Source organism: Mycolicibacterium austroafricanum (genome assembly GCF_000612725.1).
Taxonomy (GTDB): Bacteria; Actinomycetota; Actinomycetes; order Mycobacteriales; family Mycobacteriaceae; genus Mycobacterium; species Mycobacterium austroafricanum.
This window is the reverse complement of the sequence record NZ_HG964451.1, coordinates 334,376-389,136: the sequence shown is the minus strand read 5'-3', so window position 1 is coordinate 389,136 and position 54,761 is coordinate 334,376. Positions and strand designations below refer to the sequence as shown.

At 68.3% G+C, this 54,761-nt stretch carries 60 protein-coding genes and 1 pseudogene (1 of these 61 cut by a window edge); 40 read left to right on the top strand and 21 right to left on the bottom strand.

Annotated elements, in window-relative coordinates; translation table 11 throughout:
* The 6 genes in view from BN976_RS08515 to BN976_RS08490 are tightly spaced (each overlapping or abutting the next) and all read left to right on the top strand, a layout consistent with a single transcriptional unit that may run on beyond the window.
* A protein-coding gene (locus BN976_RS08515) for an alpha/beta fold hydrolase (RefSeq protein ID WP_199558925.1) crosses the window boundary here: on the top strand, positions 1 to 336 show its end. 687 nt of this gene lie to the left of the window's left edge; the window shows 336 of its 1,023 coding nt (coding positions 688–1,023); the start codon falls outside the window, past its left edge; it ends in the stop codon at positions 334 to 336.
* Entirely contained in the window at positions 329 to 793 is a 465-nt protein-coding gene (gene tsaE, locus BN976_RS08510) for a tRNA (adenosine(37)-N6)-threonylcarbamoyltransferase complex ATPase subunit type 1 TsaE (RefSeq protein WP_011778744.1), read from the top strand. Before BN976_RS08515 ends, tsaE begins: the two co-directional genes overlap by 8 nt.
* Entirely contained in the window at positions 790 to 1,422 is a 633-nt protein-coding gene (gene tsaB / locus BN976_RS08505; protein ID WP_036370453.1) for a tRNA (adenosine(37)-N6)-threonylcarbamoyltransferase complex dimerization subunit type 1 TsaB, read from the top strand. Before tsaE ends, tsaB begins: the two co-directional genes overlap by 4 nt.
* Positions 1,419 to 1,871 carry a ribosomal protein S18-alanine N-acetyltransferase gene (gene rimI / locus BN976_RS08500; protein WP_036369913.1) on the top strand — a complete coding sequence of 151 codons (453 nt, stop codon included), beginning with the start codon at positions 1,419 to 1,421 and terminating at the stop codon, positions 1,869 to 1,871. The genes tsaB and rimI overlap by 4 nt, the downstream gene beginning before the upstream one ends.
* The gene (gene tsaD, locus BN976_RS08495; RefSeq protein WP_036369911.1) at positions 1,868 to 2,890 is read left to right on the top strand and encodes a tRNA (adenosine(37)-N6)-threonylcarbamoyltransferase complex transferase subunit TsaD; all 1,023 of its coding nucleotides are present in this window, start codon (positions 1,868 to 1,870) and stop codon (positions 2,888 to 2,890) included. The genes rimI and tsaD overlap by 4 nt, the downstream gene beginning before the upstream one ends.
* Positions 2,887 to 3,333, top strand: coding sequence for a nuclear transport factor 2 family protein (locus tag BN976_RS08490; protein ID WP_011778748.1), 447 nt, complete (start codon positions 2,887 to 2,889; stop codon positions 3,331 to 3,333). Before tsaD ends, BN976_RS08490 begins: the two co-directional genes overlap by 4 nt.
* Here the strand turns inward: BN976_RS08490 and BN976_RS08485 are convergent.
* The gene (locus BN976_RS08485) at positions 3,323 to 3,613 is read right to left on the bottom strand and encodes a CDGP domain-containing protein (protein WP_011778749.1); all 291 of its coding nucleotides are present in this window, start codon (positions 3,611 to 3,613) and stop codon (positions 3,323 to 3,325) included. The two genes, BN976_RS08490 and BN976_RS08485, sit on opposite strands and share 11 nt — an antisense overlap.
* 163 nt (positions 3,614 to 3,776) lie before the next feature.
* On the bottom strand, positions 3,777 to 4,379 hold the full coding sequence (locus BN976_RS08480; protein WP_011778750.1) for a TetR/AcrR family transcriptional regulator: 603 nt from the start codon (positions 4,377 to 4,379) through the stop codon (positions 3,777 to 3,779).
* A gap of 108 nt (positions 4,380 to 4,487) precedes the next feature.
* On the opposite strand from BN976_RS08480, the gene BN976_RS08475 reads away from it, so the two are divergent.
* The 8 genes from BN976_RS08475 (at position 4,488) to BN976_RS08440 (ending at position 10,151) form a co-directional block, all read left to right on the top strand.
* Positions 4,488 to 5,219, top strand: a complete 732-nt coding sequence (locus BN976_RS08475; RefSeq protein ID WP_011778751.1) for an SDR family NAD(P)-dependent oxidoreductase — start codon at positions 4,488 to 4,490, stop codon at positions 5,217 to 5,219.
* 417 nt (positions 5,220 to 5,636) lie between these two features.
* On the top strand, positions 5,637 to 5,939 hold the full coding sequence (gene groES / locus BN976_RS08470) for a co-chaperone GroES (RefSeq protein ID WP_003929249.1): 303 nt from the start codon (positions 5,637 to 5,639) through the stop codon (positions 5,937 to 5,939).
* Between the two features lie 88 nt (positions 5,940 to 6,027).
* Complete coding sequence (groL, locus tag BN976_RS08465) at positions 6,028 to 7,662, top strand: chaperonin GroEL (protein ID WP_036369907.1); 1,635 nt, start codon at positions 6,028 to 6,030, stop codon at positions 7,660 to 7,662.
* 220 nt (positions 7,663 to 7,882) lie between these two features.
* Entirely contained in the window at positions 7,883 to 8,236 is a 354-nt protein-coding gene (locus tag BN976_RS08460) for a hypothetical protein (protein WP_011778753.1), read from the top strand.
* Between the two features lie 193 nt (positions 8,237 to 8,429).
* Entirely contained in the window at positions 8,430 to 8,762 is a 333-nt protein-coding gene (locus tag BN976_RS08455) for a hypothetical protein (protein WP_011778754.1), read from the top strand.
* Complete coding sequence (locus BN976_RS08450) at positions 8,763 to 9,263, top strand: lipocalin family protein (protein WP_011778755.1); 501 nt, start codon at positions 8,763 to 8,765, stop codon at positions 9,261 to 9,263.
* 242 nt (positions 9,264 to 9,505) lie between these two features.
* On the top strand, positions 9,506 to 9,694 hold the full coding sequence (locus BN976_RS08445) for a hypothetical protein (RefSeq protein WP_133167773.1): 189 nt from the start codon (positions 9,506 to 9,508) through the stop codon (positions 9,692 to 9,694).
* An 88-nt stretch (positions 9,695 to 9,782) separates the two neighbouring features.
* Positions 9,783 to 10,151, top strand: a complete 369-nt coding sequence (locus BN976_RS08440; protein ID WP_011778756.1) for an Rv1352/Rv1906c domain-containing protein — start codon at positions 9,783 to 9,785, stop codon at positions 10,149 to 10,151.
* 27 nt (positions 10,152 to 10,178) lie between these two features.
* On the opposite strand, the gene BN976_RS08435 is transcribed toward BN976_RS08440, so the two are convergent.
* The gene (locus BN976_RS08435; RefSeq protein ID WP_220096294.1) at positions 10,179 to 10,691 is read right to left on the bottom strand and encodes a DUF6448 family protein; all 513 of its coding nucleotides are present in this window, start codon (positions 10,689 to 10,691) and stop codon (positions 10,179 to 10,181) included.
* A 282-nt stretch (positions 10,692 to 10,973) separates the two neighbouring features.
* Here BN976_RS08435 and BN976_RS08430 point away from each other — a divergent pair, with 282 nt between their 5' ends.
* Both BN976_RS08430 and BN976_RS08425 read left to right on the top strand, forming a co-directional pair.
* On the top strand, positions 10,974 to 12,029 hold the full coding sequence (locus BN976_RS08430) for a 3-deoxy-7-phosphoheptulonate synthase (protein WP_036369902.1): 1,056 nt from the start codon (positions 10,974 to 10,976) through the stop codon (positions 12,027 to 12,029).
* Positions 12,030 to 12,111: 82 nt separating this feature from the next.
* Positions 12,112 to 13,071, top strand: coding sequence for a DUF4349 domain-containing protein (locus tag BN976_RS08425; protein WP_051558366.1), 960 nt, complete (start codon positions 12,112 to 12,114; stop codon positions 13,069 to 13,071).
* Here the strand turns inward: BN976_RS08425 and BN976_RS08420 are convergent.
* From BN976_RS08420 to BN976_RS08405, 4 genes are all read right to left on the bottom strand, one after another.
* Positions 13,049 to 13,390, bottom strand: a complete 342-nt coding sequence (locus BN976_RS08420; RefSeq protein ID WP_011778760.1) for a hypothetical protein — start codon at positions 13,388 to 13,390, stop codon at positions 13,049 to 13,051. The two genes, BN976_RS08425 and BN976_RS08420, sit on opposite strands and share 23 nt — an antisense overlap.
* The gene (gene scnC / locus BN976_RS08415) at positions 13,387 to 14,085 is read right to left on the bottom strand and encodes a thiocyanate hydrolase subunit gamma (protein ID WP_036369898.1); all 699 of its coding nucleotides are present in this window, start codon (positions 14,083 to 14,085) and stop codon (positions 13,387 to 13,389) included. The genes BN976_RS08420 and scnC overlap by 4 nt, the downstream gene beginning before the upstream one ends.
* A 29-nt stretch (positions 14,086 to 14,114) precedes the next feature.
* Positions 14,115 to 14,954, bottom strand: coding sequence for a nitrile hydratase subunit beta (locus BN976_RS08410; RefSeq protein WP_036369895.1), 840 nt, complete (start codon positions 14,952 to 14,954; stop codon positions 14,115 to 14,117).
* Between the two features lie 216 nt (positions 14,955 to 15,170).
* Positions 15,171 to 15,461, bottom strand: coding sequence for a WhiB family transcriptional regulator (locus BN976_RS08405; protein ID WP_011778763.1), 291 nt, complete (start codon positions 15,459 to 15,461; stop codon positions 15,171 to 15,173).
* Positions 15,462 to 15,854: 393 nt separating this feature from the next.
* On the opposite strand from BN976_RS08405, the gene BN976_RS08400 reads away from it, so the two are divergent.
* The 3 genes from BN976_RS08400 to BN976_RS08390 all read left to right on the top strand — a co-directional run bounded on the left by BN976_RS08400 (position 15,855) and on the right by BN976_RS08390 (position 18,518).
* The gene (locus tag BN976_RS08400; RefSeq protein ID WP_011778764.1) at positions 15,855 to 16,655 is read left to right on the top strand and encodes a hypothetical protein; all 801 of its coding nucleotides are present in this window, start codon (positions 15,855 to 15,857) and stop codon (positions 16,653 to 16,655) included.
* 122 nt (positions 16,656 to 16,777) lie between these two features.
* Positions 16,778 to 17,356 (top strand): sigma-70 family RNA polymerase sigma factor, encoded by a 579-nt coding sequence (locus tag BN976_RS08395; RefSeq protein ID WP_011778765.1) that lies wholly within the window; start codon positions 16,778 to 16,780, stop codon positions 17,354 to 17,356.
* On the top strand, positions 17,349 to 18,518 hold the full coding sequence (locus BN976_RS08390) for an anti-sigma-D factor RsdA (RefSeq protein ID WP_036370446.1): 1,170 nt from the start codon (positions 17,349 to 17,351) through the stop codon (positions 18,516 to 18,518). Before BN976_RS08395 ends, BN976_RS08390 begins: the two co-directional genes overlap by 8 nt.
* Before the next feature lie 76 nt (positions 18,519 to 18,594).
* On the opposite strand, the gene BN976_RS08385 is transcribed toward BN976_RS08390, so the two are convergent.
* The gene (locus BN976_RS08385) at positions 18,595 to 18,999 is read right to left on the bottom strand and encodes a DUF5319 domain-containing protein (protein WP_011778767.1); all 405 of its coding nucleotides are present in this window, start codon (positions 18,997 to 18,999) and stop codon (positions 18,595 to 18,597) included.
* A 146-nt stretch (positions 19,000 to 19,145) separates the two neighbouring features.
* Here BN976_RS08385 and guaB point away from each other — a divergent pair, with 146 nt between their 5' ends.
* The gene (gene guaB / locus BN976_RS08380) at positions 19,146 to 20,699 is read left to right on the top strand and encodes an IMP dehydrogenase (RefSeq protein WP_036369893.1); all 1,554 of its coding nucleotides are present in this window, start codon (positions 19,146 to 19,148) and stop codon (positions 20,697 to 20,699) included.
* Positions 20,700 to 20,730: 31 nt separating this feature from the next.
* A complete protein-coding gene (locus BN976_RS08375) occupies positions 20,731 to 21,867 on the top strand; it encodes a GuaB3 family IMP dehydrogenase-related protein (RefSeq protein WP_011778769.1) in 1,137 nt (378 codons plus the stop codon).
* Between the two features lie 12 nt (positions 21,868 to 21,879).
* On the opposite strand, the gene BN976_RS08370 is transcribed toward BN976_RS08375, so the two are convergent.
* The gene (locus BN976_RS08370; protein ID WP_011778770.1) at positions 21,880 to 22,470 is read right to left on the bottom strand and encodes a TetR family transcriptional regulator; all 591 of its coding nucleotides are present in this window, start codon (positions 22,468 to 22,470) and stop codon (positions 21,880 to 21,882) included.
* Between the two features lie 154 nt (positions 22,471 to 22,624).
* Between BN976_RS08370 and BN976_RS08365 the strand changes: the two genes are divergently transcribed.
* From BN976_RS08365 to guaA, 3 genes are all read left to right on the top strand, one after another.
* Complete coding sequence (locus tag BN976_RS08365) at positions 22,625 to 24,361, top strand: GMC oxidoreductase (protein ID WP_036369891.1); 1,737 nt, start codon at positions 22,625 to 22,627, stop codon at positions 24,359 to 24,361.
* 265 nt (positions 24,362 to 24,626) lie between these two features.
* On the top strand, positions 24,627 to 25,307 hold the full coding sequence (locus tag BN976_RS08360; RefSeq protein ID WP_036369890.1) for a response regulator transcription factor: 681 nt from the start codon (positions 24,627 to 24,629) through the stop codon (positions 25,305 to 25,307).
* Between the two features lie 174 nt (positions 25,308 to 25,481).
* Entirely contained in the window at positions 25,482 to 27,050 is a 1,569-nt protein-coding gene (gene guaA, locus BN976_RS08355; RefSeq protein ID WP_011778773.1) for a glutamine-hydrolyzing GMP synthase, read from the top strand.
* 1 nt (position 27,051) lies between these two features.
* On the opposite strand, the gene BN976_RS08350 is transcribed toward guaA, so the two are convergent.
* Genes BN976_RS08350 through BN976_RS08330 form a run of 5 tightly spaced genes read right to left on the bottom strand, consistent with a single transcriptional unit; the run spans position 27,052 to position 31,716 of the window.
* On the bottom strand, positions 27,052 to 27,615 hold the full coding sequence (locus BN976_RS08350) for a TenA family protein (protein WP_036369888.1): 564 nt from the start codon (positions 27,613 to 27,615) through the stop codon (positions 27,052 to 27,054).
* An 18-nt stretch (positions 27,616 to 27,633) separates the two neighbouring features.
* The gene (locus BN976_RS08345; protein WP_011778775.1) at positions 27,634 to 28,500 is read right to left on the bottom strand and encodes a MerR family transcriptional regulator; all 867 of its coding nucleotides are present in this window, start codon (positions 28,498 to 28,500) and stop codon (positions 27,634 to 27,636) included.
* Between the two features lies 1 nt (position 28,501).
* On the bottom strand, positions 28,502 to 29,953 hold the full coding sequence (locus BN976_RS08340) for a flavin-containing monooxygenase (protein WP_011778776.1): 1,452 nt from the start codon (positions 29,951 to 29,953) through the stop codon (positions 28,502 to 28,504).
* A 3-nt stretch (positions 29,954 to 29,956) separates the two neighbouring features.
* A complete protein-coding gene (locus tag BN976_RS08335) occupies positions 29,957 to 30,877 on the bottom strand; it encodes a hypothetical protein (RefSeq protein ID WP_036369885.1) in 921 nt (306 codons plus the stop codon).
* Between the two features lie 11 nt (positions 30,878 to 30,888).
* Positions 30,889 to 31,716: an SDR family NAD(P)-dependent oxidoreductase gene (locus BN976_RS08330; RefSeq protein ID WP_036370444.1), complete on the bottom strand. Its 828-nt coding sequence runs from the start codon at positions 31,714 to 31,716 to the stop codon at positions 30,889 to 30,891.
* A gap of 166 nt (positions 31,717 to 31,882) precedes the next feature.
* On the opposite strand from BN976_RS08330, the gene BN976_RS08325 reads away from it, so the two are divergent.
* The 4 genes from BN976_RS08325 to BN976_RS08310 are packed head-to-tail and all read left to right on the top strand — an operon-like array spanning position 31,883 to position 35,076.
* On the top strand, positions 31,883 to 32,590 hold the full coding sequence (locus BN976_RS08325) for a DnaE2-dependent mutagenesis accessory factor ImuA' (protein ID WP_011778779.1): 708 nt from the start codon (positions 31,883 to 31,885) through the stop codon (positions 32,588 to 32,590).
* A gap of 1 nt (position 32,591) precedes the next feature.
* The gene (locus tag BN976_RS08320; RefSeq protein WP_036369884.1) at positions 32,592 to 34,160 is read left to right on the top strand and encodes a DNA polymerase Y family protein; all 1,569 of its coding nucleotides are present in this window, start codon (positions 32,592 to 32,594) and stop codon (positions 34,158 to 34,160) included.
* A 48-nt stretch (positions 34,161 to 34,208) separates the two neighbouring features.
* A complete protein-coding gene (locus tag BN976_RS08315) occupies positions 34,209 to 34,658 on the top strand; it encodes a MarR family winged helix-turn-helix transcriptional regulator (protein WP_036369881.1) in 450 nt (149 codons plus the stop codon).
* Complete coding sequence (locus BN976_RS08310; RefSeq protein WP_036369880.1) at positions 34,651 to 35,076, top strand: organic hydroperoxide resistance protein; 426 nt, start codon at positions 34,651 to 34,653, stop codon at positions 35,074 to 35,076. Before BN976_RS08315 ends, BN976_RS08310 begins: the two co-directional genes overlap by 8 nt.
* Here the strand turns inward: BN976_RS08310 and BN976_RS08305 are convergent.
* Positions 35,063 to 36,112, bottom strand: coding sequence for a nucleoside hydrolase (locus tag BN976_RS08305; protein ID WP_036369877.1), 1,050 nt, complete (start codon positions 36,110 to 36,112; stop codon positions 35,063 to 35,065). The two genes, BN976_RS08310 and BN976_RS08305, sit on opposite strands and share 14 nt — an antisense overlap.
* Positions 36,109 to 38,118, bottom strand: a complete 2,010-nt coding sequence (locus BN976_RS08300) for an SDR family oxidoreductase (protein ID WP_109489575.1) — start codon at positions 38,116 to 38,118, stop codon at positions 36,109 to 36,111. The genes BN976_RS08305 and BN976_RS08300 overlap by 4 nt, the downstream gene beginning before the upstream one ends.
* 55 nt (positions 38,119 to 38,173) lie before the next feature.
* On the opposite strand from BN976_RS08300, the gene BN976_RS08295 reads away from it, so the two are divergent.
* The 4 genes from BN976_RS08295 (at position 38,174) to BN976_RS08280 (ending at position 44,395) form a co-directional block, all read left to right on the top strand.
* Positions 38,174 to 39,040, top strand: coding sequence for a MaoC/PaaZ C-terminal domain-containing protein (locus BN976_RS08295; RefSeq protein WP_011778785.1), 867 nt, complete (start codon positions 38,174 to 38,176; stop codon positions 39,038 to 39,040).
* 116 nt (positions 39,041 to 39,156) lie between these two features.
* Positions 39,157 to 40,308 (top strand): diguanylate cyclase domain-containing protein, encoded by a 1,152-nt coding sequence (locus BN976_RS08290; RefSeq protein ID WP_036369869.1) that lies wholly within the window; start codon positions 39,157 to 39,159, stop codon positions 40,306 to 40,308.
* A gap of 31 nt (positions 40,309 to 40,339) precedes the next feature.
* Positions 40,340 to 43,636: an error-prone DNA polymerase gene (locus BN976_RS08285; RefSeq protein WP_011778786.1), complete on the top strand. Its 3,297-nt coding sequence runs from the start codon at positions 40,340 to 40,342 to the stop codon at positions 43,634 to 43,636.
* A gap of 117 nt (positions 43,637 to 43,753) precedes the next feature.
* The gene (locus tag BN976_RS08280) at positions 43,754 to 44,395 is read left to right on the top strand and encodes a nitroreductase family protein (protein ID WP_011778788.1); all 642 of its coding nucleotides are present in this window, start codon (positions 43,754 to 43,756) and stop codon (positions 44,393 to 44,395) included.
* Positions 44,396 to 44,401: 6 nt separating this feature from the next.
* Here the strand turns inward: BN976_RS08280 and BN976_RS08275 are convergent, their stop codons facing one another.
* Positions 44,402 to 44,866: a tRNA (cytidine(34)-2'-O)-methyltransferase gene (locus BN976_RS08275; RefSeq protein WP_011778789.1), complete on the bottom strand. Its 465-nt coding sequence runs from the start codon at positions 44,864 to 44,866 to the stop codon at positions 44,402 to 44,404.
* 17 nt (positions 44,867 to 44,883) lie between these two features.
* Here BN976_RS08275 and BN976_RS08270 point away from each other — a divergent pair, with 17 nt between their 5' ends.
* Positions 44,884 to 45,489, top strand: coding sequence for a class I SAM-dependent methyltransferase (locus tag BN976_RS08270; protein WP_011778790.1), 606 nt, complete (start codon positions 44,884 to 44,886; stop codon positions 45,487 to 45,489).
* 4 nt (positions 45,490 to 45,493) lie between these two features.
* On the opposite strand, the gene BN976_RS34035 is transcribed toward BN976_RS08270, so the two are convergent.
* Entirely contained in the window at positions 45,494 to 45,646 is a 153-nt protein-coding gene (locus BN976_RS34035) for a hypothetical protein (RefSeq protein WP_011778791.1), read from the bottom strand.
* 292 nt (positions 45,647 to 45,938) lie between these two features.
* Between BN976_RS34035 and BN976_RS08265 the strand changes: the two genes are divergently transcribed.
* From BN976_RS08265 to BN976_RS08240, 6 genes are all read left to right on the top strand, one after another.
* Complete coding sequence (locus BN976_RS08265) at positions 45,939 to 48,521, top strand: HAMP domain-containing sensor histidine kinase (RefSeq protein ID WP_036369867.1); 2,583 nt, start codon at positions 45,939 to 45,941, stop codon at positions 48,519 to 48,521.
* Positions 48,518 to 48,907 (top strand): serine protease inhibitor, encoded by a 390-nt coding sequence (locus tag BN976_RS08260; protein ID WP_011778793.1) that lies wholly within the window; start codon positions 48,518 to 48,520, stop codon positions 48,905 to 48,907. The genes BN976_RS08265 and BN976_RS08260 overlap by 4 nt, the downstream gene beginning before the upstream one ends.
* A 7-nt stretch (positions 48,908 to 48,914) precedes the next feature.
* Entirely contained in the window at positions 48,915 to 49,292 is a 378-nt protein-coding gene (locus BN976_RS08255; protein WP_011778794.1) for a DUF742 domain-containing protein, read from the top strand.
* The gene (locus tag BN976_RS08250) at positions 49,273 to 49,839 is read left to right on the top strand and encodes a GTP-binding protein (RefSeq protein WP_011778795.1); all 567 of its coding nucleotides are present in this window, start codon (positions 49,273 to 49,275) and stop codon (positions 49,837 to 49,839) included. Before BN976_RS08255 ends, BN976_RS08250 begins: the two co-directional genes overlap by 20 nt.
* Positions 49,840 to 50,391 carry a pentapeptide repeat-containing protein gene (locus BN976_RS08245; RefSeq protein WP_036369864.1) on the top strand — a complete coding sequence of 184 codons (552 nt, stop codon included), beginning with the start codon at positions 49,840 to 49,842 and terminating at the stop codon, positions 50,389 to 50,391.
* Positions 50,392 to 50,514: 123 nt separating this feature from the next.
* A complete protein-coding gene (locus BN976_RS08240; protein WP_036369863.1) occupies positions 50,515 to 51,738 on the top strand; it encodes a globin domain-containing protein in 1,224 nt (407 codons plus the stop codon).
* A gap of 118 nt (positions 51,739 to 51,856) precedes the next feature.
* Here the strand turns inward: BN976_RS08240 and BN976_RS34335 are convergent.
* Positions 51,857 to 52,340, bottom strand: a pseudogene (locus tag BN976_RS34335) (hypothetical protein); the annotation flags it as partial.
* A gap of 227 nt (positions 52,341 to 52,567) precedes the next feature.
* Here BN976_RS34335 and BN976_RS08235 point away from each other — a divergent pair.
* Entirely contained in the window at positions 52,568 to 53,053 is a 486-nt protein-coding gene (locus BN976_RS08235) for a hypothetical protein (RefSeq protein ID WP_036369861.1), read from the top strand.
* Between the two features lie 313 nt (positions 53,054 to 53,366).
* On the opposite strand, the gene BN976_RS08230 is transcribed toward BN976_RS08235, so the two are convergent.
* Together BN976_RS08230 and BN976_RS08225 are read right to left on the bottom strand one after the other, a co-directional pair.
* The gene (locus BN976_RS08230; protein WP_011779374.1) at positions 53,367 to 53,774 is read right to left on the bottom strand and encodes a DUF6262 family protein; all 408 of its coding nucleotides are present in this window, start codon (positions 53,772 to 53,774) and stop codon (positions 53,367 to 53,369) included.
* The coding region (locus BN976_RS08225; protein ID WP_235622008.1) for a tyrosine-type recombinase/integrase at positions 53,764 to 54,761 on the bottom strand (998 nt) is incomplete at its 5' end. The genes BN976_RS08230 and BN976_RS08225, both read right to left, overlap by 11 nt.

Here is a 54,761-nt window from a genome sequence, read left to right as displayed (position 1 = left end):
ATGATGCACGACACTTCGGTCGCCACCCTGGTGGAGTTCCTGCACGCTCTGGAGGTGCACGACGAGACCGCCGGGCTCAAGACGCTGAACAAGGTGGAGACCCTGGTGGCCTGCGGCGATCGCGACCTGCTGACGCCGGTGGAGTATTCGCGGGAGATGGCCGATGCGTTGGCGAAGTCCGAGCTTGTGATCGCCGGCGGCGCAGGGCATCTCGTGCAGCTGGAGCGTCCGGAGGTGATCAACGACGCCCTGGTGCGGTTGGTGGAGCGGGCGACGCCGTCGAAATTGGTGGCGCTGACCCGGAGGGTGAAGGAGCGGGTGCGGTCCCATGGATGATCGCTCGGGCACCGTGGAACTGCTCAGCGCCGACGACACGATCGCGCTGGGCGCCCGGCTCGGCCGTGGGTTGCGGGCCGGCGACGTGGTGGTGCTGTCGGGCCCACTGGGCGCGGGAAAGACGGTGTTGGCCAAGGGGATCGCCCAGGCGTTGGATGTGGAGGGGCCGGTGGTCTCGCCCACGTTCGTGCTGGCCCGGGTGCATCGGCCGCGTCGCGAGGGCGCGCCGGCGATGGTGCACGTCGACCTGTACCGGCTGCTCGACCAGGCTTCGGTGGACCTGCTCGCCGAGTTGGACTCGCTGGACCTGGACACCGATCTCGACGACGCCGTCGTGGTGGTCGAGTGGGGTGAGGGGCTCGCCGAGCGGTTGTCCGACAGCCACCTCGACATCCGGCTGGAGCGTGCGCCCGACACGGACGTCCGTACCGCGATCTGGCAGTGGAGCAGGCCATGAGCAGCTTGGTGCTGGCGATCGACACCGCGACGCCCGCGGTGACCGCGGGTGTGCTGCGGGTCGACGGTGACGCGGTCGAGGTGCTGGCCGAGCAGGTGACGGTGGACGCCCGCGCCCACGCAGAACGGTTGACTCCCAACATCGTCGACGCGCTTGCCGACGCGGCGGTGTCGGTGGACCAACTCGATGCGGTCGTGGTGGGGTGCGGTCCCGGCCCGTTCACCGGCCTTCGGGTCGGGATGGCGACGGCGGCGGCGTTCGGCCACGCGCTCGGCATTCCGGTGCGCGGTGTGTGCAGCCTCGACGCGATCGCGGCAGGTTCCACCGGGGACGTTCTGGTGGTCACCGACGCCCGCCGCCGCGAGGTGTACTGGGCGCGCTACCGCGACGGGCTACGGGTCGACGGGCCCGCGGTGAACGCCGCGGTCGACGTGCCCGGCGGCGCCGAGGCGGTGGCCGGGTCACCCGAGCATGCCGCGCTGTTCGAACTGCCCCGGCTGGCGCCCGTCTACCCGACGGCGGCGGGACTGGTTGCCGCCGTGGCGGATTGGGTCTCCGAACCGGACCCGCTCGTCCCGCTCTACCTGCGCAGGCCCGACGCGAAGCCGTCACGGGCGGTGGCGCGATGAACGTCGAGTACGGGCCGTTGACCGGTGCTGACGCGGCCCGCTGCGCGGAGCTGGAAGCCCAGTTGTTCGACGGCGACGATCCCTGGCCTGAGCGGGCGTTCCTGGCGGAGTTGGCCGCCAAGCACAACTACTACGTGGCCGCGCGGGTGGACGACAAGGTGGTCGGCTATGCGGGCATCGCGCGGCTGGGCCGGTTCAAGCCCTACGAGTACGAGATCCATACCGTCGGCGTGGACCCGGCGTGGCAGGGGCAGGGCATCGGGAGGGGCATGCTGTCCCGGCTCCTCGACTATGCCGGCGACGGAACGGTTTTCCTTGAGGTCCGGACGGACAACGCGGCGGCGATCGCGCTGTATGAGAGCGAAGGCTTCGTCAGGATCGGTGTACGTAAGCGGTACTACCGGGTCAGTGGCGCGGACGCCTACACGATGAAACGGGAGCGGCGATGATCATCTTGGCCGTCGAGAGTTCCTGCGACGAAACCGGCGTCGGTATCGCCGAGCTCGGCGACGACGGGACCGTGACGCTGCTGGCCGACGAGGTGGCCTCCAGCGTCGACGAGCACGCGCGCTTCGGCGGCGTGGTGCCCGAGATCGCGTCCCGCGCGCACCTGGAGGCGCTGGGGCCGACGATGCGGCGGGCGCTGGCGACGGCGGGCGTGTCCAAGCCGGATGTCGTCGCGGCCACCATCGGACCAGGTCTGGCGGGGGCGCTGCTGGTGGGAGTGGCTGCGGCCAAGGCGTATTCGGCGGCGTGGCAGGTGCCGTTCTATGCGGTGAACCACCTCGGGGGCCATCTGGCCGCCGACGTGTTCGACCACGGCCCGCTGCCGGAGAGCATCGGGCTGCTGGTGTCGGGCGGGCACACGCACCTGCTGCACGTGCGTTCGCTGGGGGAGCCGATCGTCGAACTGGGCTCCACCGTCGATGACGCCGCCGGCGAGGCGTACGACAAGATCGCCCGGCTGCTGGGGCTCGGGTATCCGGGCGGTCGGGTGTTGGATGAACTTGCGCGCGAAGGGGATCCGGCGGCGATCACGTTCCCGCGGGGAATGACGGGGCCGCGCGACGATCCGTACGCGTTCAGCTTCTCGGGGCTCAAGACCGCCGTGGCGCGGTACGTGGAGAGCCATCCGGAGGCGTCGCAGGCCGACGTGGCCGCGGGGTTCCAGGAGGCGGTGGCCGATGTGCTCACAGCCAAGGCGGTGCGCGCGGCCAAGGACCTCGGGGTGTCGACGCTGCTGATCGCCGGGGGAGTCGCGGCGAATTCGCGGCTGCGGGAGCTGGCGGGGCAGCGGTGCGCCGACGCGGGGATGACGCTGCGGATTCCGCGGCCGCGGCTGTGCACGGACAACGGCGCGATGATCGCGTCGTTCGCGGCCCATCTGATCGCCGCGGGGGCGCGGCCGTCGCCGCTGGACGCGGCCAGTGACCCGGGGCTGCCGGTGGTAAAGGGGCAGGTGGCATGAGCGGGCAACTCGCCGACAAGCTGGCCGTCACCGAGCTGCTGTACCGGTACGCCGAGCTGATCGACGCCGGTGACTTCGACGGCGTCGGCGAACTCCTCGGGCGCGGCGACTTCATGGGGGTGACAGGCGCCGAGGCGATCGCGGGTCGGTTCGCCGCCACCACGCGGCGGTTCCCCGAGCACGGCAACACCCCGCGCACCCGTCACCTCGTGCTGAACCCGATCGTGGATGTCGACGGGGAGACCGCGACGGCACGTTCCACGTTCTGCGTCGTCCAACGCACCGACAACGTTCCGCTGCAGCCCATCGCGGTGGGGCGGTACGCCGACACCTTCGCCCGCGACGCGGGTGGGTGGTACTTCACCTCGCGCGCAGTCAAAGTGGAGATGTTCGGTGACGTGTCCGAGCACCTACTGATAGATCCGAGCCGGCTCAGTCGTTGATGTGCGTGGGCGGGTCGGCGAACGCGAGGTCCGACGCCGGCTGGCCGGGGCCCATCGGTCCGCAGTGCCGCTCGGGTATCAGGTGGGAACTGAGGCCGCTGGGAACCCAGCGGGCGACGGCCACGCAGCGTTGCCAGGTGCCGTCGGGCTGGACGGGTCCATCGCACTTGCTGATGTAGGGCCCTCCGTACAGGCAACCGGCGCCGGCCGGTGGCGCTGCGGCGATCACGCCTGCGGCCGCCAGTAGAGCAGCCGACGCTCCGACGATGCAGCGTCTCATGGTCGTCTCCTGTCGCCATGCCGCTTGGGGGCGCTACCGGATACCCCGTTCAGACTCCGCTGAACGCGCATTCCGTGCGGCCACTTCCGGAAATTCTCCTGGAAGTGCACCGTGCCGGCCGCCGGGCTGTCTCGCTTCGTCGGAAACGAGACGAGCGGTCGGGTCAGGGCGCGGCGGGCGCCGGTTGCGGCAGGGGATGCGCGCCGTCGGGGCGTAACCCGTCGAAGATGATTGCCAGATACCGCTGCCACAGCAGCGGCGCCGGGGCCGGGAGATTCTCGACGATGTGAATGGGCGCGCACATCATCAGGAAGACGTCGGCCTCGGTGATGTCGGCTCGGATGGCGCCCGACGTGCGCGCACGGTCAACCAGCGTTTCGAGGTTCGCGTGCAGCGCATCACGAACCTCGGTCACCCTGGGATCGCCATCGCTGGCCGACTGCAGAAACGTCAGATCGTGCCGTTGGCGTTGGTCGGCGGCGATGGTCAGGAACTCCAGCAGCGCCGCGCCCGGATCCGGCGAGTCGGCCAGCCGCCGTGCGGCCGCTGCGAGCACCGCGATGTGTTCGCTGACGATGGCGGCGATCAGATCTTCCTTTGTCGGGAAGTGTCGGAACACCGTGCCCTTCGCCACGCCGGCTCGGCGGGCGATGTCGGCCACCGACGCTGACGGGCCACGCTCGGCGAACTCTTCCTCGGCCGCGGCCAACAACAAGGCGCGGTTGCGTGCCGCGTCTGCGCGGACGGGTCGGTCGGGCGGTGTCACCGACCGAGGGTATCAAGTTGACCGATCGGTCATCTTGTGGAAGCCTGGGTGCGGCAATATGACCAATCGGTCATGTTCGGTTTGGTAGCGAAAACCCTTGGAGGACAGATGAAGTTACGCGGCGCCACTGCCTTGGTCACGGGAGCGAACCGGGGGATCGGCCATCACTTCGCCGTCGAATTGCTGCAACGAGGAGCCAAGGTCTACGCCACAGCCCGTCGTCCCGAGTTGGTCAGCGTTCCCGGCGCGGAGGTGATCCGTCTCGACATCACCGACCAGTCCTCGGTCGACGCAGTCGCCGCAGTAGCCGGCGACGTCGACGTGCTGATCAACAATGCCGCCGACACTGCGGGCGGAAACCTTGTGACCGGCGACCTGGACGCGATCCGGTCGACAATGGACTCGAACTACTACGGCACCCTCGCAATGATCCGAGCGTTCGCACCCATCCTCGGACGAAACGGGGGCGGAGCCATCCTCAACGTTCTGTCCGCGGCGGCGTGGACCACGGTCGACGGGAACACCGCCTACGCGGCCGCGAAGTCGGCCCAGTGGGGCCTGACCAACGGCGTGCGAATCGAACTGGCCCCCCAGGGGACTCAGGTGGTCGCGCTGGTGCCCGGTCTGGTGGGCACGCAGACCCTCTTCGACTTCGCGGAACGCCACGGCATCGAATTTCCCGACGGCGCCGTGATGGACCCGGCCGATCTCGTCCGGTTGGCACTCGACGGTCTCGAACGCGGCGAGATCGAGATCCTCGACCCGATGGGAGTCGACGCGAAAACCAGTCTCGCCGGACCGCCCCGCGCCTTTGCGCCGAGCGCATTCGACGCGGGTTGAGACCGTCAGAGCTGAACTGAGCGCGCCACTCGTCGTCGCCGCCAATCGCCGCGACTTGCTGAACACCCAGCTCATCGACGCCTCTTGACTCATGACAGAGATGGGGGCATCAGGTCCCCCGGCAGCATCTACTACCTCGACATCCGCTGAACGGACCATCCGGGGGCTGTCCGCTGAAGGCACATAACCGACGAAAGGGGCGCCCCGATCCGGGGCGCCCCTTTCGTCGTCGACGCGCCCGGCGGCGTTCGCTCATGGCAGAAGCGCAATGCCCCACCCTTGAGCGCTAGCACTCTCGTGTATAGAGTGCTAGGCGGCAGGTCGGACCACCCCTGTGTCGACACCCGCGACGACGGCGCGAGGGCGGACACCGGCCACCGTGTACACACACACCTACATCAGTGAAGGGGCTCCATCGTGGCGAGCGTGAACATCAAGCCACTCGAGGACAAGATCCTCGTTCAGGCCAACGAGGCCGAGACCACGACCGCTTCCGGTCTGGTCATCCCCGACACCGCCAAGGAGAAGCCGCAGGAAGGCACCGTCGTCGCAGTTGGCCCCGGCCGCTGGGATGAAGATGGCGAGAAGCGGATTCCTCTGGACGTGTCGGAGGGCGACGTGGTCATCTACAGCAAGTACGGCGGCACCGAGATCAAGTACAACGGCGAGGAGTACCTGATCCTGTCGGCCCGCGACGTGCTGGCTGTCGTCTCCAAGTAAGCGAATCGTGACTCCGCCCCGGACATCCCGTTCATACGGGTGATGTCCGGGGCGGTGCGCGTTCCACCCGTCTCGAGGAAAGACATTCATGAGTAAGCAGATTGAGTTCAACGAAACCGCGCGTCGCGCCATGGAGATCGGCGTCGACAAGCTCGCCGACGCGGTCAAGGTGACGCTCGGCCCGCGCGGCCGCCATGTGGTCCTCGCGAAGTCCTGGGGCGGGCCCACCGTCACCAACGACGGCGTGACCATCGCCCGTGAGATCAACCTCGAAGACCCGTTCGAGAACCTCGGCGCCCAACTGGTGAAGTCGGTGGCCACCAAGACCAACGACGTCGCCGGCGACGGCACCACCACCGCGACCGTGCTGGCCCAGGCCATCATCAAGGGCGGCCTGCGTAACGTGGCCGCGGGCGCAAACCCGATCGCCCTCGGGGCGGGCATCTCGAAGGCTGCCGACGCGGTCTCCGAGGCGTTGTTGGCCGGGGCCACACCCGTCACCGACAAGAAGTCGATCGCGCAGGTCGCCACCGTGTCGTCCCGCGACGAAGAGGTCGGCGAGTTGGTCGGTGAGGCGATGACCAGGGTCGGCCACGACGGTGTCGTGACGGTCGAGGAGTCCTCGACCTTGCTGACCGAGCTGGAGATCACCGAAGGTGTCGGCTTCGACAAGGGCTTCCTGTCGGCCTACTTCGTCACCGACTTCGATTCGCAGGAGGCGGTCCTCGAGGACGCGCTGGTGCTGCTGCACCGCGAGAAGATCAGCTCGCTGCCCGACCTGCTGCCGCTGCTGGAGAAGGTTGCCGAGGCCGGCAAGCCGTTGCTGATCATCGCCGAAGATGTTGAGGGCGAGGCGCTCTCGACGCTTGTCGTCAACGCGATCCGCAAGACGTTGAAGGCCGTCGCCGTCAAGGCGCCGTTCTTCGGCGACCGTCGCAAGGCCTTCCTCGACGACCTGGCGGTCGTCACCGGCGGCCAGGTCGTCAACCCCGACGTGGGCCTGGTGCTTCGCGACGTCGGCCTCGACGTGCTCGGCACGGCACGTCGTGTCGTCGTCGACAAGGACAGCACCGTGATCGTCGACGGTGGCGGCACCCAGGAAGCCATCGAGGGCCGCAAGGCGCAGCTGCGCGCCGAGATCGAGGCCTCCGACTCCGACTGGGACCGCGAGAAGCTCGAAGAGCGGCTGGCCAAGCTGGCCGGCGGCGTCGCCGTCATCAAGGTCGGCGCGGCCACCGAGACGGACCTGAAGAAGCGCAAGGAGGCCGTCGAGGACGCTGTTCATGCGGCCAAGGCCGCCGTCGAGGAGGGCATCGTCGTCGGTGGCGGCGCGGCCCTGGTTCAGGCCGGTGCCGGCCTGGCGAAGCTGCGCTCGGAGCTGTCCGGTGACGAGGCGCTCGGAGTCGAGGTGTTCACCGCCGCGCTGTCCTCGCCGCTGTACTGGATCGCCACCAACGCTGGTCTCGACGGTGCGGTCGTCGTGAACAAGGTTTCCGAACTGCCTGCGGGACAGGGCTTCAACGCCGCCACGCTGGAGTACGGCGACCTGATCGCCGATGGCGTCATCGATCCGGTGAAGGTCACCCGCTCCGCGGTGGTCAATGCCGCGTCGGTGGCCCGGATGATCCTGACCACCGAGACCGCGGTGGTGGAGAAGCCGGAGGAGTCGGAGGACGACGGCCACGGCCACGGCCACGGGCATCACCACGGGCACGCGCACTAGATAGCACCTGGACGAAGGCCTCCGGTTCGGCAGCCGGGGGCCTTCGTTGTCTGTGTGGGCCGGCGCGAACGAACGGCTGTTTCCGGGCCCGGTCAACTTCGGCCTCGGGGCGATTGGGACAAAGTTCACCGGTTCGCTGAATCATCGAAACGCCTCCCTTGATGCTGGGAAGGGAGTTAGCTTTAGACTCCTGGGCATAGCCGCATGAAGGGACCCACAGATGAACGGGATGTTGAAGAAAACCACGCTCAGCATCGCGACGGCGGTCGTCGCCTTGACTGGTCTGGCCGCCGCCCCCGCGAACGCGCAAGAAGACCGAAACGTGCAGATCATCAACGAAACGCAGCACGCGATCGTGCGGTTCTACGCCTCGAACGTCAGCCGGGACTCCTGGGAGGAAGACATCCTCGGCCAGGACGTGCTGCCGGTCGGCCAGTCGGTCAACATCAACTTCGACGACGGATCCGGAGCGTGCCTGTACGACTTCAAAGCGGTCTTCGATGACGGCGAGGAACTGGTGCGTAGCGGCATCGACGTGTGCAGCATCGGCACCTACCGCTACACAGAGGGATGAGATCTGTCTCCAGTCTCTGACTTTCGCCCAGCGGGCGGCGAACACGAGAACACTCCCGGGTCCTGTTGGGCTCGGGAGTGTTTGTGTCGTAGGCCAGGGACCATCGGCCCTTCTGCATTCGGAGATCTGGGCGCATCCTTGATGTCGAGTCATCTCAGACTCGTTTCTGCACTTCATCGTTAGGGGCGTAATCATGGCAGAGGACACCGAGAAGAAATCCGCGGCGGAGCGGGCGTCCGACCTGACGGACCGAGCGGCGAGCCTGTCCGACGACGTGCTCAAGTCCGTCGAAGCCGGGCAACGGAGCGCGATCGATGCGGTGCGCAAGTTCGTTGGCGCAGTCGAAGAGTCGCTGCCCGCTCACGGCGAGGATCATCCGTCCAAACGCAACACCATCGTCGACGCCGCCCTGGATATGGCGGACAAGCTCGTCACGACGCAGTACGAGTTCATCCGAAGCGTGGTCGGCAGCGCGAGCGAGACGCTGAAAAAGCAGAGCGATGCCAAGACGGGTGACGATCAGTAGATGGTCACCTCGGTCGGCTCTCTCGACCTCGACCGATATCGCGGCCTCTGGTACGAGATCGGCCGGCTCCCGCTCAGATGGGAGCATCCCGAGGCTTCCGACATCACCGCCGAATACGCGCCGGAGGACGACGGCAGCATCCGCGTCGACAACCGGTGCATCGACCAGCACGGCAAACCGTCGCAGGCGATCGGTCGTGCCACCCCGGTCGACGGCGAACCCGGCCGGCTGCAGGTGTCGTTCCTTCCCGGGCTGCTGCGGTGGATCCCTTTCACCAAAGGTGACTACTGGGTGCTGAAGATCGACGACGCCTACACGGTTGCCCTTGTCGGGACGCCCGACCAGAAGAACCTGTGGCTGCTGGCGCGCGAACCGCGCATCGCCCCCGACGTCGAGGCGGCGTATCTCGGCGAGGCGACCCGGCAGGGTTTCGATCTCGAAAGGTGGATCACCCCAACGCAATCGGGTCGGCGCGTCACAGACGATCTGCTCGAGGGCTGATTCGAACGGCCGTCGGCGTCTGCTGCGGTTCGTCATCGCCCAGCGGATTTTGTTGGCGCAGACGTCAATTAAACGCGAACGCTGTCAACCGCGTGATGGCAGGGTTCGGTCCGTGAACTTCGCTTGCGGTCGTCGTAGACTGAAACGTCATGGGAGAGAAGAGGATAATCAGGCGCAGGCGCGCGTTTGCGGGAACGGTTCTGGCAATCGGTCTCGGGCTCGGTAGCGTGGCGGGTGCGGCTGTGGCGAATGCAGGCCCCGTTACTCCCGGCGTCGACATCGCCGAGAAGCCCCACCATGACGACTGGAAACACTGGGGCCCCGGGCCGGGTCGGGGGAAGTGGGCCGGGGCCGGCTGGGACCGGGACGTCGATGCCTGCATCAGCGCGACCGACCCCGCCGGTTACGTCAGCGGATATGTCTGCATCTGACCGCAACAACTGAATCCCGATATCGCCCGCACGGTCCCGGCCCAGCGCATACGCTGCCATTGAGATCAGGCAAGGCGGGTGAGGAAGTATGCCCCTGAAGCGTCTGTGTCGCGCAGCGGCGGGGCTTGTCGCCGTGGTAGCCGTGGGTGCCTCTGTCCCACCGGCCGGTGCCGACCCGATGGATCCCATCCCCGGGAACGGTTTCTTTCTCGTCGGGCCTGACATCGCGCCGGGCCTCTACCGCACGGGCGGGTCGGCGTCGCCCTTCGGGGTGTGGATAAACGACGTGCCGACGCAGGACTCGATGTGCGCGTGGTTCACCTACAGCACACCGGATACGAACAAGGATCATGTGGTCGCGACGAACATGTCGATCGGTCCGATGTTCGCGAACATCAACTCGACGGTGCAGGCGTTCGAGTCGCGGAACTGTCAGCCCTGGACCCGGGTCACCTGAGCTCGAGGTGCCGGGTCGCCCCGGCGCTCAACGTTCGTGCGGGTTGCGCCGCATGGCCTTGTAGAGGTGATGGCTGTACACCTGCAGACCGAGGACCGATTCGACGTGCTCCCGCCGCTCGGCCGTCGTCACTGCCGCGCTGAGCGCGTCGATGCGGTCCAGGCGCTCCTGCAGTTGCCGGCGCAGCTCCCCGGACAGGAAAGCATGAAGCTCGTCGATCGACCGCTTCTCGATCGCCCGCTCTGCCAGCGGGATCACCGGCCCGACATCCAGGCCCTCGGGTTTGAGTCCGGTGTACGGTGCGCCCTCACCCGCTCGATGAAGCCGCACGACGGTGTCGAAGAAGTACAGGTCGGCGACCTCATGCGTGTAGTGCCCGCCTTCGGCCTGAGCGGCGCGGGTGCGCTCGAAGGCCGCCCGCACCTCGTCCTCGGCGCTTTCCGGAACGTACGGCAGGATCAATTCGACGTTGTCGTCGGTGAGGGCCGCCTTGGCCGCCGTGACGACGGGACCGTCCAGGGAGTCGCAATGCGGAGGCATGCCTCGATGCTGTCCGCTGCACCGCCACCGGCCCAGAGGCGAAAGTCCCCGTACATGGCTTTTGTGGCACCCGCGGGTGGTGGTATAGCCTGGCGGGGTGAACATCGGTGTGTGTGCCGGCTATTGGCGCTTTATTCAGGCTCCGGGCGGAGCCGATAAAGCGCAGCACTAAGCAACGCATCCACCCGGAGCCCAGGCAGTGACCATCAGGTCGCTGCCTTTCGTCATTCAAGGGCGCCGGACGTTACATCAGGTGCCCACCACAGGAAAGGCACCTTCGAGATGACCCTGGCGCAGACCGCCACTCCGCCCGCGACGTCGGACCGGCGGATCCGCAGTTTCGGCGAGATTCCCAGCCCCCACGCGGTGTCGACCGAGTTCCCGTTGGGTGCCCGCCGTGCTGAGCGGGTGGCCCGCGACCGCGACGAGATCGCCGACATCCTCGCGGGGCGGGACGACCGTCTGCTGGTGGTCGTCGGGCCGTGCTCGGTGCATGACCCTGCCGCCGCGCTGGAGTACGCCGGCCGGCTGGTCAAGATCGCCGCCGAGCTCAAGGGCAGCCTCAAGATCGTGATGCGGGTGTACTTCGAGAAGCCGCGCACCACGATCGGTTGGAAGGGCCTGATCAACGATCCGGGGATGGACGGCACCTTCGACGTCGCGCGGGGCCTGCGCATCGCCCGGCAACTGCTGCTGGACATCATCGACATCGGGCTCCCGGTGGGGTGTGAATTCCTCGAGCCGACCAGCCCGCAGTACATCGCGGACGCCGTGGCGTGGGGTGCGATCGGCGCCCGCACCACCGAATCGCAGGTGCACCGTCAACTTGCTTCGGGCCTGTCGATGCCGGTCGGCTTCAAAAACGGTACCGACGGCAACATTCAGGTCGCCGTCGACGGCGCGAAATCCGCTGCCGCCCAACATGTGTTCTTCGGCATGGACGACATGGGCCGCGGCGCCGTGGTGAGCACCGAAGGTAACAGGGACTGCCATGTCATCCTGCGGGGAGGTACCGGCGGACCGAACTGGGACGCCGAGTCGGTGCGCTCGGCGGCCGACAAGCTCGAGAGCGCGGGACTGCCCGGCCGGGTGGTGATCGACTGCAGCCACGCGAATTCCGGTAAGGACCACGTGCGGCAGGCGAGCGTGGCCGCGGAGGTGGCGCAGCTGGTGCGCGACGGTCTTCCGGTCAGCGGAGTCATGCTGGAGAGCTTCCTGGTCGCCGGGGCGCAGGCTCCCGAGGCGCGTCCGCTGACCTACGGCCAGTCGGTGACCGACAAGTGCATGGATTGGGGTGCAACGGATCTGGTGTTGCGAGAGCTGGCCCGGCGCGGTTAGTCCTGGACCGTCGGCGACCCGCCGGGCCCGGACCGGCGCCATTCCCGTCGCAAAGCTCACGGCATTCAGTAGGTTTCCACCCATGAGCCATAAAGCGTTGGTCGCCGCCGTCGCGGCGTTCGCATTCCTGACCGGCTGTGCCGGATCGGCCGAGCGGCCGAGCGGGGCGCCGGGAAGCGGCGGCGCCCCGACGGACGCCGTCACCGGGCCTGCGCCCGAGTTCGGGCCGCCCCAGGCTCCGCCGCCGGTGGAGAAGCGTGACGTCGTCAAGACGGCGTCGATGACGATCACGGTGTCCAACCCGTCGGAGGCCGCCGACGAAGCCGCCGTCATCGCCGAACGTGTCGACGGCCGGGTGGACAGCCGGTCCGAGGATGCCGGCTCGGGTACCGGCCGGGCAATGACGTCGATCGTGCTGCGGGTGCCCGTGGCCAAGCTCGACGAGGTGGTCCGCGAACTCAAGGCGCTCGGCACCGTCGAGACGGCCACCACCACCGCCGAGGACGTCACCGCCCAGCGGGTCGACCTCGACGCCCGGATCCGGGCGTTGCAGACCTCGGTGGACCGACTGCTGGCGATCATGCGCGACGCCCGCGATCCCGAAGCTCTGATCCGGGCCGAGGACGCGCTGTCGGAGCGACAGGCCGAACTGGACAGCCTGCGGGCACAACGGGAGACGCTGGGCGACCAGATCGCCTACAGCACCGTCAACGTGAGCTTCTACGCCCAGACCATCGGTGGACCCGCGCCGGACCAGTACAACGGCTTCCTCGGCCAGGTCCAGCGAGGCTGGGACGCGATGGTCGAGGTGGCCAGTGGCGCGGTGATGCTCTTCGGCCTGATGCTGCCATGGCTGGGGGCGGTGGCGATTCTGGGCGCCGTCATCTTCGGCACCGTCTGGTTGGCGCAGCGCAGGAAGACGCCCGCGGCGGTCCCGGTCGCCACCGACACCGCCGACGCCGCCGACGCCGCCGACGCCACCGACGCCACCGCCGACACCGCCGACGCTCCGCAACGGCTCACGCCTCCAGGCGCGCCCTGACCGTCGCCATGCGCTCCCGCAGCGTCGCCTCGTCGATGACCCCGCGGGCCAGCAGCGAGTGGGCGAGCGACACCAACTGGTTCTCCGGATAGGGCAGCTCGGCGTACAGCGTCGCCGACAGGGCGTCTTCCTCGTCCCGGCGCTCCGCGAATGTCGGCACCTTCTCGGCGCACGCGGCACGGTCCAGCGCGTCACACAGCCCGTCCAGGCTGGTCTTCCACGGCGGCACCGGGTTCTCGACGCCGTACTTCGCGGCCATCCGGGGCCACACCTGATTGCGCTCGATGATCTGGTCCAGCGCAGGCACTCTGTCGGTCATGGGTGCACAGCCGGCCGGGTATCCACGATGACGTTCGACGTCACCCCGGGCTTGGGCAGGGCGACGCCGATCAGGCAGTCACGCGTGACGATCTCGGCCAGCTGTTGCTCGGTCCAGCCGTCGGTGCCCTCCGGTCGCAGCGGCATCACCATGTACCGGTGCTTCTGGTTGGAGTCCTGCACGCGGACCTCGATGTCGTCGGGCAGGTAGAGGCCGAACTCGGCGAGGACCTGCCGCGGCCAACGCACCAGGCGGCGACGGTAATTGGGCGTTCGGTACCACTCCGGTGAGTTGCCGAGGATCGGCCGTGGATAACAGGAGCACAACGCGCAGACGATCACGTGGTGCAACGTCGCGGTGTCCTCCAGGATCTCGAAGGCGGTGAAGTCGCTCGGCGTGCCGAAGCCGGTGGGCTCCAACCAATCGACCCCGACCTCCTTGCTGGCGGTCATCGGCTCGGTGAGCGCCAGCTGCTTGAAGTCGGGATCCAGCCACGCTCGCGCCACCAGGTTCGCGGCGGGAGTGGGGCCGATCTGTTCGGAGAACTCGGTGAAGCGGCGATGGTCCTCGGCGGTGAAGATGCCCTTCTCGATGCACAGTTCGCGCAGGGCGATTTCCAGCACCTCGAAGTCGGTGACCTCGTCCACCATGGGCTTGACCGTCCGGTCGTGGTCGTGGTCGTGGTCGTGGGTCATGCGTGAATTCCTCTCCCCCCAAGGATGATTCAAGTCGCGGCTGCGAGCCAGCGTTCGGGAATCTCGGTCCGCAGGGTGTCGGTCGAGGTGCCGGTGTATCCGTGCCACAGGTCGGACATCGCGAACTTGACGATGTAGAACCACTCCGGTTTCGCGTCGGGACGATCCCATGTCTCGTCCTCGGCGGCGGGGCTCTCGTATGCGACCACGTCGATCTCGCCGGTGGCGCCGCGCACGTACTCCGGGGTGCGGGTGTAGAACAGCACGGGCAGGTCGCGCACCAGCACCCGGTCGCCGACCTTGAACTTCGCCTCCCCGGCCTGCCCGGCATAGATCTGTGGATCACCCTTGCCGACGGCCCGCTTGTGGTGTGCGTTGCGCTTCACGTCGGACCCGTCTCCAGCCGACTTCGGTTGGGCCTCAAGCTTTCTGCCGTTGAGGCCGTCGGCGTAGCGTGCCTGGACCTCGGCCATGCGCTCGCTCAGCTCGCCCAGCGCGATGTGGTGCTTCTCCACCAGGACCCGGGCCACGGCCAGCAGCCACCGGCCGTAGTACGGCAGCCCGAGATACTCGGCGCGCCCGACGTCGACATTGCCGATCCGGCGCCGTTCCTCGGACAGCCAGATTCCCCGCCACGCGAGCACTTCGCAGATGACGTAGGTCAGTTCTTCCCACTGCTCGTACTGCTTGTTCTCGTATTTCATCGGCGCGTCCGGTTCGCCGCCGACGTCGTGAACGGGTTTGAGGTATGCGGTGATTCGGGCGTGGTCGAGAAGGTCGGGCGTCGGGGCGTCGGGCAGTTCCGGGAAGGCGGACTTCAGCCGCGCCACCAGTTCGAGCTGAGCTGCGCGCTCGGCCGCGGTGCTCACGTGGGGAATCCGCCCGGCAGCGCGCGATGGCGGTGAATCAGGCGGCCTCGCAGATCCATTGGCGTCGTCCCTGAAGCGATGAACAGGTCGGAGGCTTCAGGCTAACACCGACGTTGTCGTTGGGCGGCGAATCGGCCCCATTCCCGCGGCGGACCTGCAAAGCTGAAGTGCCCACCCCGGTGGCGACTTCCCGGGGTGGGCAACTTCGATCGAGTTCTAGGCGCTGCGGCGGATTCCGCGCTTGAGCAACAGCTCGCGCTCGGATTCACTCAGGCCGCCCCAGATGCCGTAGGGCTCGCCGACGGCGAGCGCGTGCGAGCGGCATTGTGTGATGACGGGACAACGACGGCACATCTCCTTGGCGCGCATTTCGCGCTGAGCGCGGGCGCGGCCGCGCTCGCCGTCGGGATGGAAGAACATCGATGAATCGACGCCTCGGCAAACACCCTGAATCTGCCAATCCCAGATGTCAGCGTTCGGACCGGGAAGCTGCTGCGGCTGTGGCAATGGAAAACCCCTCCCTACGGACCCATTTCGCGTCACGCGGATGCGCGGGTCGTTGGAACTAATCCGAGCACAGTCGCCGATGACCACTCGTGCACACAACGTAGAAGGGCTTCCGAATTCACGTCAATAGTCTCGCGGTGTGCGGAACCGCATATTCGCAGGCCGAGAATTTACATCACGTTCATCGAAGCGTTGCTTAGTCGGCGCGGCCAATGGTAAACGGGCGGGCCAACATCGGCGAGTGCTGGCCATTTCCGCTAGTCGCTGCGCGGCGAACCAGACATTTGACAACCTTTGTCCGGTGGCCGGTTGACATTGCTGTAACGCGTCATCCATGAACTGTTAACTAACGTCATTTTCAAATCACTTCCGGGTTGATACCGTCGCGGTCCGATGAGCACAGCTGCCGCGGCTACCGCAAACGCGCTTCACGACGCGGCATTCGGCGCCGACCCCGGGGCGTGGCCGCTTCCGCCCGCCACCGAGCCCCTCCAGTGGTGGCTGCGCGCGGTCGCCGCGGGCGGACAGGGCCGCTACGCGAGCGCGCTCGCCGACCTCGATCGGCTGAGGCGTCTTACCGTCACCGACGCCCTGGCGTCGCTGGCACTGAGCACCAGGGCGTCGTTCCTCCGTCAGCTCGGCTGGCATGACCGTGCCCGGACGTGGGACGGCCGCGCGGCGGCGTTGGCGGCCACCGGCGAGGCCGGTGCCGACGCCCTCATCGGGTTGGCCGCCGACGCACTGGGCGTGGGGCGCTTCGCCGCGTCGGCGCGGGCCCTGGAACGCGCAGCCGATGCGCTCGCCGACACGGACTGCCCGCGGCTGCCCGTGCGGTTTGCCTGGGTGTCGGCCGAGTTGGCGATGTTCCGGGGCGAGGGCGGCCGGGCGGTCGGCCACGCCGAGCGCGGGGCGCATCTCGCCGAAAGCGTCGGATCGGCGCGGCACACCGTCAAGTCACAGGTGATCCTCGCGGCGGCCCTGTGCAGCCGTGGCGACCTCGACGCGTCTCGGCGGGTGGCCGGGAACGCGCTCGACGCGGCGCAGCGGCTGGGGCTCGTTCCGCTGCAGTGGGCGGTGGCGTCTCTGCTGGCAGACATCGGTGCCGACGACCGTTCGCCGGCTCAGATCAGGGGCATCCGGGACGCTGCCGCCGAGGCGGTGATCAGATGGGGCGGCGTGTGGCGTCGGCGCTAACCGGGTTGTGCCCATCTGGATCGTTATTGTTTAGCTGAGCCACACCGACTTCTACCGACTGAGACGGCCACCTCCCCTCCGGGGAAGTGTGTCCCCGAGTAACGCTGGAGACCCTGCGCACGATGACAATTTCGGGAGAACGTCTCGATGCTGTCGTTGCTGAAGCTGTCGCCGGTGATCGGGACGCACTCCGGGAGGTGCTGGAGACCATCCGCCCCCTCGTTGTCCGGTATTGCCGGGCGCGGGTGGGGACCGCGGAACGCAGTGGTCTTTCAGCTGATGACGTAGCTCAGGAGGTGTGCTTGGCCGCCATCACGGCGCTGCCGCGTTACAAGGATCAGGGACGACCGTTCCTGGCCTTCGTGTACGGGATCGCAGCGCACAAGGTTGCTGACGCGCATCGTGCCGCCGGGCGAAACAAAGCGGATCCGATGGATGTCGTCCCCGAGCGCTTTTCCGGCGAGGCCGGTCCGGAGCAGCTCGCGATCGACTCCGAATCATCGGCGCGGATGGCCGAGCTGCTGCAGATCCTTCCCGAGAAGCAGCGCGAGATCCTGATCCTGCGTGTCGTGGTCGGTATGAGCGCGGAGGAAACCGCGGACGCCGTCGGAAGCACGGCGGGGGCGGTGCGGGTGGCCCAGCACCGCGCGCTGACCCGATTGAAGACCGAGATCATGGCGGCGGGGCGTGATCATGCCTGACCACGGACGCTGGAATTCTGGCGGAGACCCGTCGCTCAACGAGATCAACCGCACCGACCAGTTCCTCGATGCGTTGGCCTCGCAGCAACCCGTGTACGCGACCGACCGCGGCGAGGCTGAGCTGGCGCAGCTGCTGGCCGGCTGGCGCGACGACGTTCGTGAGACCCCGATGGGGCACGTGATGACCGCGGAAGATGCGGCGATCGCGCTGGGCCGGGTGACGAAGCCGCCCCGCAGGCGGTTGTCGCTGGCGGTGATCGGCTCGGCGGCCGCAGCGGTGCTCGCCATCGGCGGTGTCGGTGCGGTGGTCGCCGGGTCCGGCCCGGGTGACGCGCTCTACGGGCTGCGCACGATGCTGTTCGGTGAGCAGGCACAGACCCGCGACGACGCGGTGATCCTGGCCGCCCAGACGGAGATGCAGCAGGTGCAGCAGCTCATCGAGCAGGGCGACTGGGCCGGTGCCCAGGCCAAGCTGGAGGCCGTCACCACCACCGTCGCGACCGTGACCGACGTCGAGCGCAAGCAGGAACTCGTCACGCAGTGGCAGGAGCTCACGGTCAAGGTCGAGGCACAGGATCCGGTGGCGACCGTCCCGCCCGGGTCTCCGCTGCCCACGTTCCCCGATGTGCCGGTGGCCGTCCTCGACCCGGGTACGTCGTCGGAGACGACGAGTACTGCACCGTCGTCGGAGACGACGAGTCCCACGTCCCCGTCGGAGACGACGAGTCCCACGTCCCCGTCGGAGACCACGAGCCCTGCACCGTCGTCGGAGACGACGAGCCCTGCACCGTCGTCGGAGACGACGAGCGCTCCCACAAGCTCGCCGTCACCAACGCCGTCGACCGCGCCGACCACGACTTCGGTCGGTGCCGCGCCGCCGTCGTCGTCCGCGCCGGCCACGACCACACCCACGTCGACGACGGCGACCCGTGCGCCGTCGGCCACGTCGACGACGGTGGTTCAGTCGGCGACCACGACGAGTGCGCCGCTGTCCACGTCCAGCTCGGTTGCCGCGCCGCCGACGCCGACTCCATCTCCGTCGCCCACGCCGACTCCGGCGCCCACGGTCGACGAGGAGACGGTGCCGTCACCGACGGTTCCTGCGCTGCCCACGACGACGACGCCGATCATCCTGCTGCCCGTACCGGGAGAAGCGGGCTGATCACCGGGGGCCGAGCCGCCGAATCAGGCACCGGGGGCCGAGCCGCCGAATCAGGCACAGCCCGGGAATTGCGCCCTCAGCGATAGCCGTCGGAATCCGACGTCGCCTCGTTGAGGGACGCGTCGGCGTAACCACGGCAGTAGTCCCAGGTCACGTACGCGTCGGGCTCGGGGTCGTAGGCCGGCTCGTGCGGACGGACGGTGCCGTCGACCAGGAGCTGCAGCAGGTTCGCCCGCAGCATGTCCCAGTCGTGGTAGTGATCCTGCTGGCATTCGTCGCAGCAGACCACCAGGCCGCGAATTCCCTTGTGCGCCAGCAATGCTTCGTAGACGGCGAGGTCGGCCAGGTCGGCCTCGACCGCGGTGCGTTCCTGAGGATCCAGCGGCTGACCCGGCTCCAGGGCGTCGAGCGCCGCCGACGGATCGCTCGGATCGTCGGCGAACGGGTCAGGCGGCAATCCTGGTGGCAGGTGGTCTCGCACGCCCCCAGACTACGCAGCCTCCCAGGTATCGCGCCAGCGCTCACCCGGCAGGTCGTGGGGAATCAAACCGCACGCTCGGAGCCGATAAGATATGGCTTTCAGGTGGTCCCGTCACCTGGCTGCATCTGTTACCGGAGGCCCCACCCATGTCGATCGCCGAAAGCAGCATCCCCATCGCCGTTCCTGTGCCCACCGGCGGTGACGACCCCACCAAGGTCGCGATGCTCGGGCTCACCTTCGACGATGTCCTGTTGCTGCCCGCCGCCTCGGATGTGATCCCGGCCACAGCGGACACCTCGAGTCAGCTCACCCGCAAGATCCGGCTGAAGGTGCCGCTGGTGAGCTCGGCGATGGACACCGTCACCGAGTCCCGGATGGCCATCGCGATGGCCCGCGCCGGTGGCATGGGCGTGCTGCACCGCAACCTGCCCGTCGCCGAACAGGCCGGTCAGGTGGAGACAGTCAAGCGGTCCGAGGCGGGGATGGTCACCGATCCGGTGACGTGCTCGCCGGACAACACGCTGGCCGAGGTCGACGCGATGTGCGCGCGCTTCCGTATCTCCGGTCTGCCGGTGGTGGATGACCGCGGCTCTCTTGTCGGCATCATCACCAACCGGGACATGCGGTTCGAGGTCGACCTGTCCAAGTCGGTCTCCGAAGTGATGACGAAGGCACCGCTGATCACCGCGCAGGAAGGAGTGTCGGCCGAGGCGGCGCTGGGACTGTTGCGTCGCAACAAGATCGAAAAGCTGCCGATCGTGGACGGGCACGGCAAGCTCACCGGGCTGATCACCGTCAAGGACTTCGTCAAGACCGAGCAGTTCCCGCTCGCCACCAAGGACAGTGACGGCAGGCTGCTGGTCGGCGCCGCGGTGGGGGTCGGCGAAGACGCCTGGACGCGGGCCATGACGCTCGCCGACGCCGGTGTCGACGTGCTGATCGTCGATACCGCGCACGCCCACAACCGCGGCGTGCTCGAGATGGTGAACCGGCTCAAGGTCGCCGTCGGCGACCGCGTCGAGGTGGTCGGCGGCAACGTCGCGACCCGCGCCGCGGCCGCCGCACTCGTGCAGGCCGGTGCGGACGCGGTCAAGGTGGGGGTCGGGCCCGGCTCGATCTGCACCACCCGGGTGGTGGCCGGTGTCGGCGCCCCGCAGATCACCGCGATCCTGGAGGCGGTGGCGGCGTGCGCGCCGCACGGTGTCCCGGTGATCGCCGACGGCGGGCTGCAGTACTCCGGCGACATCGCCAAGGCGCTGGCCGCCGGCGCGTCCACCGCGATGCTCGGCTCGCTGCTCGCCGGCACCGCCGAATCGCCCGGCGACCTGATCCTGGTCAACGGCAAGCAGTTCAAGAGCTACCGCGGCATGGGCTCGCTCGGGGCGATGCAGGGTCGCGGCGCAGGGGGAAACCTGCGGGGGAGCTACTCCAAGGACCGCTACTTCCAGGACGACGTGCTCTCGGAGGACAAGCTGGTGCCCGAGGGCATCGAGGGCCGGGTGCCGTTCCGCGGGCCGCTGTCCACGGTGATCCATCAACTCGTCGGTGGTCTGCGCGCGGCGATGGGGTACACCGGGTCGGCGACCATCGAACACCTGCAGCAGGCGCAGTTCGTCCAGATCACCGCGGCCGGGCTCAAGGAGAGCCACCCACACGACATCACCATGACTGTGGAAGCCCCGAACTACACCACCCGCTAGGGTCTGCACGGGCCAACACAGGGGAGTGAACATGCGAGACATGGTGGAAATCGGCATGGGCCGGACCGCCCGTCGCACCTACGAACTCGACGACATCAACATCGTGCCGTCTCGGCGCACCCGATCGTCGAAGGACGTGTCCACGGCGTGGCAACTCGACGCATACCGCTTCGAGATCCCTGTGGTGGCGCATCCGACCGACGCGCTGGTGTCGGTGGAGTTCGCGATCGAGATGGGCCGATGCGGCGGGTTGGGGGTGCTCAACGGAGAGGGGTTGATCGGTCGGCACGCCGACGTCGCGGACAAGATCGCGCAGGTTATCGAGGTCGCTGTGAAGGACCCGGACCCGTCGGCCTCGACCCGGTTGCTGCAGCAATTACATTCGGCGCCACTGGATCTCGACCTGCTGGGGTCGGCGGTCGCGCGGATCCGTGACGCCGGGGTGACCACCGCGGTGCGGGTCAGCCCGCAGAACGCGCAGGCGCTGACACCCACGCTGGTGGCCGCGGGCATCGACCTGCTCGTCATCCAGGGCACCATCATCTCGGCCGAGCGCGTCGCGAACGACGGTGAACCGCTCAACCTGAAGACGTTCATCTCCGAGCTCGACGTGCCGGTGGTGGCCGGCGGTGTGCTCGACCACCGCACCGCGCTGCATCTGATGCGTACCGGGGCGGCAGGCGTCATCGTGGGCTACGGCTCCACCGCCGGCGTGACCACGTCCGACGAGGTGCTGGGCATCAGCGTGCCGATGGCCACCGCGATCGCCGACGCCGCCGCGGCACGCCGCGAGTACCTCGACGAGACGGGCGGCCGGTACGTGCACGTGCTCGCCGACGGCGACATCCACACCTCGGGCGATCTGGCGAAGGCGATCGCGTGCGGCGCCGACGCCGTGGTGCTCGGCACCCCGCTGGCCGTGTCGGCGGAGTCGCTCGGGGGTGGCTGGTTCTGGCCCGCCGCCGCCGCGCACCCTTCGCTGCCGCGCGGCGCGATGATGCAGGTGGCCGACGAGGAACGGCCCGCATTGAGCCAGGTGCTCAACGGCCCGTCCGACGACCCGTTCGGCTCGCTGAACCTCGTCGGCGGCTTGGCGCGGTCCATGGCCAAGGCCGGCTACTGCGACCTCAAGGAATTCCAGAAGGTGGGTCTGACCGTCGGAAGGTGAGCGCGCTGAGGCCTACTGCAGGCTGCGCAGCGTCCGGGTCAGATAGTCGTCGACGAGTTCGCGCCTGCCGGTGGAATCGTCGGTGGTGATCAGCAGCGCGTAGAGGCCGAGCAGGAAATAGATGGCGCTGTTCATCGGCGTGACGTCTGCGGCCGTGTCACCGCGCTGCCGGGCGTTGTCGATCTGGTCGGCGACCAGCACGACCAGCGGGTGGTCGTCTCCGTGTTCGGCCGGTGGGCGGGTCGGCGAGAAATGCAGCGCCAGGAAGTCTTTGAACAACACCACACCGAGGCGGCGTTCCAGGCCCATCACCAGATGGGCGGCCTCGCGTAACGCCGATGCCAGGTCGTGGTGGGTCTTGGTGAACGTCGCGAACCGTTTGGCCATGCGGTCCTCTTCCCGACGCTCGAGCTCGAGCAGCACGTGTTCCTTCGTGGGGAAGTGGAAGAAGAAGGTGCCGTGGGCGACGCCTGCCGCGGCGACGATCGCGCCGACGTCGGACTCGTCCTTGCCCGCCCGCTTGAACTCCGCGATCGCCGCACCCAGCAGCCGCTCCCTGGTCTGTAGACGTTTCGCCTCGCGAGCAGTGATGCCGTCCGCCACGCCCTGACAGTAGACGGCCCCAGGTCCCGTGCCGAAACTGAAGTTGGGTACGAGTTTCGGCACCAATCTCGTGCAAAACTTCAGCCTCGGCGGTCCCTCAAACTTAGGGTCGCCTCTCTAGCAGGTTACCGACGGGTAAGTTCATACTGGTTCGATGAAGCCTGACTATGACGTGCTGATCATCGGCTCGGGGTTCGGCGGCAGCGTGAGCGCACTGCGGCTGACCGAGAAGGGCTACCGCGTCGGCGTGCTCGAGGCCGGCCGGCGCTACGCCGACGACGAGTTCGCCAAGACGTCGTGGAACCTGCGGAAGTTCCTGTGGGCGCCGCAGTTCGGCATGTACGGCATCCAGCGCATCCATCTGCTGCGCAACGTGATGATCCTGGCGGGGGCGGGTGTCGGCGGCGGGTCGTTGAACTACGCCAACACGCTGTACGTGCCGCCGGAGCCGTTCTTCAACGACCCGCAGTGGAAAGACATCACCGACTGGCGGGCCGAGCTGATGTCGCACTACGACCAGGCTCAGCGGATGCTCGGCGTGGTCACCAACCCGACCTTCACCGACGCCGACCGCATCATGAAGGAGGTCGCCGACGACATGGGCGTCGGCGACACGTTCGTGCCGACCCCGGTGGGCGTGTTCTTCGGGCCCGACGGTGAGAAGACGCCGGGAAAGACGGTCCCCGACCCGTACTTCGGCGGGGCCGGACCGGCGCGCACCGGCTGCATCGAGTGCGGCTCCTGCATGACGGGCTGCCGGTACGGCGCCAAGAACACCCTGCTGAAGAACTACCTGGGGCTGGCGGAGAAGGCGGGCGCGCACGTGCATCCGCTGACCATGGTCACCGGCTTCGAGCAGCGCCCCGACGGTCTGTGGGAGGTGCGCACGGCGCGCACCGGCAGCAAGCTGCGCAGGCGGCGCGGGACGTTCACCGCGCAGCACCTGATCCTGGCCGCAGGGACCTACGGCACCCAGAAGCTGCTGTTCAAGATGCGCGATCAGGGCAAGCTGCCGGAGCTGTCCGACAGGCTCGGCGTGCTGACGCGCACCAACTCCGAATCCATCGTCGGCGCCGGGCGGCTGAAGGTCGGCGACGACCTCGACCTCACGCACGGGGTCGCGATCACGTCGTCGATCCACCCGACACCCGACACCCACGTCGAGCCGGTGCGCTACGGCAAGGGCTCCAACGCGATGGGGCTGCTGCAGACCCTGATGACTGACGGCACCGGACCGCAGGGCACCGACGTGCCGCGCTGGCGGCAGCTGATCGAGACGGCGCGTGACGATCCGCGCGGCACGCTGCGGCTGCTGAACCCGCGCAGATGGAGCGAGCGCACCATGATCGCGCTCGTCATGCAGCACCTGGACAACTCGATCACCACCTTCACCCGCAAGACCCGGTTCGGCTTCCGCATGCTCGACAGCAGGCAGGGCCACGGCGAACCGAACCCGAGCTGGATCCCGGCCGGCAATGAGGTCACCCGGCGGATCGCGAAGAAGATCGACGGTGTCGCAGGCGGCACCTGGGGCGAGCTGTTCAACATCCCGCTGACCGCGCACTTCCTCGGCGGCGCCGCGATCGGCGACAGCGCCGAGACGGGCGTCATCGACCCGTACCAGCGGGTCTACGGCTACCCTACGCTGTCGGTGATGGACGGCGCCGCCATCTCGGCGAACCTCGGGGTGAACCCGTCGCTGTCGATCACGGCACAGGCCGAGCGGGCGGCGTCGCTGTGGCCGAACAAGGGCGAGGACGATCTGCGTCCGGCGCAGGGGGAGCCGTACCGTCGGCTGTCCCCGATCGCTCCGGTGCGCCCGGTCGTGCCGGCGGAAGCGCCTGCCGCGCTGCGCCGGATCCCGATCGAACCGGTCACCTCGACGGGGTAAGCCCCCGGGCGGCCACCTCCCCTGTCGGTCGAACGTACTAATTCGGTCGGGTCAATTTTGCTGCCGGTCGCGGTAGTTCCTAATCTCCTTCTGGGGTTTCTTGTGCAGCGTGCCCGTTGGGCCTGCGCACTCCGTGGGTAACGGAACCGATAATTTTTGCTGCCTCAGTGAGTTTTCGTGTCGGGACTGTCGGGGGGCTGCGTTTAAATACCGGCAGAGGGGCTGACACTTGTCACAGAGTGTCTACTGGGGGAGGTATCGGGGGATGTCTCGCAAGGACGGGGCGCGGCGGGCTGTGCGGATCGCGATCATCGACGATCACGACGTGGTGCACGCCGGGATTCGGGCGTGGTGCGAAGAAGCCGACCCGCCCATCGAACTGGTCGGCAGTTTCCTGCGGCCGTCCGAGTACTTCTCGAAGTACCCGACGGCCACTGATCAGGTCGACGTGGTGTTGTTCGATGTGCAGATCGAGGGCAATCGGCCCGACTTCGACACGCTGTCGAAGCTCGCGGAACGGGATCAACCGGTCGTCGTCTACTCGCACATCACCACCGACGAGGTGATCCTGACGTCCCTGGATCTCGGGGCGATCACCTACCTGGTGAAGTCGGAGGGCAGACGCCACCTGATCGAGGCGATCCACGCCGCTCACACCGGCACGCCGTACGTCGGTCCGCGCATGGGCAACGCCATGCTCAACGACAGCACCGTGGGGCGCATCAAGCTCACCGATCGGGAGAAGCAGGTCCTGGTGGCCTGGTTCCAGACCGAGAGCAAGGACCTGGTCGCCAAACGGTTGTTCATCGCGCCGAGCACCGTGCGCACCCATCTGCAGCGGGCGCGCGCGAAGTACGCCGGCGTCGGCCGGCCCGCCCCGACGAAGTCGGCGCTGCTGGCGCGGGCCATCGAGGACGGGATCCTCAGCCTCAACGACCTCTACTGACCCGAATCGGTCGTTCGACTGACAGACAGCCTCGACCGCCGCGGGCTAGCGTGGCCATTGCTCGGGGGAGTCAACGTGATCGCCGGTGGTCGGGGCGAATCGGCTTCAAGGGGGTAGGCCGAACCGCCTCACCACCGGCGATCACGTTGGCCGGGCACTCACTAGACTGACCCGGTGGAATCTGCAACCCCCCGCCCGGTCCTGGTCGTCGACTTCGGCGCGCAGTACGCGCAGCTGATCGCCCGACGCGTGCGCGAGGCGCGGGTGTTCTCCGAGGTCATCCCGCACACCACCTCCGTCGAGGAGATCAAGGCGCGCAACCCGCGCGCGGTCGTGCTGTCGGGTGGGCCGGCCAGCGTGTATGCCGACGGCGCGCCCCAGCTCGATCCCGCTCTGTTCGACCTCGACGTCCCGGTGTTCGGCATCTGCTACGGATTTCAGGCCATGGCGCAGGCGCTGGGCGGCACCGTCGCGCACACCGGCACCAGCGAGTACGGTCGCACCGAGCTGAAAGTCGCTGGCGGGCAACTGCATACCGATCTGCCCGAGACCCAGCCGGTGTGGATGAGCCACGGCGACGCGGTGACGGCCGCACCCGAGGGCTTCGAGGTGGTCGCGACGAGTGCCGGCGCACCGGTCGCGGCGTTCGAGAATCGGGCCAGGCGGCTGGCCGGCGTGCAGTACCACCCCGAGGTGATGCACAGCCCGCACGGCCAGCAGGTGCTCAGCCGGTTCCTGCACGAGTTCGCGGGCATCGACGCCACCTGGACGCCGGCCAACATCGCCGAGGCCCTCGTCGAGCAGGTGCGCACCCAGATCGGTGACGGTCGCGCGATCTGCGGCCTCTCCGGTGGTGTCGACTCCGCGGTGGCGGCCGCGCTGGTGCAGCGTGCCATCGGCGACCGGCTCACCTGCGTGTTCGTCGACCACGGGCTGCTGCGCTCGGGCGAGCGGGCGCAGGTTCAGCGTGATTTCGTCGCCGCCACCGGGGCCAACCTGGTGACCGTCGACGTGGCAGACCGGTTCCTGGAGGCGCTCTCGGGGGTCACCAACCCCGAAGGCAAGCGCAAGATCATCGGTCGGGAGTTCATCCGTGCGTTCGAGGGCGCGGTGCGCGATGCGCTCGAGAGTCAGGACGGCTCCGATGTGCCTGTCGAATTCCTGGTGCAGGGCACGCTGTACCCGGACGTGGTCGAGTCCGGTGGCGGTTCCGGCACCGCCAACATCAAGAGTCACCACAACGTCGGCGGCCTTCCCGACGACCTGAAGTTCACCCTCGTCGAGCCGCTGCGGCTGCTGTTCAAGGACGAGGTGCGTGCTGTCGGCCGCGAGCTCGGATTGCCCGAGGAAATCGTTGCGCGCCAACCGTTCCCGGGTCCCGGTCTGGGCATCCGGATCGTCGGTGAGGTCACCGCCGAGCGGCTGGACACGCTGCGCCGGGCAGATGCCATCGCCCGCGAGGAGCTGACCTCGGCAGGGTTGGATCACCAGATCTGGCAGTGCCCGGTGGTGCTGCTGGCCGACGTCCGGTCGGTGGGTGTGCAGGGTGACGGGCGCACCTACGGCCACCCCATCGTGTTGCGTCCGGTGTCAAGCGAGGACGCGATGACGGCGGACTGGACGCGGGTTCCTTACGAAGTGCTGGAACGGATTTCGACCCGGATCACCAACGAGGTGCGCGAGGTGAACCGGGTGGTGCTGGATGTCACCAGCAAGCCGCCGGGCACCATCGAGTGGGAGTGAGTCACTCGCCCGTCAACGCCATGTCCCAGAACGCCACCTCGTGGGACAGCACCTCGGCGATCAGCTCGTCGTGGCCGTCCCTGGTGGCGAGTTCCTCGAGCGCGCGCACGTAGCCGGCGAAGCCGGGATCGGTCCAGTGCTCGACGAACTCGCGGTACGGGGACGAGTCTGATGCGGCCGTTGTCCACGCCAGCAGATACACCTGCTCGATGACCCACAGCGCGGTGACGGCGGTGTCGTAGGGCGCAGTGTCGAGGCGCTGCAGCAGTTTTCGGTAGTCCGACGTCGCCGGCAGTACGGGCTGGTCCATCGCGATACCGCGCTGCGCCGCCTGCTGGTCGAACCAGTCGAGCTCGGACACCAGTGCGGCACAGCCTCCGGCAAGCGTGGCCTGCGCGGGCCGCGGGGCCCGGGCGAGCAGCCGTGCCTGGAACGTCAGCAGGTCGGCGACGAACACCGCGTCCTGCACCAGCCATCGGTCGAAGTCCGCGTCGGTGATGGTGCCGTCGCGCACATGGGCGAGGAATCGGTGTCGGGTGGCCGCGGCCCAGAGTTCGTCGAGCACGCCCGGAAGGATACTTGCCTACTCGCCTGCGGCTTCGGCGGTCTTCTCGATCATTTCGCCCAGCAGCTGTGCCACCGTCGATTCCACCTGCGATTCGATCGAGAACGCCAGCGTCGCCCCGACCGCGGTCACCGCCTGGGTCCGGAAGCGCACCAAAGTTGTTATCAGTTGCGCGACTTCGACGTCGTCGGGCACGGCCGCACCTGGGTTGATCTTGTCGACCACCTCTTCGAGACCTGCCTGCACCAGGATCGCGCTGATCTGGTCGAGCAGCGGCGTGACCCGCTCGTGGAGGTCGATCAGCTTGTCCAGGGCCACGCCGTACTGCCGGATCTCGGCGAACGCCTCCACCAGAGTGGGGCGCACGATGGTGGCGTGTTCGTCGTCTTCGAGCCGGATGATCCCGAGCGAGACCAGCCGGTCGAAGCCGGCGTCGTCGTCGATCAGTCGCCGTGCGGCGGTCAGTGGCATGCGTTGCGGCTTCTCGGTGGCCCAGCTGCCCGCGATCGCCGACTCGAGCCCGAGCATGTCGCCGATGTCCTTGCCCTGCTCCCACGCCGAGAGCATCTCCTTGACATGGGCGATGTTGTAGCCGCGGTCCAGCAGCGAGGTGATCAGCCGCAGCCGCGTCAGGTGCGTGTCGTTGAACAGTGCGATCCGGCCCACCCGCAGCGGCGGGTGCAGCAGACCGCGGTCGCGGTACACCCGGATGTTGCGTGTCGTCGTGCCGGCCAGGCGCGCCAGGTCGTCGATGCGGTACTCGCCGGAGTCGGCGACGCCGTGCGGCTGGACGGCGGCGTCGAACAGCTGTGACACCGCGTTCTCCACCACGTCGCGTGAGCCTCGGCGGACCCGGCGCAGGATCGTCTGAATGGGGCCGGACATCTCAGGCGACCGCGGTGTAATCCTCGGCGCGGAACTGCATCTGTCGACGATACTGCGTCGCGAAGCCCGGGTACATCGAGGCGTTGAATCCGTCGGCGGTCAGATACCAGCTGTGGCAGCCCGACATCCAGGTCGTCTTCGTCAGCCGCCGCTGGATCTGTGCGTTGTGGCGTTGCTGGACATCGGCACGAACGTCGAGATAGCGCAGGTTCCGGTTCAGGATCGTGGTGATCGCGTCGACCGCGTACGCGATCTGGCCTTCGACGTAGACCAGCAGCGAGTTGTGCCCCGGACCGGAGTTCGGTCCGGTCATGAAGAACAGATTCGGATAGCCGTGGGCGCTGGCACTCTTGTAGGCCTCGGCGTGGCCGGCCCATTCCTGTTGCAGCGAACGGCCGTTTAGTCCGGCGACCGGAAACGGAGGCCCCGACAGATGCACGTCGTAGCCGGTGGCGAAGACGATCGCGTCGAGGTGGTGCTCGACGCCGTCGCTGGTGCGGATGCCGGCCGGGCTCAGCGTGGCGATCGGCCAGTCGATGAGCTTGCAGTTGTCGCGCTGCAGCGCGGGATAGTAGTCGCTGGAGATCAGCATCCGCTTGCAGCCCGGGGTGAAGTCGGGGGTGAGCTGGCGGCGCATCCACGGATCCTTGACCTGCTGCCGCAGATGGGCCTTGCCCAGCCTGGCGACCAGGCCACTCATCGGGGTGTTCCACACCAGCGCCGCCGCGCTGGCCTCATGCCCCCAGTACAGGGCCTGGCGGGCGATCTCCTGGGTGGCAGGAACTTTGGCGAACAGCGCCTGCACCGCCGCGGGCATCGGGAGGTCCAGTCGCGGCAACACCCACCCCGGGGTGCGCTGGAACACCTTGACGAAGGCGGCCGTCTTGACCAGCTCCGGAACGATCTGCACCGCGCTCGCGCCGGTGCCGATCACGGCCACCCGCTTGCCGGTGAAGTCGTAGTCGTGATCCCAGGACGCGCTGTGGATCTTGTGGCCCCGGTAGCTGTCGATGCCGCGGATCTCGGGGAACCGGTGATCGGCCAACGGTCCCGAGGCCAGCACCACCGTCCTCGCCCGAAACTGTTTGCGCCGCTTGGTGGTCACCGTCCACGCCCCGGACTGGTCGTCGAATGTCAGGCCGGTGACCTCGGTGTCGAAGCGGATCAGCGGCGTCAGCCCGTGCTGGTCGGCCATGTCCTCGATGTGGTCACAGATCTCCGCACCCGTCGGGTAGGCCCGCGACCACGACGGGTTCCTGACGAAGGAGAACGAGTACAGCAGCGACGGAATGTCGCATGCCACACCGGGATAGGTGTTGTCCCGCCAGGTTCCGCCGACCCGTTGCCCGCGCTCGACGATGACGATGTCGTCGACGCCGGCCTGCCGTAGCTTGATCGCGGTGCCCAGGCCGGAGAATCCGGCACCGACGATCAGGGTGTCGTGTACGTGCACGGGTCAGGCCGCCGGCTCGTGGGTGAGTTCCTTGAACCAGCTGGGGATCGGCTTGAGCAGTGCCCGGGGATAGAGATCGGACGCCCGGACCATCGCGTTGGCGAGCAGGTGGTAGGGGTGGCGGGGGTTGACCACCACGGCGGCGTGGCGCTTGAGGACCTGATAGGCCGGTACCCGCCACGTGTGTTCGCCGCGTTCGCCGAGGTGTTTGAACCGCAACATCGCCTGGTGCAGGCGCTCGGGTTGCAGGCCCATCGCCACGATCTCGTCGAGTGCGCGGTTCAGCAGCGGGATGTACATCATCGCGCCGATGATCAGGCTCGGAGTGGCGACGGTCCCGACGAACTCGATCGCCAGCGTGCGTGCCTTACGGTGGCCGATCATGTCCAGCACTTCGAAATCGACCACCAGATGCCGGGATTCGTCGTTGTTGATCTTCTCGAACACCTGATGACAGACCGGGTCGTGCACCTCGTCGAGCAGGAACTTCAGCAGCGCGCCGTCGAGCGCCACCTCGAGCATCGGGATCACGGTGCCCAGGATCGACAGCGACATGTCGTCGGCGTAGGTGTCCAGCCAGTCCATCGCCAGCCGGATGTTCACGTTCGGCTCGGGCATCTCCCCGTCGTCGAGCATGCCCCACCGCTTCATCAGCGCCAGTTCGGCGTTGGCGTGCCGCTGCTCCTCGGCGTGGAAGTAGCGGTAGATCTCGGCGATCGTCGGGGTGGGCGCCTTCTTGGCCAGCGCGGCGAAACCTCGCGCCCCGATGTTCTCGATCCAGCACAGGTCGGCCATGAACGCCTTGAGCTTGGGCCGGAACTCGTCGCTGATGGTCTCGGCGCCCGGTGCGTCCCAGTCGATGTCGGCCAGGGCCCACTGCCGGTCCTTGATCTTCGCGAGCATGGCGTCCATATCTATGGCCATGAGAGTCCTCTCTAGGTGGTGATGCGGGTGGCGATACCGGCGGCTCGGGTGAACACCGTCGGGGTGAAACGCTTGACGCCCCAGCCGATCCGGGCCTCGGGCTGGGGCATGCAGTAGAGCCCGCCCCGGTCGAGGGTGTCCAGTGCGCTGCGGGCGACGCGTGCGGCCGGGAACCCCGTCCACCGCATCAGTCGCTCGGCGAGTTGGCTGGTTCCGGTGGAGATCCGGCCCGACTCCACGATGTTGGTCTTGACGAACGTCGGGCACAGCACCGTGACGTTGATGCCGGTTCCGGCGAGCTCGGCGGCCAGGGTTTCCGACAGCGACAGCGTGCCGGCCTTGCTGACGTTGTAGGCGGCCATGCCTGGTGCGGCGCCGAACGCGGCGGCGGACGCGACGTTGATGATCCCGGCGGGGCGGCCGGCTTCCCGCAGGATCGGGGCGAACACGTGGCAGCCGTGGATCGGGCCCCACAGGTTGATGTCGAGCACCCATTTCCAGTCGGCCAGTTCGGTTTCGCCGATGAAGGCCCCGCCCGCGCCGACGCCGGCATTGTTGATCACCATGGTCGGTGGCCCGTCGAACCACGTCTGTGCCTCCCCGGCGAGGCGGTACATCGCGTCGATGTCGGTGACGTCGCACTGTGCCGGCAGCGCACGCCCGCCGTCGGCGATGATCGCGTCGGCGGTACCCCGGGCGGCCTCGACACTGACGTCGCTGCACACCACCCGCCCGCCGCGGCGGGCCAGTTCGACGGCGAACGCGGCGCCGATACCGCTTCCCGCGCCGGTGATCACCGCGTCGGCGCGGTGCGTGCGTTTCGCTCCGAAGAGACCCATCGAGAGCACGAATCGGATACAACCTCCAATGATGACATTTGTCAATGTCACATTTGGCGATGTCATCCGCGGTCTGGTTGACGCTTGTCGGGGGGCAGGTGTTTACTGGCCACATCGAACAAAGTTTCGAAAAACTGATGTGTCGGATGATGTGAAAGGTGCTGCTGTGACGACGCCACCCAGCCTGAACCGGTGTCCTGTCACGCGTGCTGAGCAGGTAGAACAGCTTCGCAAACAGATCGCGTCGGTGTCCAGCAAGGTGGGTGCCGCGCGGCGGATGGCGGCACCCGTGCCGGAGCCGGCCGCGTTTTCTGGGGCTCCGGATTCTTTGCTGCCGAGGCCCGATTCGCTGGCTGAACTGCTTCCCGATTCGTTGCCGCGCGGCACGGTGGCGGTGCTTTCGGGGGCCCGGTCGCTGCAGTTGCGCATGGTCGCGGCGGTGACGGCCGAGGGCGGTCACGTGGCGATCATCGGTCAACCCGACGTGGGTCTGCTGGCGGCGGTGGAGATGGGTGCCGACCTGAGCAGGATCGCGGTCATCCCCGAACCGGGAGCCGATCCGGTCGAGGTGGCCGCGGTCCTGATGGACGGAATGGACCTGGTGGTTCTCGGGCTGGGCGGCCGGACGGTACCGGCCACCAGGGCCAGGGCGGTGGTGGCCCGCGCCCGTCAGCGGGGGTGCACGCTGCTCGTCACCGGTGGTGACTGGCAGGGGGCCTCCGCGCGGCTGGACGCCCGCGTCAGTGGTTACGAGATCGCGGGCGGACGGGACGGGGTGCCCACCCCGGGATGCGGGCGGATCAGTCGGGTGAGGCTGTCGATGCGGGCCCGGGGCCGGTCCGTCGGCCACCCGGCGCGCGCTGTGGGCGGATGAGATGCAGTCCAGGGTGCTGGCGCTCTGGTGCATGGACTGGCCCGCCGTCGCCGCCGCTGCTGCGGCCGATCTGCCCCCGACCGTGCCGGTCGCGGTCACGCTGGCCAATCGGGTCATCGCCTGCTCGGCGGCGGCGCGCGCGGTAGGGGTACGCCGAGGTCTGCGGCGCCGGGAGTCCCAAGCCCGATGCCCGGGGCTGCATGTGGTGACCGCCGACCCGGCCCGCGACGCCAGGCACTTCGAGAACGTCACGGCCGCCGTGGACGATCTCGTGCCACGGGCAGAGGTGCTGCGGCCCGGGCTGCTGGCCCTGTCGGTACGCGGTGCGGCCCGGTACTTCGGATCCGAGCAGACCGCCGCCGAACGACTGGTCGATGCGGTTGCCGCGGTAAGTGCCGAATGTCAGGTCGGGGTCGCCGATCAGCTGCCCACCGCGGTCTTCGCCGCCAGGGCGGGCCGGATCATCGACGCGGGGGAGGATGCGGCGTTCCTGTCGGGGCTGTCCATCCGCCAGCTGGCCGCCGAGCCGAGCCTGGCGCCCGCACCCCGGGAGGCGCTGACGGATCTGCTGTGGCGCATGGGTATTCGGACCATCGGACAGTTCGCCGAGCTGTCCCGCAGCGATGTGGCATCCCGGTTCGGGGCCGACGCGGTCGCCGCGCATCGCATCGCCCGCGGTGAACCAGGCCGTGGGCCGTCGGGGCGGGAGCCCGAAGCCGAACTCGACGCGGTGCTGAACTGTGACCCACCCGTCGACCGGGTCGATGCGGCCGCCTTCGCCGGGCGGTCGCTGGCCGGTGAGCTGCACCGGAGCCTGGAGGCCGCGGGCGTGGGATGCACCAGGCTGGCCATCCACGCCGTGACCGCCACCGGCCAGGAGCTGGAACGTGTCTGGCGATGTGCCGAGCCGCTGACCGAGGACGCCACCGCCGACCGGGTGCGCTGGCAGCTGGACGGATGGCTGAATCGCCGCAATCCGCAGGACCGGCCCGCGGCGCCGATCACGGTGCTGCGGTTGCGACCGGTGGAAGTGGTGTCGGCAGAGGCTTTGCAGTTACCGCTGTGGGGTGGTGTCGGCGAAGAGGACAGATTGCGTGCGCGACGTGCGCTGGTCCGGGTGCAGGGCCTGCTGGGCCCCGAAGCGGTCAAGGTGCCGGTGCTCAGCGGGGGCCGCGGTCCTGCCGAACGCATCACCTTCACCCCGCTCGGCGATGAGCTTGTGCCACAGGCAGATCCGGGCCAACCGTGGCCAGGAAGATTGCCGGAACCGTCGCCGACGGTGCTGCTCGACGACCCGGTCGAGCTGTTCGACGCCGAGGGCAATCCGGTGCGGGTCACCGGTCGCGGGCTGTTCTCCACGGACCCGGTCCGGTTGCACGCGCCGGGGCGCTCGGGTCGGTTGTCGTGGTGGGCAGGTCCATGGCCGGTCGACGAACGATGGTGGGATGCGGCGCCGGCGAAGACCGGAAGGACCGCGCGGGCGCAGGTTCTGCTCGGCGCCGATCCGGCGCAGGCCCTGCTGCTGTGTTACCGGCGTCGGCGGTGGTACCTCGAAGGAGTCTACGAGTAGCGCTCAACTTGATTGTGCACAATTCAATTGTGGGCTATAGTTCTCGGCATGGCCCCGCTGAGTCTCGACGAGCATCTCTGTTTCGCCCTGTACTCGGCATCACGGGCCATGACCGCGGCCTACCGGCCGCTGCTGACCGAGCTCGGCATCACCTATCCGCAATACCTGGTGCTGCTCGTGCTCGGCGAGGAGGGCGACATCTCGGTCGGTCGGCTCGGCGAGCGGTTGCAGCTCGACTCCGGCACCTTGTCGCCACTGCTCAAACGCATGGAGGCCGGCGGGATCGTGCGCCGCCAACGAAGTGAAACCGACGAGCGTCAGGTCGAGGTCGCCCTGACAACCGAGGGAAAACGCCTGCGGCGCAAGGCGCATTGCATTCCCGAGAAGCTCTTCCCGCTCACCGGATTGACGCCCGAGCAGGCAATCGATCTGCGCGCCGACATAGTCCGCCTCACCGAGGCTCTCATCGACTCCCAGGAAGGGAACCCCCATGGATAAAGTCCTCTACACCGCCGAAGCGCTCGCCACCGGAGAGGGCCGCGACGGCCACGGCCGGACCTCCGACGGCAGGCTCGACCTGGATCTCGCCATCCCGAAGGAGATGGGCGGCACCGGCAACGGCACCAACCCCGAGCAGCTCTTCGCCGTCGGCTACGCGGCGTGCTTCCATTCCGCGCTGCGACTGGTGGGCCGTCAGGAGAAGGTGGACGTCACGGATTCCGCTGTCGGGGCCCGCGTTCAGATCGGGCCGAACGGCAACGGTGGCTTCGGGCTGGCCGTGGAGCTGGAGGTCACCCTGCCCAACGTCGACCACGACACCGCACTGCACGTGACCGAGAAGGCGCACCAGGTCTGCCCGTACTCGAACGCCACCCGCGGCAACATCGACGTCAAGCTCGTGGTCACCGACGACTGACCCCGGCCAGCTGCTGCGCGAACGCGCCCACCCGCGCGATGAACCGGTCGAAGAACGCATCGGGGTCGACGCCGACCCCGATGAGCGCGTTGGGTTCCCGCCCCCAGCGGTGGCTCCAGTCGGCGATCGTCATGCCGCGCGTGAGGGTGCCCGTCAACTCGACGTCCACCGGCGCGGGACGGCATTGCACCAGCGCAGTGTCCAGCGCGACCGCCGCGGCCACCGGGTCGTGCAGGTGCGCGAGGTAGCCCTCGCCCTGGTCGAAGTGGAACTCGAAGTAGAAGCGCATCGCGTCTTCGAGAACCCGGATCACCGGGTTGGACGCCGCCGACTCGGTGCCGCGGGGATCGAGCGCCGACATCGGGGTCGACGTCGAACCCGCGGCGTCGGCCAGCCTGCTCAGCAGCTGCGGGGTCATCGCGACGTTCTCGGTCAGATTGAGCCCCAACACGATCGGGAGATGATCGGCGCCCGACCGATGCCACGCCGCGAACACCTCGGCCGCAGATTCCGGGTCGACGCTGACGTTCCACTCCGCCACCGGCGTGGTGTTCCCGCGGTAGTCGAACGCGCCGCCCATGATCACCAGCCGCCCCAGCAGTCGGGGCAGGGCGGGCTCGGCACGCAGGGCCAGCGCCAGGTTGGTCAGCGGTCCGGTGGCGATTCCGATCAGCTCACCGGGGTGCGCGCGGGCGGCCCGCACCCACGCCTCGGCCGCGTCGTGATCGGTGAGCGCCGCGGTCGGTGCGGGCAGCCGGGCGTACCCGAGCCCCTGCGGTCCGTGGGTGTCCTCCGCGGTGCGCAGCGGGGCCACCAACGGGGTCTCGGAGCCTCGGGACACCGGAACGCCGGTGACCCCGCACAACTCCAGCAGCGCCAGGTTGTTGCGGCAGACATCGTCCACACCGACGTTTCCCGCGGTCGAGGCGATGCCGACCAGGTCGGCGTCGGGACTGCCGAACAGATACACCAGCGCCATCGCGTCGTCGACGCCGGTGTCGACGTCGACGAAGACCGGGTGCCGACCGCCGCTCACCAGTGCAGACCCGGGAGCAGGCGCGCCGCACGCTTGACCGGGCCGGGGACGCGCACGGAGGGCATCGGTCGGCTCGGCCGCTTGGGGCGGCGAACCGGGGCCTGCCGCGGCCGCGAACGGTCCTGCGTGATGCCGCGCGCTGCAGCGGAATCCGGGAACCCCAGATACAGCTGGTGCAGTACACGCCGGGCGAGCTTCGGGGTGAAGTACATACCGACGTCGGCCAGGGTGCCGATCGGGGTGTCGATGCGTGCGGGCTTGTCCACCAGGGCTCGCACCACCATCGCGGCCGCGTGCTCGGCCGAGATGGCCGGGGCCGGGTTGAGCCGCCCCGACGGCGCGATCATCGGTGTCCTCACCAGCGGCATGTGAATGTTGGTGAACGTGATGTGGTCCGAAAGTGTCTCGGTGCCAACGACTTCGGCGAAGGCATCCAGCGCCGCCTTGGACGGGATGTAGGCGCTGTACCTGGGGTTGTTGGCCTGCACCCCTGCGCTGGAGACATTCACGACGTGGCCGAACCGGCGTTCCCGCCAATGGGGGAGCAGCGCAAGCACCATGCGCACCGACCCGAAGTAGTTGACCGCCATCACGCGTTCATAGTCGTGCAGACGGTCGGTGGACGCCGCCACCGAGCGGCGGATCGACCGCCCCGCGTTGTTGACCAGATAGTCGACGTGGTCGAAGCGGCCCAGGATGTCCTTGACCGTGTGCTCGACGGCCGCCGAGTCGGTGACGTCACAGGTGAACGCGTGCGCGTCACCGCCTGCCGCGCGGATCTCGGCGATCAGGTCATCGAGAGCTTCGGCATTGCGGGCCAACGCGAACACCGTCGCCCCGCGGGCGGCCACCGCTATCGCCGCGGCGCGGCCGATACCGCTGGAGGCGCCGGTGATGATCACGTGCTTGCCGACCAGCGGCCCGGCCGGGTCGTCGCGGCGGGCCCGGTCGTGGTCGAGATGCTGCGCCCAGTACCGCCACAGCGCAGGCGCGTACGACGCGAACTTCGGCACGCTGATCCCGGTGCCGCGCAACGCCTCGTCGGTGTGCTCGGAGGTGAACGTCGGGACCAGCTCGACGATGTCGAGGATCTCGGCCGGGATGCCCAGCTGGGTGGCGACCATGTTGCGCAGCACCTTCGCGCGGCCGGTGACGTGCAGCAGCGGCGCGGCGGTGGCGCGGGGCAACGATCCGACCAGCGGGGGCAGCCCGGCGGCCGCGGCGATCCCGCGGTAGATGCCGCGCAGGCCGGTCGTCTTCGGCGCGGTCAGGTGGAAGGTCTGGCCGTCGCGACCGTCGACGTGCATCAGCGCCACGACGGCTTCGACCACGAAGTCCACCGGCACGATGTTGGTGCGGCCGACGTCGGGCAGCAGCATCGGGGTGAAGCCGGGTAGCGCCGCCAGCGCCGACAGAACGCCGAAGAAGTAGTAGGGCCCGTCGATCTTGTCCATCTCCCCGGTGCGCGAGTCGCCGACGACGACGGCGGGCCGGTAGATGCGGAACCGCAGCCCCTCGGCCGAGCGCACCAGCAGTTCGGCCTCGAACTTGGTCCGGTGATAGGGCGTCGGCAGGTCCTGGGCGACGTCGAAGTCGTCCTCGGTGAACACGCCGCGGTAGGTGCCGGCCACCGCGATCGACGACACGTGGTGCAGCGTGGCGCCGAGTCGTCGGCTCAACGCGACGACCGCCCCGGTGCCGTCGACGTTGGCGGCCCGCTGCCGATCCTCCGGCGCGGTGATGTCGTAGACCGCGGCGCAGTGCACGACGTGGTCGATGCGCCCGAGCTCGGCGACGGTGACGTCGCTGATTCCCAGGCCGGGGACGGTGAGATCACCGACCAGGGGTTGCACCCGGTCGTCCCAGTTCAGGGCGAGTCGCTCGAAGCGGCCGAGCGAGTCGCGGCGCACCAGCACGTGCACGGCCGCGGTGCCGGGATCGCTCAGTAATCGCGTCACCAGTCGACTGCCGATAAACCCGGTACCGCCGGTAACGACATAGCGCATGCGGGACATGGTTACCTGTGGCCGACGCCACGTCAACACCGGCTAGTCTCGGGCCATGCCCCTGGACCCCGATGCCATCGGCGCGACGACGCCGCCGCAACTGTTCACCTGGACCGACCGGGACACACTGCTCTACGCCCTCGGTGTCGGCGCGGGCACCGGCGATCTCGCGTTCACCACCGAGAACAGTCACGACGTCGAGCAGCAGGTGCTTCCGACGTATGCGGTGATCGCCTGCTCACCGTTCGCGGCCTCGGCCAAGATCGGTTCGTTCAACTTCAGCCGGCTGCTGCACGGATCGCAGAGCATCCGGGTGTTCGCGCCGTTGCCGCCCGCCGGCAGGCTCAGCGTGGTCAGCGAGGTGGCCGACATCCAGGACAAGGGAGAGGGCAAGAACGCGGTCGTGATGCTCAAGGCGACCGGCAGCGACCCCGACTCCGGGCAGGCGATCGCGGAAACCCTCACCACGCTGGTCATCCGCGGCGAGGGCGGGTTCGGGGGCAGGCCGGGGCAGCGGCCGCCCGCGCCGGAGATCCCCGAGCGTGACCCCGATGCCCGGGTCTCGCTGCCGACCCGCGAGGACCAGGCGCTGATCTACCGACTCTCCGGTGACCGCAACCCGCTGCACAGCGATCCGTGGTTCGCCCAGCTGGCCGGCTTCCCCAAGCCGATCCTGCACGGGCTGTGCACCTACGGCGTCACCGGTCGCGCGCTCGTCGCCGAACTCGGCGGCGGTGACGCGTCGAAGATCACCGCGATCGCAGCGCGTTTCACGTCGCCGGTGTTCCCCGGAGACACGCTGACGACCTCGATCTGGCGCCTCGATTCGGGGCGTGCGGTGTTCCGCACCGAGGCCGCCGGCGCGGACGGATCCGACACCCGTGCGGTGCTCGAGGACGGCGAGGTTGAGTTCTCCGGATAGCAGGTCCGTGACCGGGCAAGTATTGACGCTGGGAAAAGGTTTGCTGGGCTGGTAGCGTTCCCGGTGCACCGGGGTAATTGATCTGGACTTGAGGCGCTTGCGACGGGGGTGAGCGGATGTTCGACGGTTTGCGGAGTTCCTCTGCTGCCGCGATCAGCCCTGCACTGTGGCGGTCTGATCAGTACTACTGGTTTACTGCGGTTCTCGCCGCCCGCGGTATGCAGACCGCCGCCTGCCGACTGGTGGCGCTGAGTATCGCGGCGTTGGGGCTGCTGCCCGCGGCCCTGATCCTCGGCAGTTACGGGGCGCAGGGCCTGCACGTGCGCATCGTCGCGATCGTCCTCGCTGTCGGTTCGCTGGCCATCGCGGCGCTGTGGCTGCGTGATCACTGGCCCACCCGGGTGCAGTCGCTGGTCTGCGTCGTCCTCGTATCCGTCGTCATCGGCGTGTACGCACTGATCGTGCCCAGTCCGACCATGGGTTTCCTGGGCGCCGCGACGTATGTGACGCTCAGTGTGTTCGTGGTGTGCTTCCACGCCACCCGACTGCTGGCGGTGCCGTGGTCGTTCGGCGCCGTGGTGCTCGGCGTGCTGTTCGCGCGCGAGGCGTCGGTCGATCTCGCGGTCGCCGTCTGCGCGTCGGTGTTGGTGGTGCTGCTCAACGTGTTCGTCGCGATGGGTTGTCGGGTGGTGATCAAGCTGCTCCAACCCGATGCCCATCACGGCGACATCGAGCAACTCACGGGCCTGCTGCACAGGGACGCGTTCTACCGTTCGGTGGCCACGCTGCTGGCGTCGCGCAGCCGCAGCGACGACAAGTATCTGGTGGTCGTCGCGGTGAACATCGACAGCTTCTCGCTGTTGCTCGGGCTCTCTGGAGCGCGTGGCGGCAACCGGGCCAGGGTGACGGTCGGACAGGCGCTGCGGGAGACGGTGCGGCACAACGCGATCGTGGCGCACGTCTCCGACGACGACTTCCTCATCGCCGACACCTTCACCACCGCCGACGCGTCACCCCTGGTGGAGCGGATCCGCGGTGCGATCGCAGCGACGCCGCAGCGGCTGACGGCCAGCATCGGTGTGGTGTGCACCCCGCTGCCGCCGCTGGCGGCCGAACCGCCCGACGAGGTCCTCGACAAGCTGATCGGAATCGCCACCCAGGCCATCGAGCAGGCCAGGATGGCCGGCGGCAACCAGGTGCGTTACGTGCTGCGGCCGAACCTCGAAGAGGACAACCGGGGCGATCCGGAAGCCGACAAGACCGCCTAGCTTTCGAACGCTTGTTCGATATACTGTCCGGGTGGGTTGGCATACCGGTCCGCCGAGCTGGACCGAGATGGAGCGCGTGCTCTCCGGTAAGCCGCGTCGCGCCGGCTGGCCGATCGATCAGCAGATCGGCGACGGCGGGGACAGCCCCGCCTGGTCGCGCAAACGCGGGGAGTATCACGCGCCGGAGGGGCCCGGCGCGCAGGAGTCGTCGACGCCGTATGCGGAGCTGCACGCCCACTCGGCCTACAGCTTTCTGGACGGCGCCAGCACGCCGGAGGAACTCGTGGAGGAGGCCGCCCGGCTGAACCTGCGGGCCATCGCGCTGACCGACCACGACGGGCTCTACGGCGTGGTGCGGTTCGCCGAGGCGGCCAGGGAACTCGACGTGGCGACGGTGTTCGGCGCGGAATTGTCCCTGGGCGGGGGAACCCGCACCGACGTCCCGGACCCGCCCGGGCCGCACCTGCTGGTGCTCGCCCGCGGGCCGGAGGGCTACCGGCGGTTGTCGCGGCAGCTGGCCGCGGCGCATCTGGCCGGTGGTGAGAAGGGGGTGCTGCGCTACGACTTCGACGCACTGACCGAGGCCGCGGGCGGGCATTGGCAGATCCTCACCGGATGCCGTAAAGGGCATGTCCGGCAAGCTCTTTCCACTGGCGGCCCGGAGGCGGCCGAGGCCGCGCTGGCCGATCTGGTCGACCGCTTCGGTCCGGACCGGGTGACCGTCGAGCTCACCCACCACGGCCATCCACTCGACGACGAGCGCAACGCCGCGCTGGCCGCGCTGGCGCCGCGGTTCGGTCTGGGCGTCGTCGCCACCACCGCCGCGCACTTCGCCGAACCGGCCAGGGGTCGGCTCGCGATGGCGATGGGCGCCATCCGGGCCCGCAACTCGATCGATGAAGCCGCGGGTTACCTTGCGCCGCTGGGTGGTTCGCATCTGCGCTCGGGCGACGAGATGGCCCGGATGTTCGCCCACTGCCCCGAGGTGGTGACGGCCGCGGCCGAACTCGGCGAACAGTGCGCCTTCGGTCTCGCCCTGATCGCACCGCAGCTGCCGCCGTTCGACGTGCCCGACGGGCACACCGAGAGCAGCTGGCTGCGGCATCTGGTGATGCAGGGCGCCCGCGAGCGCTACGGCCCCCCGGAGCGGGCCTCCCGGGCGTACGCGCAGATCGAGCACGAGCTGGCGGTGATCGAGCAGCTGAACTTTCCCGGCTACTTCCTCGTGGTGCACGACATCACCAGGTTCTGCCGGGACAACAACATCCTGTCCCAGGGCCGGGGGTCGGCGGCCAACTCCGCGGTCTGCTATGCGCTCAAGGTCACCAACGTCGATCCGATCGCCAACGACCTGCTGTTCGAACGCTTCCTGTCCCCGGCCCGCGACGGGCCACCCGACATCGACATCGACATCGAATCCGACCTGCGCGAGAACGCGATCCAGTACGTCTACCAGCGTTACGGGCGGGAGTACGCCGCCCAGGTCGCCAACGTGATCACCTACCGGGGGCGCAGCGCGGTGCGGGACATGGCCCGTGCGCTCGGGTTCTCCCAGGGTCAGCAGGACGCCTGGAGCAAGCAGGTCAGCCAGTGGGGGAATTTGGCGGACGCCACGCACGTCGAGGACATCCCCGGGCCGGTGGTCGACCTGGCCAAGCAGATCTCGAATCTGCCCCGGCACATGGGCATCCATTCCGGCGGCATGGTGATCTGCGACCGTCCGATCGCCGACGTGTGCCCGGTCGAATGGGCGCGGATGGAGAACCGCAGCGTCCTGCAATGGGACAAGGATGATTGCGCGGCAATCGGTTTGGTCAAGTTCGACCTGCTGGGCCTCGGCATGCTCTCAGCGCTGCACTACGCCATCGACCTGGTCGCCGAGCACAAGGGCATCGAGGTCGATCTGGCGAAGCTGGATCTGTCGGAACCCGCCGTGTACGAGATGTTGGCCCGCGCGGACTCGGTCGGGGTGTTCCAGGTGGAGTCGCGCGCCCAGATGGCCACGCTGCCCCGGCTCAAGCCGCGGATGTTCTACGACCTGGTGGTCGAGGTGGCGCTGATCCGGCCGGGGCCGATCCAGGGTGGGTCGGTACACCCGTACATCAAGCGCCGCAACGGGCAGGAGGCGGTCACCTACGACCATCCGTCGATGGAGTCGGCGCTGCGCAAGACGTTGGGGGTGCCGCTTTTTCAGGAGCAGCTGATGCAGCTGGCCGTCGACTGCGCCGGTTTCACCCCGGCCGAGGCCGACCAGTTGCGGCGCGCGATGGGCTCGAAACGCTCGACGGAGAAGATGCGCAGGCTGCGTGGGCGCTTCTTCGACGGCATGGCCGAACTGCACGGCGTCACCGGCGACGTGGCGCAGCGGATCTACGAGAAGCTGGAAGCGTTCGCCAACTTCGGCTTCCCGGAGAGTCATTCACTGAGCTTCGCGTCGCTGGTGTTCTATTCGTCGTGGTTCAAGCTGCACCACCCGGCGGCGTTCTGCGCCGCGCTGCTGCGGGCGCAACCGATGGGCTTCTACTCACCGCAGTCACTGGTCGCCGACGCCCGCAGGCACGGCGTCGTCGTGCACGGACCCGACGTGAACGCCGGCCTGGCGCACGCCACGCTGGAGAACCACGGGCTGGATGTGCGGCTGGGGCTGGGCGGCGTCCGTCACATCGGCGACGAGCTCGCCGAACGCCTGGTCGGGGAGCGGAAAGCCCACGGGCCGTTCACTTCTCTGACCGATCTGACTCGACGGGTGCAGCTGTCGGTACCCCAGACCGAGGCGCTGGCCACCGCGGGTGCGCTGGGCTGTTTCGGGATCACCCGGCGGGAGGGGCTGTGGGCCGCGGGAGCAGCCGCCACCGAACGGCCCGACCGGCTGCCCGGGGTCGGGTCGTCCTCCCATGTGCCGTCGCTGCCAGGCATGACCGAGCTGGAGCTGACCGTCGCCGACGTGTGGGCCACCGGGGTGTCGCCGGACCGGTACCCGACCGAGTTCCTGCGCGAGGACCTGGACGCGATGGGGGTGGTGCCCGCCGATCAGCTGTTGTCGCTGCCCGACGGCACCCGGGTGCTGGTGGCCGGAGCGGTGACCCACCGGCAGCGGCCCGCCACCGCGCAGGGGGTGACGTTCATGAACCTCGAAGACGAAACCGGTATGGTCAATGTGTTGTGCTCACAAGGGGTTTGGGCACGTCACCGTAAGCTGGCGCAGACGGCGTCGGCGCTGGTGGTGCGCGGCATCGTGCAGAACGCCACCGGGGCCGTCACCGTGGTCGCCGACCGGATGGGCAGGCTCAGTCTGCGGGCGGCGTCGAAGTCCCGCGACTTCCGCTAGGACACCACTTCCGCCGGGTGACCACTTCTGCCGAAATTGCATTCCACGCGCCAGATTTCGCCGCAAGGCCGCACGGAATGCGATTCGGCGGAAAATGACGACGGTAGGCTCGGCGCAATGACGCTCAACCTCTCCGCCGATGAAGTTCTGACGACCACCCGTTCGGTGCGCAAGCGACTGGATTTCGACAAGCCGGTGCCTCGCGACGTGCTGATGGAGTGCCTCGACATTGCGCTGCAGGCGCCTACGGGGTCGAACAACCAGGGCTGGCAATGGGTGTTCGTCGAGGATCCGGAGAAGAAGAAGGCGATCGCCGACATCTACCGGACCAACGCGACGCCGTACCTCGCCATGGAGAAGCCGGCGACCGGCGACATGCGCGACGGGCAGCGGCCCCGGGTCGAGGACTCCGCGCGCTACCTCAACGAGCACCTCGAGAAGGTCCCGGTCATGCTGATCCCGTGCCTGCAGGGCAAGCCTCAGGACGCCGTGTCCGGGGCCAGCGCAGGCTACTGGGGTTCGCTGCTGCCCGCGGTGTGGAGCTTCATGCTCGCGCTGCGCTCGCGCGGTCTCGGCTCGGCGTGGACGACGCTGCATCTGCTCGGCGACGGCGAGCGGCAGGCCGCCGAGATCCTCGGCATCCCGTTCGACAACTACAGCCAGGCCGGGCTGTTCCCGATCGCCTACACCAAGGGCACCGACTTCCGGCGCGCCAAGCGGCTGCCCGCCGAGCAGCTGACCCATTGGGACACCTGGTGACCGGCCTCAGACCGCGCCGCTGAACCCCTGCTGGCGCCACGCCTCGTACACCGCGACGGCGGCGGCGTTGGACAGGTTCAGCGAGCGTCGTCCGGCCAGCAGCGGGATCCGCACCTGCGCGGTGATGTGCGGGTCGGCAAGCGTGGCCGCATCGAGGCCGGTCGGTTCGGGGCCGAACATCAGCACGTCGCCGGGTCGGTACGCGACATCGGCGAACGACGCGGTGGCGTGCGCGGTGAACGCGAACACCCGCGCCGGCGTCACCGCCGCCCACGCCGAGTCGAGATCGGGGTGCACGGTGACCGACGCCAGGTCGTGGTAGTCCAGTCCGGCGCGACGCAGCTTGGGTTCGGACAGGTCGAAACCGAGCGGCTCCACCAGATGCAGTTCGCACCCGGTGCCGGCCACCATCCGGATCGCGTTACCGGTGTTGGGTGCGATGCGGGGCGAATAGAACATCACCTTGAACACAACGGGATAATGCCAGCATGGTCGAAACGAGCATCTGGATGCAGAAGGTGGCGGCCGATCCCGGGCATTCACGCTGGTATATCGAACGTTTCCGCGCCATGGCGCGCGCCGGCGACGATCTGGCCGGCGAGGCACGCCTGGTGGACGCGATGGCGCCGCGCGGCGCCCGGATCCTCGACGCCGGCTGCGGGCCCGGCCGGGTGGGCGGGTATCTGGCCGCGGCCGGTCACCAGGTGGTCGGTGTCGACGTCGACCCTGCGCTCATCGAGGCGGCCGAGCAGGACTACCCCGGACCGCGGTGGCTCGTCGGCGACCTCGCCGAGCTCGACCTGCCCGCGCGCGGCATCACCGAACCGTTCGACCTCATCGTGTCGGCAGGCAACGTGATGACGTTCCTCGCACCGAGCACCCGGGTTCAGGTGCTGGCCCGGCTGCGCGCCCACCTCAGGGACGACGGCCGCGCCGTGATCGGCTTCGGCGCAGGCCGCGAGTACGAGTACCCGCAGTTCCTCGACGACGCGGCAGCCGGAGGGCTCACGCCCGATCTGCTGCTGTCCACCTGGGACGTGCGGCCGTTCACCGACGACTCCGACTTCCTGGTCGCGGTCCTGCGGCCGGCGTAGGACCTCAGTCCAGGCAGGTTTCGTAGCTGGCGATGGAGACCAGGTCGGTGAGCGTGTCGACGTCGACCACCTCACTGCACATGGCCCGCATCAGCGGTGAGTCGCCGATCTCCGAGACATCGGCCAGGGTGGCCACCTCCACGCCGTTGCGGACCATCTCGCACCTCCGTTGTGCCGGACCGGTTTACCCACGTGCTGCTTCCATAGTTCCCGCTCCGGCGGCGTCGTCGGCATCGAAGGCGTAACGATCGCCTACCGGTTCGTACCCGCGCCGCCGATCACCGCCGGCGACGGTTTGCTGGCGGTGTGCCCGCCGGATACTTAGCGTGTTTGCGGGCTTGTGCTGTTCAGTGCCAACGGTGGAACCCGGGGGATCGGGCTGGCATACTCGTCCAATTGCCAGGCCCAGCATGCCCGCCCGCCCTGGGGCGCCGTCAGCAGGAAGCCGTATGAACGACACTCGATCAGTCAAGCGGCCGGCACCGTTGGCGTTGTCCAACTGGCCGGTCCGGGTGAAGGTGCTTGCCATCGTGGTAGTGCCGCTGCTGCTGGCCTGCGTGTTCGGCGGGCTGCGTATCTACTCCAGCGCGACGGAGGCGGCCGAGCTGCGGCACGCCGCCCAGCGCGCCGACATGGTGCCCGCCGTCGTGGACTACATGGCCGCTCTGGAGGCGGCCATGGTGACCGCCACCGAGGGCGGCGACGCCCGGCAGGCCCTGACGGTGTTCGAGTCCCGCCGGACCGGGCTTCAGCATCTTCTGGACGTCACGCCCGTCGACGACGGTGTCCGGCTGGCCACCAACACGCTGATCGACTTCGGGCAGAACCTGATCGACAAGATCAGCGCCGACGCGATCGACCTGCGTACCCGGGTCATGACGTATGCCCCGCTGCTCATCACCTCGGAAACCGCGATCACCGGCCTGGTCGGCGCAGACGACGAACGCGTGCGTACCGACGCCGACACGTTGTCCCGTGCGGTCGGCGCCCGCGGGCAGATGGCGATGCAGCGGATGCTCGTCAACAGCGGCGCCGAACTGCCGGAGCCGCTGCTGCGTTCGGCGATGGTCACCATCGCAGGCACCGAGCCCGCGACCGTGACCGCGATGGGTGGCTACCTGGGCGGTGCGACGGAGCAGGCCTCGACGCTGCGTTCGGAGATGGTCAAGCGGATGGCCCTGCTGTCCGAACCGACGACCGCGCTGGTCGGCAACCCCGAGCTGCTGGCCTCGCAGAAGATCACCGGTGACATCGCCGCAGGCCTGATCGCGCAGACCACCGAGGACATCCCGGCCGCGGTGGCGCGGCAGGCCGATGACGCCCGCACCGCGGCGATCCGCGACGCCGCTCTGGTCGGTGCCGCGATCCTGGTCGCGCTGATCCTGGTCACCCTGGTCGCCCGCTCGATGGTGCGGCCGTTGCGGACATTGCGCGACAGCGCGTTGAAGGTTGCACTCGAGGACCTCCCGCGCGAGGTCGAGCACGTGCGCAGCGACGGCAAGGAGTTCCCGGTCCAGCCGATCCCTGTGCACACCACCGAGGAGGTCGGTCAGGTCGCGCACGCCGTCGACGAGCTGCACCAGCAGGCCGTCATGCTCGCCGGCGAGCAGGCCCGGCTGCAGCTGCAGGTCACCGACATGTTCGAGACGTTGTCGCGGCGCAACCGGTCGCTGGTCGACCAGCAGCTCTCGCTCATCGACCGGCTGGAGCGCGACGAGGAGGATCCCGACCGGCTCGAGAGCCTGTTCCGCCTCGACCATCTGGCCGCGCGGATGCGCCGCAACAGCTCCAACCTGATGGTGCTGGCCGGCGCGCAGATCTCCCGCGAGCGGGCCGAGTCGGTGCCCGTCACCGCGCTGGTCAACGCCGCCGCGTCGGAAGTCGAGGACTACACCCGCATCGTCACCACCGGCCTGCCCGACGGCGAGGTCGACGGCGTGGTCGCCGGTGACCTCGTGCACCTGCTGGCCGAGCTCTTGGACAACGCGCTGCGTTACTCGCCGCCGACCACCGAGGTCCGGGTGTCGGCCGTGCCCACGGGCAACAACGGTCTCGTCATCGAGGTCAGCGACACCGGCCTGGGGATGACCGAATCCGACCTGCGGGTGGCCAACACCCGGTTGGAGTCCGGCGGCGAGGTCAACCCGTACACCGCGCGCCACATGGGCCTGTTCGTGGTAGGACGGCTGGCGGCCTCGCACGGACTGGTGGTGCGGCTGCGGAGCACCGTGGCGGGGGAGCCCGACTCGGGCACCACCGCCGGGGTGTACATCCCTGCCCGACTGCTGATCCACACCGCGCCCGCGCAGTACGGCGGCCGCGACGACGAGCCCGTCCCCGCCGACGCGCACGCGGGCATCGCCACCGCGCTCGCCCTCGAGGTCCCCGCCGGGGTACCGCGGGAGGCCCCCGCTGCCGCTGCCGGCCCGGCCACCGACCTGTTGCCGCAGCGCCGCCCCGGGGCCAGCGGGATCGTCGAAACCCCGGCCGAGACGCCGGTCGCCCCCATCGAGACACCGGTTGCGACATCGGTTGCGGTTGTGACGCCGGCCGCGACACCGGTTGCGGCGGTAACGCCGGTTGCGCCTCCGGTGGAGACGCCGCCGGCCCGGTCCGAGGTCGCCGCGTTCTTCTCGCCGCGTCCGCAGCCGACGGAGACGAACGGGCACGCCCGCCATGCCGCGGCCGACAGCGACCCCGACGACGCGATCTACCAGAAGATGCTGTCCGAGTGGCTGGTCGACCCGCACGAGCTGTCCCACAGCACCGACCTGAACTGGAAGTCGGTGTGGGACCACGGCTGGTCGGCGGCGGAGGCGGCCGAGGCCGCGCCGGTGCTCGACCACACCGCGGAGGGACTGCCGGTGCGCAGGCCGGGTGCCCGCCTGGTTCCCGGGCACGCCAATGGCGAGCCGGTAGCATCGGCCGGACGCGACCCGGAAGCCGTCCGCAACAGCATCGGCAGCCATTTCGGCGGCGTCCACGCCGGCCGCCTGCGGGCGCAGGAAACCGGAGGTGCCGACTTCCCATGAGTTCGCTCGACTGGCTGGTGGCCAGGTTCGCCCGCGAGGTGCCCGGGGTGTCGCACGCCATCCTGGTGTCGGCGGACGGCCTGCTGATGGCGGCCAGCGAGCACATTCCGGGGGAGCGGGCCGACCAGTTGGCCGCGGTGGCCTCCGGGTTGGCGAGCCTGTCGACGGGAGCCGCGCAGCTGTTCGACGGCGGCCACGTGCTGCAGTCCGTGGTCGAGATGGAGAACGGTTATCTGCTGCTGATGCGGGTCGGCGACGGGTCGAACCTCGCGACGCTGGCGACCCGCGGGTGCGACATCGGCCAGATCGGTTACGAAATGGCGATCCTGGTGGAACGGGTCGGAGCGGTGGTCCAGTCACCGCGACGCACGCCGCAGCATTCGTGAGCGGCGCATGGGTGCCCACGGAAAACCGGAACGGGAGTCTGCAGAGCCGAGTCTGGTACGTCCGTACACGCTGACGGCGGGGCGCACGGCTTCGACGGTGCGTCTTCCACTGGAGGCGCCCGTCGGCGTGGTCTCCCCGCAGCAGCCGCCCCGCTGGCCGGGCAGCGACGTCCGTGGCCAGATCCTGGAGCTTTGTGCCGAGCGCCCGTCGGTGGCCGAGATTGCCGCACATCTCTCACTTCCGCTCGGCGTGGCGCGGGTACTCGTGGGAGATCTGGTGGTGCAGGGTTATGTGCGGGTACATACGACCCTGGGCGAGGTCGCGACGGCCGACGAACGACGAGAACTGATCGGAAGGACACTGCGTGGCCTCAGGGCGCTCTAAAGCTTCGACCAAGATCGTCGTCTCCGGCGGCTTCGGCGTCGGCAAGACGACGTTCGTCGGCGCGGTGTCGGAGATCGTGCCGTTGCGTACCGAGGCGCTCGTGACGAACGCGTCGCAGGGCGTCGACGGCCTGGAAGCCACTCCGGACAAGTCGACCACCACGGTCGCGATGGACTTCGGTCGCATCAGCCTGGCTGAGGATCTGGTGTTGTACCTGTTCGGAACTCCGGGCCAGCGCCGGTTCTGGTTCATGTGGGACGATCTGGTTCGCGGCGCGATCGGTGCGATCATCCTGGTCGACGTCCGCCGGTTGGCCGACAGCTTTGCGGCGGTGGACTTTTTCGAGGCGCGCGGTCTGCCGTTCCTGGTTGCCGTCAACGAGTTCGACGGTGCCCCACGCCATCCGCTGCCCGCGGTGCGCACGGCGCTGGCGCTGTCCGACCACGTACCGCTGATCACCGTGGATGCCCGCAGCCGGGAGTCGGCCAAGGCGGCGTTGATCGCCGTCACCGAGTACGCGCTGAGCCGGCTGGCTCCGACCGGCTGAATGGACGCCCACGAAGCCGATCGCGAGTACGTCGGGCGCGATTTCCGCGATCAGGACCTCAGCCGGGTGCGCACAGAGCGGGTGGTGTTCACCGAATGCGATTTCACCGGCGCCGACTTCTCCGATTCCGAGCACACCGGATCGGCGTTCCGTAACTGTACATTTCGACGAACCTCTCTGTGGCACAGTACTTTTCGGCACTGCAGCTTCCTCGGTTCGACGTTCACCGAGTGTCGGTTGCGGCCGCTGACGCTGGTCGAGGTGGACTTCACGCTCGCTGTACTGGCCGGTGTCGACCTGCGCAAGACCGACCTGTCGGACTGTCGGCTGCGTGAGACCAGCCTGGTGGGTACCGATCTGCGCGAGGCGGTGCTGACGCGGGCCGACCTGAGCGGGGCCCGGGTGCAGGACGCCCGTCTGGAGAACGCCGACCTGCGCGGCGCCCGGGTCGACCCCACGTTCTGGACCACCGCCAAACTGCGCGGCGCCAAGGTCGACATCGACCAGGCGATCGCGTTCGCCGCGGCGCACGGGCTCGATATCGGCGGCTGACCGACGTCTGGCCAGGTCAAAAAACCGGACGGTGCAGCGTGTTTAACGGCACAGTCCTATATGTCGCATCGTTGATGCGCAATTAACTAGCGTCGGAGTGACCGACAATTGAAAGGACCTCCGATGACCGTCACCGCAGCCCCCGCAGAACTGGAGCCTGCACACGCCGAGATCGTCACGGCCACGCTCCCGCTGATCGGCGCGCACATCGATGAGATCACCAAGGAGTTCTACCGCCGGATGTTCGGCGCGCACCCGGAGCTGTTGCGCAATCTGTTCAACCGCGGCAACCAGGCTCAGGGCGCGCAGCAGCGCGCACTGGCGGCGTCGATCGCGACCTTCGCCTCCCATCTGGTCGACCCGGAGCTGCCGCACCCCGCCGAGCTGCTCTCCCGGATCGGGCACAAGCACGCGTCCCTCGGTGTGACCGCCGACCAGTACCCGGTGGTGCACGAGCACCTGTTCGCTGCGATCGTCGCGGTGCTCGGTGCCGACACGGTTACCGCGGACGTGGCGGCGGCGTGGGATCGGGTGTACTGGATCATGGCGGACACGCTGATCGCCCTGGAGCACGACCTCTACCGGGATGCGGGAGTTGCCGACGGCGACGTCTACCGTAGGACCAGGGTGGTGTCGCGGGTCGACGATCCGTCCGGCGCGGTGCTGATCACGGTCCGACCGATGGGTGAGCCCTTCGCCGATTTCCGTCCCGGACAGTATGTTTCGGTCGGTGTGACACTGCCCGACGGCGCTCGTCAGCTGCGGCAGTACAGCTTGGTGAACGTACCCGGCGACGACGGGTTGACGTTCGCGGTCAAGCCGATCGCGGCAGGGGCGGATGCCCCGGCGGGCGAGGTGTCGTCGTGGATCGCGGCCAACGTGTGCGTCGGTGACCTCCTCGACGTCACTGTGCCTTTCGGTGATCTGCCGGCGCCCGACGGCAGCGCGCCGGTGGTGCTGATCTCGGCGGGCATCGGCGTCACGCCGATGATCGGCATCCTCGAGCACCTGGCCGCCTCGGCGCCCGACACCGTGGTGCGGGTGCTGCACGCCGACCGCAGTGACCAGACCCACCCGCTGCGGGAACGTCAACTCGAGCTGGTCGCCGCGATGCCCGACGCACGCCTGGACATCTGGTACGAGGACGGTCTGACGGCAGGCACACCCGGTGCCCATGCCGGGCTGATGAATGTCGGCACGGTCGAATTGCCGAAGGATGCCCAGATCTACCTGTGCGGCAACAACGGATTTGTGCAGGCGGTGCGGGCGCAGCTCCTCGACCGCGGCGTGGTCGCCGAGCGGGTGCATTGCGAGCTGTTCTCGCCCAACGACTGGCTGCTCGGCTAGGTGTACTGACGGCGACCTGTTGACAGCGACGACCTCCGAGTGACGTGCGCACTTCCATAGCGCACGTCACTCCGGAGGTCGTTTCGCGTTCTGGTGAAACAGGCTGTACCCCAGCGCTTCACACGCAATGGTGGGCCGAACCCGCTCTCTGTTGAAAGGGTGGTGGGTCGTTGCCGTAGTCGGGTTCGTGCTCTGGCGTGTGGAATTGGTAGGGAACGTTGCGGTAGAGGATGCCGCGTCCTTTGGCGATATCCGATGACCTCGTGGTGCAGGTATTCTCGGTGCGGTTGCGTTTGCGTTTGGCTTTGATGGTGCGGGATCGGTTGTGGGCGCGGGTGTTTCGGCGCCGCGGCATCATGGCGCCGCGCCGCGCCGCGCTGCTCGGTGGTGGGGGTTTGGGGTGGGTCGCCGGTCCAGAGGGTGGCGGTGGGTGTGCACAGGGTCGGGAAGAGTAGTCGGCTGCCGGGGTAGGTGGTGTAGGTGTGGCCGGTGGGGGCGGTCCACACGATGGTGCCGTCGGGGTATTGGCGGTCGTGCCAGCCGGTGGCGCCGAGCCAGAACGCTTTCAGGAGATGGTGAAAACGGCACAGGCAAAGAACATTCAAGAGTCCCGATGCGAGAGCCAGGGATGACCCCGCCGACCCGAAACAGGAGCCTTGGGAGCGGGTCGTGCGGGTACCGGCTGACCCCTGCTCTGCCACGACTGGACTCGTACCGCGGACACCCGGATGGAGGCACTAAGGCGCGCGCATCGGGGGCAGAAGACCCTACTGGTGTCAGCGGCGTGCGGTGGAAGGTGAACGTTCAACGTGATTATGGGGGTTGGAAGATGATCCGTGAGCTTCTCGTCACCACAGCCATCACGGCAGCCGCTATCGGCGTGGCTCCAACAGCCAGCGCGGGCCCCATAGAACAGCTGTGGGGCATGCTGCCACCGGGGTACGGCCCCGACTCGTGCCATCCGGTCGAAGACCAATTGGCAGCAGTTCTGGAGTGTCCAGGCGGCAATTCCCTGCCCGGCGGCCCGACAGGCGGGCGCTACTTGCTGTTCCGCGATTTGGGCGAACTGCAAAAGAGTTACGACGTTGCGGTCAACGAACCGACGAGGCCGAGGGTGCCATGCGAAGAAGGGCTGCCGGCGGCAGCGATCCGATGGAATGACGCCCATGACGGCTGGCTGTTCTGCAGCACCGAAGGGGACCACGCCCATGTGATTTGGTCCAGAGAATCCACCCTCTTCAGTGCCCACGTCATGAGCCACGACCTAGCCAGCTTGGTGCAGTGGTGGAAGAATGCGGGCTACAAGGCAGGTTGACCATCAGGTCAGTGATCGCGAGTCGCGCCGCCACAGTGCACCCACACGGCGAACACGTGGGGGAGGCGGTCGCGTAGTGCGATCCCGCGGTGGGTTTGGCTTGAGGCCAGTCCGGGGTGATGTTCTGGGCGGCGGCCAGTTCGGCTAGGACGGCGGCTTCGGGGTCGACCCACAAGTGTTCCCGGTCGTGAGCGGGCAGGTGGGTGCGGCGGGTGAAGATCTCGGCCATCACGGCTAGCTTGCGGGTCGGGCCCCGGCACCATTGCATCGAACATGTGTTCCCTTGGGTTGGTCGTGTATTTACCGGTCGTGATCAGGGGTTATGCGTTGTGGACGGTGTCCTGGACGCGGTGATTAGCCCGGCTCTGCGTTGACCGTGTGCGATGGCGAGTTGAGTTCGGAGCTGCTGGTTTTCTTCGGTGAGTTCTTTGATCCGCTGGTGGGCGAGCTCGATCCGTTGCTGCCAGGATTCCTCGCTGGCGCGCGTGCGTGGGTTGGCCGCCGCGCGGGGTGACGCCGGCTGGGTATTGATTCGGTTGAGCAGGTCGGGCTGGGTGTAGATCCAGGAGCGGGCAACGCCCGCCGAACGCGCGAGGCCAGCGACGGTGACGGCGGCACCGGTGCTTTGGAGATGGTCGAGGGCGTCGACGGCTCGCTGACGTGTGCGTTCGCGGCGGTCCGCAGCGGCCTTTTGAAGGTGTGCGGTGTTGTCAGCTCGCATCGTCGGTGTCCGAACCTGTTGGGGGTGAAGGGGTTTCGAGACTGGTGATGATGGTGAGCAGGTTGTCGGCGGTGCTTTGGTTCATTTCGACGACCCGGAGCTGACCGCGTTGGCGGGCGCGCTCGATGATGCCGCGGGTCAGCTCGAGTTGCTCGCGATGTTGGGGCAGAAACTCGGGGGTGGTGATGAAGACGGGGCAGGTCAGGCAGGCGTTGGCATGCGGGCAGGTCTGCTGCAGCGGCAGGCCGCAGTAGCCGTTGGGCAGCGCCATGGTGGCCCGGGCCAGGTGCTGTTTGGCCCACTGGGCATCGGCGAGCGGGCTGTCTTGGTCAATGGTGACGGTGTTGCCGTGGATGTCGACTTTGCGTGCTCGTTCCCAATGCCGACGCACGGTGACATCGTGCAGGCGCGCATAGTGGGCGGTCATCTCCAACGAGGTGTGGTCGAGGATCTTGCGGACCACTTCCTGGGGAACGTCGTTGTTGATCAGCCGCGTTCCCAGGGTGTGACGGAATTGATGGGCAGTGACTCGCATGGGTGCGCCGGTCTCGTCAACGATGCGGCACTGCTGTATCCAGGTATCGAGCGCGGTCCGGTGGGCGTAACTGCTGACTGGGTGGCGGCCGTCGGGGTTCATGGTCTGGCGGGGGAACAGCACCGCCTTGGCTGAGTACTGGGTGCGCACCCGTGCGGCTTGTTCGTTGATTGCGGCCGCCATTTCCGGCGAGATCGGCACCAGCGCTTCACGTTTCATCTTTCGGTTCAGATAGCGCAGGTACGGGGCGTTCTGCTGGTCGTGGATGACACAGTCCTGCGGCAGGTGTAGGGCATCGTTGAGCCGCAGTCCAGTCTCCATGAGCAGCGGGAACAACAGGCGCCAGCGGGGATCGGTGAGTTTGGCGAGGTTCTCTGCGCTTTCCAGCTGCGCCATAACCGACGCCGGCAAGCCTCTCGGAGCCAGTTTGGTTTCTTTGGGGAAGTCTTCGG

Bases quoted from the DNA above. Each gene is read 5' to 3' on its own strand.
- tsaE (WP_011778744.1), top strand. From the start codon at position 329: ATGGATGATCGCTCGGGCACCGTGGAACTGCTCAGCGCCGACGACACG.
- tsaB (WP_036370453.1), top strand. From the start codon at position 790: ATGAGCAGCTTGGTGCTGGCGATCGACACCGCGACGCCCGCGGTGACC.
- rimI (WP_036369913.1), top strand. From the start codon at position 1,419: ATGAACGTCGAGTACGGGCCGTTGACCGGTGCTGACGCGGCCCGCTGC.
- tsaD (WP_036369911.1), top strand. From the start codon at position 1,868: ATGATCATCTTGGCCGTCGAGAGTTCCTGCGACGAAACCGGCGTCGGT.
- BN976_RS08490 (WP_011778748.1), top strand. From the start codon at position 2,887: ATGAGCGGGCAACTCGCCGACAAGCTGGCCGTCACCGAGCTGCTGTAC.
- BN976_RS08485 (WP_011778749.1), bottom strand. From the start codon at position 3,613: ATGAGACGCTGCATCGTCGGAGCGTCGGCTGCTCTACTGGCGGCCGCA.
- BN976_RS08475 (WP_011778751.1), top strand. From the start codon at position 4,488: ATGAAGTTACGCGGCGCCACTGCCTTGGTCACGGGAGCGAACCGGGGG.
- groL (WP_036369907.1), top strand. From the start codon at position 6,028: ATGAGTAAGCAGATTGAGTTCAACGAAACCGCGCGTCGCGCCATGGAG.
- BN976_RS08460 (WP_011778753.1), top strand. From the start codon at position 7,883: ATGAACGGGATGTTGAAGAAAACCACGCTCAGCATCGCGACGGCGGTC.
- BN976_RS08455 (WP_011778754.1), top strand. From the start codon at position 8,430: ATGGCAGAGGACACCGAGAAGAAATCCGCGGCGGAGCGGGCGTCCGAC.
- BN976_RS08450 (WP_011778755.1), top strand. From the start codon at position 8,763: ATGGTCACCTCGGTCGGCTCTCTCGACCTCGACCGATATCGCGGCCTC.
- BN976_RS08440 (WP_011778756.1), top strand. From the start codon at position 9,783: ATGCCCCTGAAGCGTCTGTGTCGCGCAGCGGCGGGGCTTGTCGCCGTG.
- BN976_RS08435 (WP_220096294.1), bottom strand. From the start codon at position 10,691: ATGCCTCCGCATTGCGACTCCCTGGACGGTCCCGTCGTCACGGCGGCC.
- BN976_RS08430 (WP_036369902.1), top strand. From the start codon at position 10,974: ATGACCCTGGCGCAGACCGCCACTCCGCCCGCGACGTCGGACCGGCGG.
- BN976_RS08425 (WP_051558366.1), top strand. From the start codon at position 12,112: ATGAGCCATAAAGCGTTGGTCGCCGCCGTCGCGGCGTTCGCATTCCTG.
- BN976_RS08420 (WP_011778760.1), bottom strand. From the start codon at position 13,390: ATGACCGACAGAGTGCCTGCGCTGGACCAGATCATCGAGCGCAATCAG.
- scnC (WP_036369898.1), bottom strand. From the start codon at position 14,085: ATGACCCACGACCACGACCACGACCACGACCGGACGGTCAAGCCCATG.
- BN976_RS08400 (WP_011778764.1), top strand. From the start codon at position 15,855: ATGAGCACAGCTGCCGCGGCTACCGCAAACGCGCTTCACGACGCGGCA.
- BN976_RS08395 (WP_011778765.1), top strand. From the start codon at position 16,778: ATGACAATTTCGGGAGAACGTCTCGATGCTGTCGTTGCTGAAGCTGTC.
- BN976_RS08390 (WP_036370446.1), top strand. From the start codon at position 17,349: ATGCCTGACCACGGACGCTGGAATTCTGGCGGAGACCCGTCGCTCAAC.
- guaB (WP_036369893.1), top strand. From the start codon at position 19,146: ATGTCGATCGCCGAAAGCAGCATCCCCATCGCCGTTCCTGTGCCCACC.
- BN976_RS08375 (WP_011778769.1), top strand. From the start codon at position 20,731: ATGCGAGACATGGTGGAAATCGGCATGGGCCGGACCGCCCGTCGCACC.
- BN976_RS08365 (WP_036369891.1), top strand. From the start codon at position 22,625: ATGAAGCCTGACTATGACGTGCTGATCATCGGCTCGGGGTTCGGCGGC.
- BN976_RS08360 (WP_036369890.1), top strand. From the start codon at position 24,627: ATGTCTCGCAAGGACGGGGCGCGGCGGGCTGTGCGGATCGCGATCATC.
- BN976_RS08345 (WP_011778775.1), bottom strand. From the start codon at position 28,500: ATGTCCGGCCCCATTCAGACGATCCTGCGCCGGGTCCGCCGAGGCTCA.
- BN976_RS08335 (WP_036369885.1), bottom strand. From the start codon at position 30,877: ATGGCCATAGATATGGACGCCATGCTCGCGAAGATCAAGGACCGGCAG.
- BN976_RS08330 (WP_036370444.1), bottom strand. From the start codon at position 31,716: ATGGGTCTCTTCGGAGCGAAACGCACGCACCGCGCCGACGCGGTGATC.
- BN976_RS08320 (WP_036369884.1), top strand. From the start codon at position 32,592: ATGCAGTCCAGGGTGCTGGCGCTCTGGTGCATGGACTGGCCCGCCGTC.
- BN976_RS08315 (WP_036369881.1), top strand. From the start codon at position 34,209: ATGGCCCCGCTGAGTCTCGACGAGCATCTCTGTTTCGCCCTGTACTCG.
- BN976_RS08310 (WP_036369880.1), top strand. From the start codon at position 34,651: ATGGATAAAGTCCTCTACACCGCCGAAGCGCTCGCCACCGGAGAGGGC.
- BN976_RS08300 (WP_109489575.1), bottom strand. From the start codon at position 38,118: ATGCGCTATGTCGTTACCGGCGGTACCGGGTTTATCGGCAGTCGACTG.
- BN976_RS08295 (WP_011778785.1), top strand. From the start codon at position 38,174: ATGCCCCTGGACCCCGATGCCATCGGCGCGACGACGCCGCCGCAACTG.
- BN976_RS08290 (WP_036369869.1), top strand. From the start codon at position 39,157: ATGTTCGACGGTTTGCGGAGTTCCTCTGCTGCCGCGATCAGCCCTGCA.
- BN976_RS08280 (WP_011778788.1), top strand. From the start codon at position 43,754: ATGACGCTCAACCTCTCCGCCGATGAAGTTCTGACGACCACCCGTTCG.
- BN976_RS08270 (WP_011778790.1), top strand. From the start codon at position 44,884: ATGGTCGAAACGAGCATCTGGATGCAGAAGGTGGCGGCCGATCCCGGG.
- BN976_RS34035 (WP_011778791.1), bottom strand. From the start codon at position 45,646: ATGGTCCGCAACGGCGTGGAGGTGGCCACCCTGGCCGATGTCTCGGAG.
- BN976_RS08265 (WP_036369867.1), top strand. From the start codon at position 45,939: ATGAACGACACTCGATCAGTCAAGCGGCCGGCACCGTTGGCGTTGTCC.
- BN976_RS08260 (WP_011778793.1), top strand. From the start codon at position 48,518: ATGAGTTCGCTCGACTGGCTGGTGGCCAGGTTCGCCCGCGAGGTGCCC.
- BN976_RS08255 (WP_011778794.1), top strand. From the start codon at position 48,915: ATGGGTGCCCACGGAAAACCGGAACGGGAGTCTGCAGAGCCGAGTCTG.
- BN976_RS08245 (WP_036369864.1), top strand. From the start codon at position 49,840: ATGGACGCCCACGAAGCCGATCGCGAGTACGTCGGGCGCGATTTCCGC.
- BN976_RS08240 (WP_036369863.1), top strand. From the start codon at position 50,515: ATGACCGTCACCGCAGCCCCCGCAGAACTGGAGCCTGCACACGCCGAG.
- BN976_RS08235 (WP_036369861.1), top strand. From the start codon at position 52,568: ATGATCCGTGAGCTTCTCGTCACCACAGCCATCACGGCAGCCGCTATC.
- BN976_RS08230 (WP_011779374.1), bottom strand. From the start codon at position 53,774: ATGCGAGCTGACAACACCGCACACCTTCAAAAGGCCGCTGCGGACCGC.